The 55,967-nt window shown below is 72.2% G+C and carries 56 protein-coding genes and 1 pseudogene (1 of these 57 only partly in view); 28 read left to right on the forward strand and 29 right to left on the reverse strand.

The features are described from left to right. Positions 1-125 precede the first annotated feature (125 nt). Complete coding sequence (locus ACGFYV_RS05660; RefSeq protein ID WP_393877075.1) at positions 126-482, reverse strand: VOC family protein; 357 nt, start codon at positions 480-482, stop codon at positions 126-128. Between the two features lie 143 nt (positions 483-625). On the opposite strand from ACGFYV_RS05660, the gene ACGFYV_RS05665 reads away from it, so the two are divergent. Further along, the gene (locus ACGFYV_RS05665; RefSeq protein ID WP_393877076.1) at positions 626-3,484 is read left to right on the forward strand and encodes an ATP-binding protein; all 2,859 of its coding nucleotides are present in this window, start codon (positions 626-628) and stop codon (positions 3,482-3,484) included. A 202-nt stretch (positions 3,485-3,686) separates the two neighbouring features. On the opposite strand, the gene ACGFYV_RS05670 is transcribed toward ACGFYV_RS05665, so the two are convergent. Further along, positions 3,687-4,115, reverse strand: a complete 429-nt coding sequence (locus ACGFYV_RS05670) for a hypothetical protein (RefSeq protein WP_393877077.1) — start codon at positions 4,113-4,115, stop codon at positions 3,687-3,689. Between the two features lie 110 nt (positions 4,116-4,225). Then, entirely contained in the window at positions 4,226-5,230 is a 1,005-nt protein-coding gene (locus ACGFYV_RS05675; RefSeq protein WP_393877078.1) for a 2-dehydropantoate 2-reductase, read from the reverse strand. Positions 5,231-5,383: 153 nt separating this feature from the next. On the opposite strand from ACGFYV_RS05675, the gene ACGFYV_RS05680 reads away from it, so the two are divergent. Both ACGFYV_RS05680 and ACGFYV_RS05685 read left to right on the forward strand, forming a co-directional pair. Further along, entirely contained in the window at positions 5,384-6,088 is a 705-nt protein-coding gene (locus tag ACGFYV_RS05680; RefSeq protein WP_393877079.1) for an HD domain-containing protein, read from the forward strand. A gap of 187 nt (positions 6,089-6,275) precedes the next feature. Next, a complete protein-coding gene (locus tag ACGFYV_RS05685; RefSeq protein ID WP_393877080.1) occupies positions 6,276-7,049 on the forward strand; it encodes a tetratricopeptide repeat protein in 774 nt (257 codons plus the stop codon). A 67-nt stretch (positions 7,050-7,116) separates the two neighbouring features. On the opposite strand, the gene ACGFYV_RS05690 is transcribed toward ACGFYV_RS05685, so the two are convergent. Both ACGFYV_RS05690 and ACGFYV_RS05695 read right to left on the reverse strand, forming a co-directional pair. Further along, a complete protein-coding gene (locus tag ACGFYV_RS05690) occupies positions 7,117-7,752 on the reverse strand; it encodes a response regulator (RefSeq protein ID WP_393877081.1) in 636 nt (211 codons plus the stop codon). After that, positions 7,749-9,005: a sensor histidine kinase gene (locus ACGFYV_RS05695; RefSeq protein ID WP_393877082.1), complete on the reverse strand. Its 1,257-nt coding sequence runs from the start codon at positions 9,003-9,005 to the stop codon at positions 7,749-7,751. Before ACGFYV_RS05695 ends, ACGFYV_RS05690 begins: the two co-directional genes overlap by 4 nt. 190 nt (positions 9,006-9,195) lie before the next feature. On the opposite strand from ACGFYV_RS05695, the gene ACGFYV_RS05700 reads away from it, so the two are divergent. The 6 genes from ACGFYV_RS05700 (at position 9,196) to ACGFYV_RS05725 (ending at position 15,936) form a co-directional block, all read left to right on the forward strand. After that, complete coding sequence (locus ACGFYV_RS05700) at positions 9,196-10,284, forward strand: ABC transporter permease (protein WP_393877083.1); 1,089 nt, start codon at positions 9,196-9,198, stop codon at positions 10,282-10,284. Beyond that, positions 10,281-11,048: an ABC transporter ATP-binding protein gene (locus ACGFYV_RS05705; protein ID WP_393877084.1), complete on the forward strand. Its 768-nt coding sequence runs from the start codon at positions 10,281-10,283 to the stop codon at positions 11,046-11,048. Before ACGFYV_RS05700 ends, ACGFYV_RS05705 begins: the two co-directional genes overlap by 4 nt. Before the next feature lie 181 nt (positions 11,049-11,229). Beyond that, positions 11,230-12,909, forward strand: coding sequence for a SulP family inorganic anion transporter (locus tag ACGFYV_RS05710; protein ID WP_393877085.1), 1,680 nt, complete (start codon positions 11,230-11,232; stop codon positions 12,907-12,909). A gap of 330 nt (positions 12,910-13,239) precedes the next feature. Then, positions 13,240-14,244 carry a DUF1918 domain-containing protein gene (locus ACGFYV_RS05715; protein WP_393877086.1) on the forward strand — a complete coding sequence of 335 codons (1,005 nt, stop codon included), beginning with the start codon at positions 13,240-13,242 and terminating at the stop codon, positions 14,242-14,244. Positions 14,245-14,346: 102 nt separating this feature from the next. Then, positions 14,347-14,922 (forward strand): TetR/AcrR family transcriptional regulator, encoded by a 576-nt coding sequence (locus ACGFYV_RS05720; RefSeq protein ID WP_393877087.1) that lies wholly within the window; start codon positions 14,347-14,349, stop codon positions 14,920-14,922. 99 nt (positions 14,923-15,021) lie between these two features. Continuing rightward, entirely contained in the window at positions 15,022-15,936 is a 915-nt protein-coding gene (locus tag ACGFYV_RS05725) for an alpha/beta hydrolase (RefSeq protein WP_393877273.1), read from the forward strand. 27 nt (positions 15,937-15,963) lie between these two features. Here ACGFYV_RS05725 and ACGFYV_RS05730 read toward each other — a convergent pair whose 3' ends face one another. The 11 genes from ACGFYV_RS05730 to ACGFYV_RS05780 all read right to left on the reverse strand — a co-directional run bounded on the left by ACGFYV_RS05730 (position 15,964) and on the right by ACGFYV_RS05780 (position 27,179). Next, positions 15,964-16,617, reverse strand: a complete 654-nt coding sequence (locus tag ACGFYV_RS05730) for a dihydrofolate reductase family protein (RefSeq protein WP_393877088.1) — start codon at positions 16,615-16,617, stop codon at positions 15,964-15,966. 157 nt (positions 16,618-16,774) lie between these two features. After that, complete coding sequence (locus ACGFYV_RS05735) at positions 16,775-18,220, reverse strand: NAD-dependent succinate-semialdehyde dehydrogenase (RefSeq protein WP_393877089.1); 1,446 nt, start codon at positions 18,218-18,220, stop codon at positions 16,775-16,777. A 20-nt stretch (positions 18,221-18,240) separates the two neighbouring features. Next, positions 18,241-19,218, reverse strand: coding sequence for an alpha-ketoacid dehydrogenase subunit beta (locus ACGFYV_RS05740; RefSeq protein ID WP_393877090.1), 978 nt, complete (start codon positions 19,216-19,218; stop codon positions 18,241-18,243). Further along, on the reverse strand, positions 19,206-20,219 hold the full coding sequence (locus tag ACGFYV_RS05745) for a thiamine pyrophosphate-dependent dehydrogenase E1 component subunit alpha (protein WP_393877091.1): 1,014 nt from the start codon (positions 20,217-20,219) through the stop codon (positions 19,206-19,208). The genes ACGFYV_RS05740 and ACGFYV_RS05745 overlap by 13 nt, the downstream gene beginning before the upstream one ends. Positions 20,220-20,245: 26 nt before the next feature. Then, the gene (locus ACGFYV_RS05750) at positions 20,246-21,490 is read right to left on the reverse strand and encodes a M24 family metallopeptidase (RefSeq protein ID WP_393877092.1); all 1,245 of its coding nucleotides are present in this window, start codon (positions 21,488-21,490) and stop codon (positions 20,246-20,248) included. A gap of 52 nt (positions 21,491-21,542) precedes the next feature. After that, positions 21,543-22,484 (reverse strand): NAD(P)-dependent oxidoreductase, encoded by a 942-nt coding sequence (locus ACGFYV_RS05755; protein ID WP_393877093.1) that lies wholly within the window; start codon positions 22,482-22,484, stop codon positions 21,543-21,545. Positions 22,485-22,487: 3 nt separating this feature from the next. Continuing rightward, entirely contained in the window at positions 22,488-23,294 is an 807-nt protein-coding gene (locus ACGFYV_RS05760; protein ID WP_393877094.1) for an ABC transporter ATP-binding protein, read from the reverse strand. Further along, the gene (locus ACGFYV_RS05765) at positions 23,294-24,025 is read right to left on the reverse strand and encodes an ABC transporter ATP-binding protein (RefSeq protein ID WP_393877095.1); all 732 of its coding nucleotides are present in this window, start codon (positions 24,023-24,025) and stop codon (positions 23,294-23,296) included. Before ACGFYV_RS05765 ends, ACGFYV_RS05760 begins: the two co-directional genes overlap by 1 nt. Beyond that, the gene (locus tag ACGFYV_RS05770) at positions 24,022-25,044 is read right to left on the reverse strand and encodes a branched-chain amino acid ABC transporter permease (protein ID WP_393877096.1); all 1,023 of its coding nucleotides are present in this window, start codon (positions 25,042-25,044) and stop codon (positions 24,022-24,024) included. The genes ACGFYV_RS05765 and ACGFYV_RS05770 overlap by 4 nt, the downstream gene beginning before the upstream one ends. Next, complete coding sequence (locus ACGFYV_RS05775; protein ID WP_393877097.1) at positions 25,041-25,916, reverse strand: branched-chain amino acid ABC transporter permease; 876 nt, start codon at positions 25,914-25,916, stop codon at positions 25,041-25,043. The genes ACGFYV_RS05770 and ACGFYV_RS05775 overlap by 4 nt, the downstream gene beginning before the upstream one ends. Before the next feature lie 6 nt (positions 25,917-25,922). Beyond that, positions 25,923-27,179 carry an amino acid ABC transporter substrate-binding protein gene (locus ACGFYV_RS05780; RefSeq protein ID WP_393877098.1) on the reverse strand — a complete coding sequence of 419 codons (1,257 nt, stop codon included), beginning with the start codon at positions 27,177-27,179 and terminating at the stop codon, positions 25,923-25,925. A gap of 235 nt (positions 27,180-27,414) precedes the next feature. Between ACGFYV_RS05780 and ACGFYV_RS05785 the strand changes: the two genes are divergently transcribed. Both ACGFYV_RS05785 and ACGFYV_RS05790 read left to right on the forward strand, forming a co-directional pair. Beyond that, positions 27,415-28,437 (forward strand): LacI family DNA-binding transcriptional regulator, encoded by a 1,023-nt coding sequence (locus ACGFYV_RS05785; RefSeq protein ID WP_393877099.1) that lies wholly within the window; start codon positions 27,415-27,417, stop codon positions 28,435-28,437. A 396-nt stretch (positions 28,438-28,833) separates the two neighbouring features. Then, on the forward strand, positions 28,834-29,334 hold the full coding sequence (locus ACGFYV_RS05790; RefSeq protein WP_393877100.1) for a transglycosylase SLT domain-containing protein: 501 nt from the start codon (positions 28,834-28,836) through the stop codon (positions 29,332-29,334). An 83-nt stretch (positions 29,335-29,417) separates the two neighbouring features. Here ACGFYV_RS05790 and ACGFYV_RS05795 read toward each other — a convergent pair. Continuing rightward, positions 29,418-29,588: pseudogene (locus tag ACGFYV_RS05795) on the reverse strand (aminoglycoside phosphotransferase family protein); the annotation flags it as partial. Between the two features lie 456 nt (positions 29,589-30,044). On the opposite strand from ACGFYV_RS05795, the gene ACGFYV_RS05800 reads away from it, so the two are divergent. Then, positions 30,045-30,329, forward strand: coding sequence for a DUF6355 family natural product biosynthesis protein (locus ACGFYV_RS05800; RefSeq protein WP_393877101.1), 285 nt, complete (start codon positions 30,045-30,047; stop codon positions 30,327-30,329). Positions 30,330-30,377: 48 nt separating this feature from the next. On the opposite strand, the gene ACGFYV_RS05805 is transcribed toward ACGFYV_RS05800, so the two are convergent. The 3 genes from ACGFYV_RS05805 to ACGFYV_RS05815 form a co-directional block, all read right to left on the reverse strand. Further along, positions 30,378-31,523 carry an RNA polymerase sigma factor gene (locus ACGFYV_RS05805; RefSeq protein ID WP_393877102.1) on the reverse strand — a complete coding sequence of 382 codons (1,146 nt, stop codon included), beginning with the start codon at positions 31,521-31,523 and terminating at the stop codon, positions 30,378-30,380. Further along, on the reverse strand, positions 31,516-31,938 hold the full coding sequence (locus tag ACGFYV_RS05810; protein WP_393877103.1) for a YciI family protein: 423 nt from the start codon (positions 31,936-31,938) through the stop codon (positions 31,516-31,518). Before ACGFYV_RS05810 ends, ACGFYV_RS05805 begins: the two co-directional genes overlap by 8 nt. A 178-nt stretch (positions 31,939-32,116) precedes the next feature. After that, on the reverse strand, positions 32,117-32,614 hold the full coding sequence (locus ACGFYV_RS05815) for a hypothetical protein (protein ID WP_393877104.1): 498 nt from the start codon (positions 32,612-32,614) through the stop codon (positions 32,117-32,119). Between the two features lie 139 nt (positions 32,615-32,753). Between ACGFYV_RS05815 and ACGFYV_RS05820 the strand changes: the two genes are divergently transcribed. From ACGFYV_RS05820 to ACGFYV_RS05830, 3 genes are all read left to right on the forward strand, one after another. Further along, positions 32,754-34,136: a rhodanese-like domain-containing protein gene (locus ACGFYV_RS05820; protein ID WP_393877105.1), complete on the forward strand. Its 1,383-nt coding sequence runs from the start codon at positions 32,754-32,756 to the stop codon at positions 34,134-34,136. Positions 34,137-34,209: 73 nt separating this feature from the next. Beyond that, on the forward strand, positions 34,210-34,437 hold the full coding sequence (locus ACGFYV_RS05825; protein ID WP_393877106.1) for a hypothetical protein: 228 nt from the start codon (positions 34,210-34,212) through the stop codon (positions 34,435-34,437). After that, positions 34,434-35,180 (forward strand): sulfite exporter TauE/SafE family protein, encoded by a 747-nt coding sequence (locus ACGFYV_RS05830; protein WP_393877107.1) that lies wholly within the window; start codon positions 34,434-34,436, stop codon positions 35,178-35,180. Before ACGFYV_RS05825 ends, ACGFYV_RS05830 begins: the two co-directional genes overlap by 4 nt. Before the next feature lie 130 nt (positions 35,181-35,310). Here the strand turns inward: ACGFYV_RS05830 and ACGFYV_RS05835 are convergent, their stop codons facing one another. Beyond that, complete coding sequence (locus ACGFYV_RS05835) at positions 35,311-35,598, reverse strand: metal-sensitive transcriptional regulator (RefSeq protein ID WP_393877108.1); 288 nt, start codon at positions 35,596-35,598, stop codon at positions 35,311-35,313. Positions 35,599-35,692: 94 nt separating this feature from the next. Here ACGFYV_RS05835 and ACGFYV_RS05840 point away from each other — a divergent pair, with 94 nt between their 5' ends. Then, positions 35,693-36,289, forward strand: a complete 597-nt coding sequence (locus ACGFYV_RS05840; RefSeq protein ID WP_393877109.1) for a rhodanese-like domain-containing protein — start codon at positions 35,693-35,695, stop codon at positions 36,287-36,289. A gap of 19 nt (positions 36,290-36,308) precedes the next feature. Here the strand turns inward: ACGFYV_RS05840 and ACGFYV_RS05845 are convergent, their stop codons facing one another. Both ACGFYV_RS05845 and ACGFYV_RS05850 read right to left on the reverse strand, forming a co-directional pair. Next, complete coding sequence (locus ACGFYV_RS05845) at positions 36,309-36,551, reverse strand: hypothetical protein (protein WP_393877110.1); 243 nt, start codon at positions 36,549-36,551, stop codon at positions 36,309-36,311. Between the two features lie 231 nt (positions 36,552-36,782). After that, positions 36,783-37,340, reverse strand: a complete 558-nt coding sequence (locus ACGFYV_RS05850) for a LysR substrate-binding domain-containing protein (protein WP_393877111.1) — start codon at positions 37,338-37,340, stop codon at positions 36,783-36,785. Between ACGFYV_RS05850 and ACGFYV_RS05855 the strand changes: the two genes are divergently transcribed. From ACGFYV_RS05855 to ACGFYV_RS05885, 7 genes are all read left to right on the forward strand, one after another. After that, positions 37,302-37,835, forward strand: a complete 534-nt coding sequence (locus ACGFYV_RS05855) for a carbonic anhydrase (RefSeq protein ID WP_393877274.1) — start codon at positions 37,302-37,304, stop codon at positions 37,833-37,835. The two genes, ACGFYV_RS05850 and ACGFYV_RS05855, sit on opposite strands and share 39 nt — an antisense overlap. 86 nt (positions 37,836-37,921) lie before the next feature. Next, positions 37,922-38,392: a cyanase gene (gene cynS, locus ACGFYV_RS05860; protein ID WP_393877112.1), complete on the forward strand. Its 471-nt coding sequence runs from the start codon at positions 37,922-37,924 to the stop codon at positions 38,390-38,392. Between the two features lie 117 nt (positions 38,393-38,509). Further along, positions 38,510-39,010, forward strand: a complete 501-nt coding sequence (locus ACGFYV_RS05865; RefSeq protein ID WP_393877113.1) for a nucleoside deaminase — start codon at positions 38,510-38,512, stop codon at positions 39,008-39,010. A gap of 10 nt (positions 39,011-39,020) precedes the next feature. Next, complete coding sequence (locus tag ACGFYV_RS05870; RefSeq protein WP_393877114.1) at positions 39,021-39,533, forward strand: nucleoside deaminase; 513 nt, start codon at positions 39,021-39,023, stop codon at positions 39,531-39,533. A gap of 198 nt (positions 39,534-39,731) precedes the next feature. Then, positions 39,732-41,051, forward strand: coding sequence for a diacylglycerol/lipid kinase family protein (locus ACGFYV_RS05875; protein WP_393877275.1), 1,320 nt, complete (start codon positions 39,732-39,734; stop codon positions 41,049-41,051). Positions 41,052-41,100: 49 nt separating this feature from the next. After that, on the forward strand, positions 41,101-41,745 hold the full coding sequence (locus ACGFYV_RS05880; protein ID WP_393877276.1) for a phosphatase PAP2 family protein: 645 nt from the start codon (positions 41,101-41,103) through the stop codon (positions 41,743-41,745). Between the two features lie 28 nt (positions 41,746-41,773). Further along, on the forward strand, positions 41,774-42,982 hold the full coding sequence (locus ACGFYV_RS05885) for a hypothetical protein (protein ID WP_393877115.1): 1,209 nt from the start codon (positions 41,774-41,776) through the stop codon (positions 42,980-42,982). A gap of 113 nt (positions 42,983-43,095) precedes the next feature. Here ACGFYV_RS05885 and ACGFYV_RS05890 read toward each other — a convergent pair whose 3' ends face one another. Further along, entirely contained in the window at positions 43,096-44,418 is a 1,323-nt protein-coding gene (locus tag ACGFYV_RS05890; RefSeq protein WP_393877116.1) for a D-arabinono-1,4-lactone oxidase, read from the reverse strand. A gap of 169 nt (positions 44,419-44,587) precedes the next feature. Here ACGFYV_RS05890 and ACGFYV_RS05895 point away from each other — a divergent pair, with 169 nt between their 5' ends. After that, positions 44,588-46,078 (forward strand): alanine racemase, encoded by a 1,491-nt coding sequence (locus ACGFYV_RS05895; protein ID WP_393877117.1) that lies wholly within the window; start codon positions 44,588-44,590, stop codon positions 46,076-46,078. A gap of 91 nt (positions 46,079-46,169) precedes the next feature. Then, positions 46,170-46,766 carry a TetR/AcrR family transcriptional regulator gene (locus ACGFYV_RS05900; protein ID WP_393877118.1) on the forward strand — a complete coding sequence of 199 codons (597 nt, stop codon included), beginning with the start codon at positions 46,170-46,172 and terminating at the stop codon, positions 46,764-46,766. Positions 46,767-46,977: 211 nt separating this feature from the next. On the opposite strand, the gene ACGFYV_RS05905 is transcribed toward ACGFYV_RS05900, so the two are convergent. Both ACGFYV_RS05905 and ACGFYV_RS05910 read right to left on the reverse strand, forming a co-directional pair. Beyond that, positions 46,978-47,625 carry a B3/4 domain-containing protein gene (locus tag ACGFYV_RS05905; protein WP_393877277.1) on the reverse strand — a complete coding sequence of 216 codons (648 nt, stop codon included), beginning with the start codon at positions 47,623-47,625 and terminating at the stop codon, positions 46,978-46,980. 291 nt (positions 47,626-47,916) lie between these two features. Beyond that, positions 47,917-48,753, reverse strand: coding sequence for an EamA family transporter (locus ACGFYV_RS05910; RefSeq protein ID WP_393877119.1), 837 nt, complete (start codon positions 48,751-48,753; stop codon positions 47,917-47,919). 117 nt (positions 48,754-48,870) lie between these two features. Here ACGFYV_RS05910 and ACGFYV_RS05915 point away from each other — a divergent pair, with 117 nt between their 5' ends. Then, positions 48,871-49,455 (forward strand): helix-turn-helix domain-containing protein, encoded by a 585-nt coding sequence (locus ACGFYV_RS05915; RefSeq protein ID WP_393877120.1) that lies wholly within the window; start codon positions 48,871-48,873, stop codon positions 49,453-49,455. 130 nt (positions 49,456-49,585) lie between these two features. Here the strand turns inward: ACGFYV_RS05915 and ACGFYV_RS05920 are convergent, their stop codons facing one another. Together ACGFYV_RS05920 and ACGFYV_RS05925 are read right to left on the reverse strand one after the other, a co-directional pair. Next, a complete protein-coding gene (locus ACGFYV_RS05920; RefSeq protein WP_393877121.1) occupies positions 49,586-50,812 on the reverse strand; it encodes an IS110 family transposase in 1,227 nt (408 codons plus the stop codon). A gap of 587 nt (positions 50,813-51,399) precedes the next feature. Beyond that, the gene (locus ACGFYV_RS05925) at positions 51,400-52,386 is read right to left on the reverse strand and encodes an alpha/beta fold hydrolase (protein WP_393877122.1); all 987 of its coding nucleotides are present in this window, start codon (positions 52,384-52,386) and stop codon (positions 51,400-51,402) included. Positions 52,387-52,530: 144 nt separating this feature from the next. On the opposite strand from ACGFYV_RS05925, the gene ACGFYV_RS05930 reads away from it, so the two are divergent. Further along, positions 52,531-53,160, forward strand: a complete 630-nt coding sequence (locus ACGFYV_RS05930) for a helix-turn-helix domain-containing protein (protein ID WP_393877123.1) — start codon at positions 52,531-52,533, stop codon at positions 53,158-53,160. A 359-nt stretch (positions 53,161-53,519) separates the two neighbouring features. On the opposite strand, the gene ACGFYV_RS05935 is transcribed toward ACGFYV_RS05930, so the two are convergent. Then, positions 53,520-54,812 carry an FAD-dependent oxidoreductase gene (locus tag ACGFYV_RS05935; protein WP_393877124.1) on the reverse strand — a complete coding sequence of 431 codons (1,293 nt, stop codon included), beginning with the start codon at positions 54,810-54,812 and terminating at the stop codon, positions 53,520-53,522. A gap of 307 nt (positions 54,813-55,119) precedes the next feature. On the opposite strand from ACGFYV_RS05935, the gene ACGFYV_RS05940 reads away from it, so the two are divergent. Next, positions 55,120-55,967, forward strand: partial view of an alpha/beta hydrolase gene (locus ACGFYV_RS05940; protein WP_393877125.1) — the 5' portion only. It continues 25 nt past the right edge of the window; the window shows 848 of its 873 coding nt (coding positions 1-848); the start codon lies at positions 55,120-55,122; its stop codon lies beyond the right edge, outside the window.

Here is a 55,967-nt window from a genome sequence, read left to right on the forward strand (position 1 = left end):
AGTGCAGGGTTCGGTGCCGGGGCCAGTGCAGGGTTCGGTGCCGGGGCCAGTGCAGGGTTCGGTGCCGGGGCCAGTGCAGGGTTCGGTGCCGGGGCCAGTGCAGGGTTCGGTGCCGGGGCCGGTGCTCATCGGTCCTCCAGCAGTCCGATGAGGTTGCCGTCGGGGTCGACGAGGGTGGCCACCAGGCGACCGCCGCCCACGTCGTGGACGGGTTCCTTGACGGTGGCGCCCGCAGCGGTCGCCTCGGCCACCTTCGTCTCGATGTCGGGCACGTGCCAGAAGGCCAGCGACGAGGTCAGACCCTGCGGTCCGCCGCAGGGGAGCAGCCCGACGTGCTGGCCGGCGGCCTCGAAGCCGACGTAGTAGGGCTCGTCGGTCTGCGGCGCGACACCGAGCAGGGCGGTGTACACCGCCTCGGCGGTCTCAAGGTCGGACACGGGGTGCAACACGGTCTTCGTGCCGTGCGGGGCGGAACCGGTCATGGTGACTCCTGTGGTCGTGCGTCGGTCGCCCCGGCGTGCCCTGCCAGGCTCGCCGGTGTCGATCGCTGTGGTCACAGGCTCCCCCGGCAGGGCTGCGGGCCGCCTCCGTGCTGACCACGGAAAGGGCCACGGATAATGAGTCGGTGTCCACTCATGAGCCGGTGTCCACTCCCCCGGTCTCCGCCCGGGAGGCCGAGGTTCTCGCGCTGCTCGGGGAGCACCTCACCAACGCGGAGATCGCCGCACGGCTGTTCATCTCGGTACGTACGGTCGAGTCGCACGTCTCCTCGCTGCTGCGCAAGCTGGAGGTGCCGGACCGTCGGGCGCTGTCACGGCGGGCGACCGAGTCGGTCCGCAAGGCGAGGTCCGACTCTGCGAGATCGGGCCCTGTGAAGTCCGGCCCGGCGTCCGCGCTTCCGGCTCCGCTGACGGCGTTCGTCGGCCGGGTGCGGGAGTGTGGGGAGTTGGCCGGGGCGGTGAGGGCGCACCGGCAGGTGACCGCCGTGGGGCCGGGCGGGGTGGGAAAGACGCGGCTCGCGCTGGCGGTGGCAACGGAGTTGGCCGACGACTTCGCCGACGGGGTGTGGTTCGCCGACCTGGTCCCGGTGACCGATCCGGAACGGGTGGGCGCCACGGTCGCGGCGGCCCTGGGTGTGGGAGAGCAGCCAGGCAGCGGCGTCGACGAGGCGGTGGTGGCCGCGCTGGCGGACCGCGAGGCACTGCTGGTGCTGGACAACTGCGAGCAAGTACGGGACGGGGTGGGGCCGTTCATCGAGCGGCTGTTGGTGGCCTGCCCGCGGTTGCGGGTGCTCGCGACGAGCCGGGCCCGGCTGATGGTGCCGTTCGAGTGGGTCTTCCCGGTGCCGCCGCTGTCGCGGGTCGGAGGCGGCGGCTCGGACGCTGTGGCCCTGTTCATGCAGCGGGCCGCGGCGGTGGGCCGGACACCGGCCCCGGCCGTACGCCCCCAGGTCGCGGACCTGTGCGAACAGCTCGACGGGATGGCGCTGGCGATCGAGCTGGCGGCTGCGCGCTGGCCCACACTGGGACTTGACTGCCTTGCGGCCGGCCTGGGCGACCAGTTGCGGATCCCGGCCGGCGGCCCTCGCGTGGACGGCAGGCACCGGTCGGTACGGGCGGTCCTGGACTGGAGCCATGGCCTGCTCGATCCGAGCGACCAGGCGCTGCTGCGGCGGGTATCCGTGTTCGTCGTGCCGTTCACCGCGCGGGCGGCGGCCGAGGTGGGCGCGTTCGCTCCGCTGGATTCGTCGGCGATAGCCGACGGACTGGGCCGGCTTGCCGAGCAGAGCCTGCACGTTGTGACGGAGTCCGGTACCGGGACCCGCTACCGGGCGCTGGAGACGGTCCGTCAGTACGGGACGGAACAGCTCGCCGACGCCGGCGAGTTGGCGGACGTCCGGTCGCGCCATGTGGATTGGTGCCTTGTCGGCGCGACCCGGCTCGCACAGACTCGGGGCGACGACTGGCGCGCCCGGTTCGACGCCGCCGCGGAGGATCTCCGGGCCGCGCTCGCCTGGGCTGCCGACCAGCCGGACCGGCACGCGGACGCGCACCGACTCGCCTTGTCGCTGGCGGAGTTGTCCTTCGCCCGGAACCTGCTCGGCGAGGCCCAGCACCGGTTCGAGCAAGCGGCCCCGCTCGCCGGTGACAACACCGGCGAAAGCGCAAACGACAGCACAGGCGACAGCACCGGTGCCGAGGCGCTGCGGCAGGCGGCGGCGGTGGCCGGATGCCGCGGGCTCGGTGACGACATGTACCGCCTGCACCGGACCGCCGCCCGAGCCGCCCTCCGTGCCGGGGACAAGGCCGGTGCCTGTCTCGACCTCGCCGCCGCGGCCACCGTCGCGTACCGCTTCTCCAGCACGTTCACGCGGATTCCGCCCGTCGAGGAGGTGACAGCGGTGCTCGCCGAGGCGCGTGAGCTGTCCCCCGAGGGCGACATGGCTGCCGAGGCGGCGGTGATCTCGGACGCGTTCGGCGCGGTGCACGCGGACGCCGACAACACCGCGCACGAGACCGTCGGTTGCGCCGACCGGGCAGTCGAGCTCGCGCGCCGTGCGGGCGTCCCGGTCGCCGAGTCCGCGGCTCTCGACGCGCTCTCGGGCGCCCGGAGTTGGGCCGGTGACCCCTTCGGCGCCGCAAGCGCGGCCAGGCGCCGCGTCGATGTCCTGGCTCAGCTGCCGGACACCCCCGCCCGTACGCACGAGCGGGTCGACGCGCTCGCGATGGCCGCCGGAAACGCCCTCGGCGTCGGTGAGTTGGCACAGGCCCGCCTGTACAGCAGGCAGCTCGCCGACCATCCACTGCTGACCGAGGCGGCGCACCACGCCACGTCCTGGCTCCTGGTCACGGAGGCGTTCGCCGGCCACGCCGACAAGGTCTTCGCGGGCAGCGCCAAGTTCCTCGACGCATGGGAACAGAGTGGCCGCCAGCGGTCGTTCGCGCTCGGTCCGGCCGCCGCGTCGGTCGCGATGGTCCATGGCCTGCGCGGCGACCACGACGCCCGCGCGGCCTGGCTCGCGACAGCGGAGCAGGCGGGCCCCGATCCGGACCACCGACAGGGCTACGGCGCGGTCTTCGACGCCATGTTCCTGCTCGACCGCGGGGAACCCGGCGCGGCCCTGGAGCGGCTGGCACCGGATCCGGACGAGGTGTGGAAGTGGGTGTGCTGGGCCTGGCTGCACTGGTACGTGGCACTCCGGGCGGAGGCATCGGTACTCGCCGGACACCCGGCCGCCCGGAAGCGGATCGACGCCGCCCGCGCCATGGTCGCGGGGAACCCGGTCGCCTCCGCGCAGGTGGACCGGGCCGAGGCACTCCTGGACGGCGACCTGCCCCGGCAACTCGCCACCGCAGCCGCCTTCGAGACGGCCGGCTGCCACTACCAGGCGGCGCGCACGCTCCTGCTCGCCGGGAACGGCCACGCCGCCGCGGGCACGGCAGTGCTAGCCCGTCTCGGCCTCGCACCCACAGGCCCTGGGTAGCTCGGGCGCACCGCGCCCGCTGCGGCATACGGCGTCCACCGCGGCGTATGGGCGGCCGTCACCTCGGCCGTCACCCCGGTCAGGGCGAAACCGGCGGCCCACATGAGGCCGTCGTCGAGCTTCGCCCGGTCTCTGAACTCAAGCGTCGCGCACCGCGCGTTGATGGCGATCTTCGCCAGTACGCCCTGTTCCCCTGCGCCGCTCAGTGCGTCGTACCGGACCGACCGCAGCTCCAGCCTGCTGCCGCGCCCGCCATGAGCGGGGCGCTGATGAGGCCAAGGGCCAGCAGGCCCGTGAAGAAGAGAGCTCCCGCATCGTCCGGTGAATGGACGTCGGGATCACCGAACACCGTGACGTCGAGAAGCCACAGAACCGGCCCCACCACGCCACACGCCGCCACGGCCCAGCAGGCGCGTGCCCGGCCGAGGAACACTCCCAGCAGCGAGGACGGTACGACACTGCAGAGCAGCATGCTCAGCATGACGGTCACGCCCGTCAGGTCCACCATCCCGACGGCGGCCGGCAGCCAAGGAGCGGCGGCGATCAGGGCCGCCCACAGCACAGTCGCCGGAGCGATCTTGGCGAAGCCCTCTACCACCGCTTCTCGTTGATGCCCTGTCATGCGCGTCATCCTCGCCCTCCCGCAACGGTCGAGGACTGATAATCCCACCAAATTTGAACGCGTTCAATACTGGGATTGTATGGCGCCGTGGGCTACGCGACCTCGTGGCCTGCCCGTCCTCAGCGCGCCGCGCGCAGCTCCGCGTACAACTCGGGTCCCGTCCAGGTGCGCGCCGCCGCCTCCGCCTCGTGCACCAGGGCGACAAGGCGCGCGTTGGCCGGGGCGCTCCGCCCGTGCGCGACGGCGAGGGCGACGATCTCGCCCTGCAGCGAGTCGACCTCCGTGGGCCGGCCGCGCCGCAGGTCTTCCCACATCGAGGAGCGCGCGTGGGCGTCGATACGAAGAGAGGCCGCGGCCACCCGCCGGAAGAGGACGTCGGGCAGCCCCAGCACATAGGGCATGACGTTCGGTGCCGTGGGGCCGAGGCGGGCGGGAGTGACACCGGCGGCGCGGTAGGCGGCAAGCGCCTCGCGCTGGCACAGGGCCAGGCAGCGACGGTACGCCCGGTGGCTCAGCTCGTCGCGCAGTGGCAGGCCGGAGAGGGCGTTGATCGCGTTGTTGAGGTTCATCAGCAGCTTGGCGTGCTGCACTTCGGCCATGTCGGTCCGCGCCTGGATGGCCACGCCCGCCTCGCTGAAGGCGGCCAGGAGCGTGTCGTCCGGTTCGGTCATGAGCCTGCCCGGCATGCCCTGGTGCACGGTGCCCGGCGCGGACCGCACCACGTTGTAGGGCACCATTCCGGCCAGCACGGTGTGCCCGGGGAGGGCGGCGCGAAGGGTCTCCGGGTTGTGCAGCCCGTTCTGGAAGCTCACCACGACGGCGCCGGGGGCGAGATGGGGTGCGAGGTCCTTGCCGGCGGGCTCGGTGCCTGCGGTCTTCACGGTGACCAGCACGTAGTCGGCGCCGGCCACGCCCTCGGGGCCGGTGGCCAGGTTCAGCCGGTCGGGCGGGAGGTGGACCGGCGGGCGGATGGAGGTACTGAGAGTGAGCCCCCGCTCGCGCAGCACATCCATGGCGGCGGACCGGCCGATGAATGTCACGTCATGTCCGGCGGCGACGAGGTGGCCACCGAGATGACAGCCGATGCTGCCGGCGCCGAGAACGGCGAAGCGGGGCTTGGACACGAGTTACTCCTGCGACAGGGCGAGGCCGGACAGTGGCCAGCCTGGACCATGGACATGCCCGCTGACCAGGCCCCGGTCCCCTGCCGCAGCGCACCTCCACTGCGGCGCACCCCCGTACACCTCCTGTTCCACCGGATACGGCAGGGTGGCCCCATGCACCCGAACCAGCCCCCGTCCCTCACCTCCGTGAACGACCTCATGTCCCTGCTCGCCGACTGCGCGGACTCCTGGGACACCCCGGACCGCACCGGCGACCCGGTGGACATCCTCGACCACGGTCTCCAGGTCGCCGCCGTCCTCGCCGAGCGGCACCCGGACGACAGGGAACTCCAGGTCGCCGGGCTCGTGCACGACATCGGGCACCACCTCAGGCCCGGTGACGAGGCCGGGCACGGCGAGCACGCCGCCGACGCCGTCGCCACCCTTCTCGGGCGGCGGGTCGCCCGTCTCGTCGCGCTCCACATCCCCGCCAAGCGCTACCTCGCCGCGACCGACCCGGACCTCGCGCTCTCACCGGAGAGCGCCCGGACCCTCGGCTGCCAGGGCGGCGTCATGACGCCGCCGCAAGCCGCCGCCTTCGAGGCCGATCCCGACTTCGCCGCGGCGGTGGCGCTGCGCCGCGCCGACGACGCGGGCAAGGTCGTCGGACTGCGCGTGCCGGGGCTGGAGTCCTGGCGGCCGGTGGTCGGCACCGTGGCCGCCGTGGCCGCCGCGGTCGCCGCGGTCGCCGCGGTCGCCGCGGTCGCCGCGGTCGCCGTAACAGCCGTAACCGCCGAGACGGACAAGACAGATGAGACGCACGAGGCGCACAAGACGGACGAGGCGGGTGAGACGGGCGAGGCCCGGAACTCTGCGTGATCACGAGAACTCCCGCCTCTCACCTGCCTGTTACGACACCGCCCCGCGCGCCTGCCTCCGGACGACGGGGGGCCTCGGCCCAACCCCACCCCCCCCGAACCGCCGTTCGCAGCATCCGTATGCTCCCGCCATGAAACTCTTCCGCTTTCGTGGCCGAAACGATGGTGGGCAGTCGAAGGACTCCCCCTTGGCCCAGGCCGCGGCGCTGTGGCAGGCGGGACGCTATGCCGAGGCGGAGGCCGAGGCCCGCTCCGTGGCCGCGGCACGGTCCCGCCGTCGAGACGACGCGTACGGGCCGCTGGCGTCGAGCATCGCCGCGCTGGCTATGGGCGCCCAGGGTCGGCACGCCGAGGCGGCCACCGCGTACGACGCGCTGCTGCCGGTCTTCGGCAGGGTCTTCGGCGCCGAACACCCGTACACCCTGAAGCTGCGTTCCGACCGTGCCCAGGCGTTGAGCGCGCTCGACCGGTACGCCGAATGCGAGGCGGAGTGCGCGGCCGTCGTCAGAGCGGCGGCCCGGGGCACGGGGCCGGACATGGCGCTCGTCGGGACGGCCGCCCGCAACGGACAGATCTACGCGCTCAACGCGCGGGGCCGCCACCCGGAAGCGGAGGCGCTCGCCCGCGAGGCCCTCGCCGGCCGTCCGGCAGCAGACCGGTTCACCCTGGTTCTGCGGCTGGGACTGGCCCGGAGTCTCAACGGCCAAGCCCGCCACGGGGAAGCTCTCACCGAGGCGGAGGGCGCCGACGAGGTGCACCGCGGCCTGCCCGAGACACAGCGCGTGCCGGAGACCGGAGCGGTCCAACTGGCCAGGGCCACCGCGCTCCTCGGCCTGGGCCGCGCCACCGAGGCCCGCGTCCCGGCCGCCGCCGCCCTCGACGCCTGCCTGGCCGCCTTCGGCCCGGATCATCACCGCACCGCCGAGGCCCGCACGCTGCTCGGCCGTTTCGACGACGCGTGACCGGCCGTATCGACTCGACGACGCGTGACCGGCCGCACGGCGCCGGCAGTGGAGCCGCCCGGTCCGTTCAGCGGCGGATGAGGCCGAGGTCGGTCGCGGTGGCGACGGCGGCGGTGCGTGAGTCGACGCCGAGTTTGCCGTAGATACGGACCAGATGGGATTTGACGGTCCCCTCGGTGAGGTGCAGACGGGCGCCGACGGCCTGGTTGGACAGGCCCTCGGCGACCAGGGCGAGGACTTCCGTCTCGCGCCGGGTCAGGGCGGTGCCGGGCATGCGCAGCCGGTTCATGAGTCTCTCGGCGACGGCGGGTGCGAGGGTGGTGCGGCCGGTGGCGGCCGTGCGCACGGCGGCGGCCAGATCCTCGGGAGGTGCGTCCTTGAGCAGGTAGCCGGTGGCACCGGCTTCGATGGCGGGCAGGGTGTCGGCGTCGGAGTCGTACGTGGTGACGATCAGCACGCGGGGTCCGCCCGGCCGGGCGGTGATCCGGGCGGTGGCCTCGGCGCCGTTCATGCCCTTGCCGAACTGCAGGTCCATGAGGACGACGTCGACGTCCCCCTCGGCGGCCCGCGTGACCGCCTCCTCGGCGGTGGCGGCCTCGGCCACCACCACGAGGCCGGGTTCGGTCTCCAGCACGGCACGCAGTCCGGCCCGCACCACGGGGTGGTCGTCGGCCAGGAGAAGGCGGATGGGGCTGTCGGTCACGGGCGGGCCTCTGGCTCGGTCTCAGTCTTGGTCACGGGCTCGGTCCCAAGCTTGGTCGGGGCGGGCGAGGTAAGGGGCAGTCGGGCGGTCACAGTGGTGCCGTGGCCGGGCGCGGACACGACGCTCAGCGTGCCGTCGAGCGCGTGCACACGGGCGCGCATGGCGGCCAGGCCGAAGCCGCCGTTCTCGGGGTCCGGGGCGGGCAGTGCGTCCGGGTCGAAGCCGGTGCCGTCGTCGGTGATCTCAAGGGTGACGTGGTCACCGAGGCAGCCGAGGGTGACCCCGGCGACGGTGGCGTGGGCGTGCCGGACGGTGTTCGCGAGAGCGGACTGGGCCACGCGCAGCAGGGCGACCTCGTGCGCGGTCGACAGCGGCACCGGGTCGCCGGTGAGCCGGAAGCGCGCGGTGATCGGGTGGCGGGTGCCGGTGGTGGCGCACAGGCGTTCCAGCGCGCCGGCCAGGGTGATGCCTTCCAGTCCGGGCGGGGTCAGGGCGGCGACGAAGCGGCGGGCCTCGGCGAGGTTGTCCACGGCGGCCTGGCGAGCCGCCTCCACATGGCGGGTCGCGGCGTCGGGCCGGTCGGGCAGGGAGCGTTCGGCGGCGCGCAACAGCAGTTGGATGCTGGAGAAGCCCTGGGCGAGGGTGTCGTGGATCTCGCGGGCCAGGCGTTCGCGTTCGGCCAGTACGCCGGCGGTGTGCTGGGCGGCGGCCAGGTCGGCGCGGGTGGCGGTGAGTTCCTCGATCAGGCGCCGGCGGTGTTCGCTCTCCCGGTACAGGGCCTCGTACCCCCACACCACCGCGATCGCGACGGCGGCGCCGAGCGCGGGTCCGATGGCCATGGCCAGGCTGAAGGAGCCCTGGTGGGCGGCGAAGCCGCCGATGGCGGCCACCGCGGTCGCCGCCACCGCGGTCAGTCCGGCGCGCCGGGGCAGCAGATGCAGTTGGAGGAAGTACAGCGGGAAGGCGACCCACACGCCGTCGGGAGTCAGGGCCACCAGTGCCAGCCAGACGGCGCCGACGGCGGCCAGCCACCAGGCGGCCGCCCGCCGGGAGGGGCCCCTGCGCGGCAGGAGCTGCCCGGCCGCGTACACCAGGGCGCACGCTGCCGCGACGGCGACGATCGCCCCGGCGTGGGGTCGGCTGTCGGCGAGGGCGCGCGCGCCGGCCAGGGCGAGCAGGCCGACGATCAGCAGGTGCAGGCACCAGGTCAGGGCCCGGGTGGTCGGGGTCGGAGTGGGGGCGGCGGTGTTCACAGTCCTTCCAGCCTAAGGATGCGGAACAGCACGCGGCCTCCATCGAAAGTTGGAATCCGGCGGTCGCCTTCCGATCCGCCAAGTGCTCTCCCCTGCCGGATGCCGGCGCACGGGTCGGGCGGCGACGGTGGTGACGTACCGATTCCACCGCCGGAACCGCTTCCACCACCGGAAAGGACAGGCCGACCCCGTGTTCGTCGCCTGGAGAGACCTGAAGTTCGCCAAGGGCCGCTTCGCCCTGATGGGAACTGTCATCGTGCTGATCACCCTGCTGGTCGGGTTGTTGTCCGGGCTGACCGCCGGCCTCGGCCGGCAGAACATCTCGGCGATCACCGGCCTGCCCGCGGACGAGATCGCCTTCGATGCGCCCGGCACCGGCCAGGCCCTGTCGTACGCCGACTCCACCGTCACCGAGCAGCAGTGGCGGCGGTGGGCCAGGACTCCCGGCGTCACCAGCGCCGAACCCCTGGGCATCACCACGACCAGAGCCACGGCCGGTGACCACAGCACCGGGGTCAGCGTGTTCGGTGTCCGGCCCGGCTCCCGCCTCGCCCCGGACGGCGGCGGGCTCGACGGCCACGCGGCGGTGCTGACCACCACGGCCGCCGACGACCTCGGCCTGAAGCCCGGCGGCAGCCTCACCCTCGCCGGGCAGCGGCTCACGGTGAGCGCCGTGCGGGGCGACGCCTCCTTCAGCCACACCCCGGTCATCTGGACCGGTCTCGACGTCTGGCAGCGGATCGCACCCCCGACCGGCAGCGGCGGACGCCCGACCGCGACGGTGATCGCCCTGGACACCACCTCCGACGCCGACGTGCCGGCCGCCGACCGGGCCGCCGGCACCAGGACGGTCGCCAAGGACGACTCGCTGTCCGCGATCGGCTCCTACACCTCCGAGAACGGCTCGCTGCAGTTGATGCGCGGCTTCCTGTTCGCCATCTCCGCCCTGGTCATCGGCGCCTTCTTCACCGTCTGGACGATCCAGCGCAGCGGCGACATCGCCGTCCTCAAAGCCCTCGGCGCCTCGACCGCGACCCTTCTGAAGGACGCCCTCGGGCAGGCCGTCGTCCTGCTCACCGGCGGCACGCTGCTCGGCACCGGCGTCGCCGCCGCCATGGGCGCCGTCGTCGCCCGGACGACCGTGCCCTTCGCCCTCACCCCCGCCACCGTCCTCGTCCCGGCCGCCGTGACGGTTCTGCTCGGCGCGCTGGGCGCCGCCCTCGCCGTCCGCCGCATCACCTCCGTCGACCCGCTGACCGCCCTGGGGAACGCCCGATGAGCCTGAACCTGACCGACGTCACCCTCACCTACCCGGACGGCGACTCCCGTCTGACGGCCCTGGACGACGTCACGCTGACCGTTCCCAAGGGCAGCCTGACCGCCGTGGTCGGCCCCTCCGGCTCCGGCAAGTCCAGCCTGCTGGCCGTCGCCGCCACCCTGATCACCCCCGACTCCGGGACGGTCACCGTCGACGGCACCAGCACCACCGGGATGACCCGCGCCGAACTCACCGGCCTGCGCCGCCACACGATCGGCATCGTGTTCCAGCAGCCCAACCTGCTGCCCTCCCTCACCGCGGTCGAGCAGCTCCAGGTCATGGCCCGGATCGACGGCCGCTCCGCGGCGAGGGCGCGTGGCCGGGCCATGGAACTGCTCGACGCCGTCGGCCTCGCCGACCAGGCCCACCGCCGCCCGCACCAGCTGTCCGGCGGCCAGCGCCAGCGCGTCAACATCGCCCGCGCCCTGATGAACGATCCTGTCCTCCTCCTGGTCGACGAGCCCACCAGCGCCCTCGACCACGAACGCGGCGCCGCCGTCATCGCCCTGATCACCCGCCTCACGCACGAGCGGGCCACGGCGACCGTCCTGGTCACGCACGACCGTGCCCACCTCGCCGCCGCCGACCGGATCGCCGACGTGCGCGACGGTCGTCTCAGCCTGCCGACGCCGACGCCGACGCCGACGCCGATGACCCCGCCCACGCCCACGCCGACCCCGATGACCACGCCCACGCCGACGGACACGCCCACACCCACCGCCTGAACGGCTCTGCGGCGATCGGCGCCCCGTTACGGGAACCCGTCGCACGGGCAATGTGGGCGGAAGGGAACGGGAGTGCTCTGGCGGCTCACGGGATCGGCGTGCCGGTGGATCCCGTGAGCGGACGCGAGGAACAGCCCAGGGCCGACGGCTCGGGCGGTCGAATGCAGCGGGTGGTGGTCGAATGCGGCGCAGGCGGTTCCGGGTGGCCGGACTCGGTGCCGTGCTCGCCCACCCGGGGGCCTGGCTCAAGGGCGACCTGACCGCGGGCGTGACCGTGGCCGCCTACCTGGTGCCGCAGGTCCTGGCGTACGCCGGGGTGGCGGGGCTGCCGCCGGTCGCCGGGCTGTGGGCGATCCTTCCGGCACTCGGGCTGTACGCGCTGCTCGGTTCCTCGCGTCTGCTCTCGGTCGGCCCCGAGTCCACGACCGCGCTGATGACCGCCACCGTGGTCGGCCCCCTGGCCGGTGCGGACCCCACACGCTACGCCGCTCTGGCCGCCGCCCTCGCGGTCACGGTCGGTCTGCTGTGTCTGGCGGCCCGGGTGGCCCGGCTCGGCTTCCTCGCCGATCTGCTCTCCCGCCCGGTGCTGATCGGCTATCTGGCCGGCGTGGCCCTGATCATGATGGCGGACCAGCTTCCCAAGCTCACGGGCGTACCGGCGAAGGGGTCACGGTTCCTCCCCCTCCTCGGCTCCTTCTTCGCCCACCTGCCGGACGCCCACCTGGCGACCGTGGTCCTCTCCGCCGCCGTCGTGGTGTTCCTCTTCGCCGTCGCTCGTCTCCTCCCCGTGCTGCCCGGGCCGCTGCTCGCCGTGGCCCTGTCGACGGCGGCCGTCGTGGCCTTCGACCTGGACGCCCGCCACGGCATCGCGGTGATCGGCACGGTGCCCTCCGGTCTTCCGGACCTGGCCCTGCCCGACCTGGGGGCCGTGCCGCGCCTGGTCCTCCCCGCGCTCGGTGTGCTGCTGGTCGCGTACACGGACATGATCCTGACCGCGCGGGCCTTCGCGGACCGGACGGAAGCGCTCGACGCCGACCGGGAGTTCCTCGCCCTGGGCGCGGTGAACCTGGGCGCCGGCGTCGTCCACGGCTTCCCGGTCAGCAGCAGCGCCAGCCGTACGGCCCTCGCGGCGTCCGCGGGCGCTCGCAGCAAGGCGTACGCACTGATCGCGGGTGCCGTCGTGCTGGCCGTCCTGCTGTTCCTGAGCCCCCTGCTGACCCGCACTCCCTCCGCCGTGCTCGGTGCCCTCGTCGTGTACGCCGCCGTCCGCATGATCGACGTCGCGGGCTTCTGCCGGCTCGCCTCGTTCCGAAGGCGCGAACTGTTCCTCGCCCTGGGCTGTCTGGCGGGTGTCCTCGCCTTGGACATCCTGTACGGGGTGCTCGTGGCCGTGGGCCTTTCGGTGGCCGAGCTGCTGACCCGGGTGGCACGGCCGCACGACGCGATCGAGGGGGTGGTCCCCGGGGTGGCGGGCATGCACGACGTCGACGACTATCCGCAGGCCCGCACGATCCCGGGCCTGCTGGTCTACCGGTACGACTCGCCGCTGTTCTTCGCCAACGCGGAGGACTTCCGGCGCCGCGCGCTGGCCTCCGTCGAGGAGCAGGGCGAACCCGTCCGCTGGTTCGTCCTCAACACGGAGGCCAACGTGGAGGTGGACATCACGGCCCTGGACGCCGTGGACGAACTGCGCCGTGAGCTCACGGACCGCGGCATCGTGTTCGCCCTCGCCCGGGTCAAGCAGGACCTGCTCGACGACCTCCAGGCGTACGGCCTCGCGGACTCCGTGGGCGCCGACCGTATCTTCCCGACACTGCCGACCGCGGTGGCCGCCTACCGTGCCTGGTGCGACGAGCGGTGAGCGCCACCGGGCGGACGGGAGGCCGAACCCGCCAAACCCGCCGAACCCGCCGGACCGGCGGAACTCGCCGAACCCGCCGAACCCACCGGACCGGCGGAACTCGCCGAACCTGCCGGACCGGCGGAAGGCCGAACGGCCCGCCGGGGAGGCCGGCCGGCCCCTGCCCACGCCTCCGGCGCCCGCACACGCTGGAAGGGGAACCATCCGCGCGGAACATCGCGGACAACAAGGGTCGGTACGCACCACGTGTCACGCCAGGCCCTCCCGTGCGACGGTCTCCCCCACGTGGCAGCTTGGATACAGCACCGATCTGAGGAGAGGGCGGCGATCATGCGAGCTCACCTCGGCGACCAACTGGTCATCGAAAGTCCGGCGACCGGCGCCGCCAGGCGCGACGGCGAGATCGTCGGACTCCACCACGAGGACGGAACACCTCCCTACGACGTGCGCTGGTCGGACACGGACGAAGTGACGCTCGTGTTCCCAGGGCCCGACGCACACATCCTGCATCTCGAACACGCACAACCCGGCACCACGCGCGGCTCGCTGCCGGACACGGGCAGGACAGGGTCCGGGACGAGCAGGACGGGGTCCGGGACGGACAGGACGGGGTCCGGGACGGACAGGACGCAGTCGGGCACGGGCGGAACACGGTCGGCGTCCGGCGCCGCGCCACCACCGACCGGGGCCAACCCCGGCGACATCGGCCGGCGCGTGGCCGACGCCCGGCACAGGCTGGGGTTCAGCCGGGAGGAGACCGCCCGCCGCGCCCGGATGTCGCCCGACTACCTGGCGTACCTGGAGGAACGGCCTGCCGATCCGACCATGGCGACGGTCATCAGGCTGGCCGACGCCCTGGGCACCACGGTCTCCGCCCTGGAGGGCGGGGGCATGGACCTCCCACCGGGTCAGGGCTACGCACTGCTGCACCCCCGGCTGCGGGACCTCAGCCCGGCGGAGTGCCGCTCCCTGCTGTCCACGCACGGGGTGGGCCGTATCGCGGTGTCGGCTCCCGACGGCCGCCCGGCGGTCGTCCCGGTCAACTACGACGTCGTGGACGAGGCCATCGTCTTCCGGACCGCGCCCGGTTCACTCCCGGCGGCAGCCGCGGGCCTGGAGGTCGCCTTCGAGGTCGACCACCTCGACGAGGCGATGAGCCAGGGCTGGAGCGTGCTCGCCGTCGGCCCCGCGAGTGTCGTGACGGACCCCGACGCCGCGGGACGGCTCACCCGACTGGCCCACAGCACGCCCTGGGCGGGCGGTGAGCGCGCCATGTGGGTGTCGGTCCGGCCCACGAGCCTGACGGGCCGTCGCATCACTCCGGCCGAGCGGTAGCGGCCGGGGACGAATACCTGGGCGGGCCGGCCGCCCGGCCCGCCCTGCGGTCACAGCCAGCAGAGATTTACAACATTGGCTATGAGTGTTAAATTTGTAGCCATGCCGAAGGTTCCGTCTTCCCAGGTCGTCCTCGACAGCGCCTACCGCGCCTTCTGCCGCAACGGTTACCGCCGCACGACGATGTCCGACATCGTCGAGGAGGCGCAGCTGTCGCGCCCGACCGTCTACAAGTACGCCGGAACCAAGGACGAGGTGTTCGCCAAGGTCATCGGCGCCAAGCTGGAACTGGCGTCGGCCGCGGCCGACCAGGCGGCAGCCGCCGCGGCCACGCCCGAGGAGAAGGTCCTCGGGGTACTCACGGTCAAGCTGGAGGTCGCCATCCGGCTGTGGCGTGACAGTCCCACCCACGCCTACGAGCTGCTGTCCGCGGCCTCCGCCCACACGCCCGACCTGGTCACCGCCTACATGGACCATCTGGCGGAGCTGGTGACCTCGGCCCTGGCACCGGTCGTCCCCGACGGCGCCCAGCAGGCGGGCGGCGTGCTGCTCACGTTCACGCGGGGCCTGGAGGACGACCTTCGTGACGTCGAAGCGGCCCGCCGGGACCTCACGGCCGGCGTGCGGATGATCACCCGCGGGGCGCTGAGCCGCCCCGCCCCCTCTCCCCCCGCCTGACTCACCGTCAGGCCCCAGCCGGAAGGCACCGTCGATGAGCCCCACCTCCGCCCCCGCTTCCGCCCCGTCTCCTACCGCGACCAGCAGGCCTGGCGCGAGCTGCAGCGGTTTCTGCCCGCCCGTCTGCGGCTGACCGACGACACCGCGCCCCGCGAGGAGTTCTGGGACTGGCGCGGACACCGCGTCCACCTCGACCGCTACGCCGACCCCGCGGCGAAGGCCAAGGTCGTGCTGCACCACGGCGTCGGCACCAACGGCCGCCAGATGTCCCTCATCCTGGGCGCTCCCCTGGCCGCGCGCGGCTTCGAGACCGTGGCCCTGGACAACCTCGGCTACGGCCTCACCCAGGTCGAGCCGGGCAGCACCCCCTCCTACGACGACTGGGTCGACCTCGTCGTCGACTTCCTCGCCCACGAGCAGTCCCGCGACGACCGCCCCATCGTGCTGTACGGGCTCAGTGCGGGCGGCATGCTCACCTACCACGTCGCGGCCAAGGCGCCCCGGGGCACCCTGGCCGGCATCGTGGGCATGACCTTCCTCGACCAGCGCGACCAGCGGGTCCGCGACGAGACCGCGCACGACAGGCTCACCGCCCGCCTGGGCGGTCCCGTCATGGGCCTGCTGGCCCGGACCCCGGCCGCCTTCGTCACGTTGCCGATGAGCCTGGCGTCCAAGATGTCCGCGCTCGCCAACGACCGGGCCGCCATGAAGGTCTTCATGAAGGACCGCACCTCGGCCGCGAACCGGGTCAGCGTCCGTTTCCTCGACCGCTACATGAACTACGTGCCCGCCGTCGAGCCCGAGGACTTCGACGCCTGCCCGGTCCTGCTCACGCAGCCCGCCGAGGACCGCTGGACCCCTCACCACCTCAGCGTGCCGGTCCTGTCCCGCATCACCAAGGTCCCGGTAGAGACCGTCATGCTCGACAACGCGGGCCACTACCCGCTCGAAGAGCCCGGCCTCCAGCAGATGCAGGACGCCATCGCGGACTTCGTCACCAGGCGCACGGCCTGACGCCGTCCACGGCACCGGCGGACGGCGTCACTTCCGCCAGAACAGGTGGTGCGTCACCCCGCTCGGGCTCGGTACGATGTCGAGGTGGAACCGGTCCCGGAGCTCGTCGGGAGACTCCCAGAGCCGCAGACCGGACCCGTATTTCAGCGGCGAGACCGCCACGTGCAGGGTGTCGACGAGGTCGGCGTCGAGGAACTCGCGGATGGTGGTGACCCCGCCGCCGAGCCGGACGTCCTTGCCCTGCGCCGCCTCCCGCGCCTGCTCCAGGATCGTGGCCGGGTCGCCCTCGACGAAGTGGAAGGTGGTGTCGGAGAGGGTGAAGGACGGGCGCTTGTGGTGGGTCATGACGAACACCGGGGTGTGGAACGGGGGCTCGTCGCCCCACCAGCCGCGCCACTCCTCGTCTTCGCTCCAGGGCCCGCGCTGCGGCCCGAACTTGTTGCGGCCCATGATCTCGGCGCCGATGTTGTGGTGGAAGTCCCGTGTGAAGTAGTCGTCCAGGCCCCGGCTGCCGCCGGGGTCCGTGCGGTTGGGCCAGCTCGCCGTGGCGCCGGCCCAGGCGAACATCCTCTCGGGTCCGTCGAGGCCGAACGGCCGCTCCAGGCTCTGGTCCTGGTCCTCACCGGCGGCGACGCCGTCACTGGAGACGATGAAGTTCTGGACCTTCAACAACTGAGACACGTGATCCTCCCGGGACTGTCAGTACCGATGATGAGACTCCCCCGGCCAGGAAAACTCATCGGCGCGCCGCACACGCAAGCGAGGGTGCCTGACGTCCGCCAGGTCCGTCAGGCACCCTTCGTCCCCCTCCCGGGCGGACGTCACGCTCCGGCCCAGGTCACCAGTCCACGGCGATGTACTTGCTCTCGGTGAACTCCAGCAGGCCGTCGTGTCCGCCCTCGCGGCCGAGGCCGGACTGCTTGACGCCGCCGAACGGGGCGGCCGGGTCCGACACGACCGGACGGTTCAGGCCGACCATTCCGGACTCCAGCGCCTCGGACACCCGCAGGCCCTCGGCCAGGTTCCCGGTGTAGACGTAGGACACGAGGCCGTACTCGGTGTCGTTGGCGAGCCGGATCGCCTCGTCGACGTCGTCGAAGGGGACGACGGGCGCCACCGGGCCGAAGATCTCCTCCGTCAGGATGGGCGCGTCGGCGGGGACGTCGCCCAGCACGGTCGGGAGGTAGAAGTATCCGGCGCGTTCGGGGGCCGTACCGCCGGCCAGGAGGCGCGCGCCGGCGTCGACGGTGCCCGAGACGAGTTCGCCGACCTTCTTGCGGGCCGCCTCGTTCACCAGCGGTCCGACGTCCACGCCCGCGTTCAGGCCGGGGCCGACCGTGAGCGCCGTCATGGCCGAGGCGAGGCGCGTGGCGAACTCCTCGGCGAGCGAGGCGTGGACGTAGAAGCGGTTGGCCGCCGTGCACGCCTCCCCGCCGTTGCGCATCTTGGCGACCATGGCACCGGCGACCGCCTGGTCGAGGTCGGCGCCGGCGAGGACGAGGAACGGGGCGTTCCCGCCGAGTTCCATGGAGGTGTTCACGACCGATCCGGCCGCCTGCCGCAGCAGTTCGCGCCCGACCTCGGTGGAGCCGGTGAACGACACCTTGCGGACCCGGGGGTCGGCGAGCAGGACCTCGGCGATCCGGGCGGAGCGGCGTGAGGGTACGACGTTGACCACGCCGTCGGGCACGCCCGCCTCGGTGAGCAGCGCGCCCAGCGCGAGTGCGGTCAGCGGTGTGTCCGAGGCGGGTTTGAGGACGACGGTGCAGCCCGCGGCCAGGGCGGGGCCGATCTTCCGGGTGGCCATGGCGGCGGGGAAGTTCCACGGCGTGATGAGCAGCGCGACGCCCACGGGCTGGCGCAGCACCATGATCTTGTTGGTGCCGGCCGGTGCCGTCTGGACGGATCCGGTCGCGCGCACCGCCTCCTCGGCGTACCAGCGGAAGAACTCGGCCGCGTACGCCACTTCGGCTCGGGCGTCGGCCAGGGCCTTGCCGTTCTCCCTGACGATGAGTTCGGCGAACGCCTCGGCGCGCGCGGTCATCAGGTCGAACGCCCGCCGCAGGATCTCTCCGCGTCGGCGTGGTGCCGTGGCCCGCCAGGCGTCGAGGGCGCCGTGGGCGGCGTCCACGGCCGCCACGGCGTCCTCGACGGTGCCGTTCGCGACCTCCGCGAGCGGTTCGGCGTAGGCGGGATCGACGACTTCCAGGGTTCCGTCGTCGCCGGCCGGGGTCCACCGGCCGCCGATGAGGAGTTGGGTGGGGGTGTCCTTGAGGGTGGTCACTGTGGGTCTCCCGGTGCCGGTCAGTCGACGCTCTTGGCGACGGTCTCGACGATGCGGGCGGTGCTGGGCAGGGTCGCGTCCTCCAGGGCGTCGGCGGCCGGCAGGGGCACGTGCGGTGTGGTGATCCGCACCAGCGGCCCGTCCAGGGAGGTGAAGCCCTCCTCCGCGACGATCGACACCAGCTCCGCGCCCCAGCCGCACAGCCGGGGGTTCTCCTCGACGGTGAACAGCCGGCCGGTGTGCTCCAGGGAGCCCAGTACGGTGCTGACGTCGAGCGGGACCAGACTGCGCAGGTCGATGACGGTGGCGTCGATGCCGTGCTGCTGCTTGAGCTGCTCGGCGGCGGCGAGGGTGCGGGGCACCATCAGACCGAGGGCGACCAGCGTGACGTCACTGCCGTGCCGGAGCACCTTCGCCCTGCCGAGTTCGTCGACGATGTCGCCGTCGGGCACCTCGGCCTTGGTCGGGTAAAGCCCCTTCGCCTCCAGGAAGATGACGGGGTCGGGGTCGCGTACGGCCGCGGCCATCAGGCCGACGACGTCGGTGGGGTTGGAGGGGACGACCACCTTGAGGCCGGGCACGGCCATCGCCCAGTTGGCGATGTCCTGGGAGTGCTGCGCGCCGAAACGCAGGCCGCCGCCGTTGCCGGACTTGATGACCAGCGGGAAGGACATCTGGCCGTTGGTCATGTACCGGGACTTGGCGATCTGGTTGACGACGATGTCCCAGCAGACCGCGAAGAAGTCGGAGAACATGATCTCCGCGATGGGCCGCAGGCCCGTCATGGCGGCGCCCATCGCGGCGCCCAGGATGGCCTGTTCGGAGATGGGGGTGTCACGCACCCGGGTCGGGCCGAACTCGTCCAGCAGCCCGGCCGTCGTCTTGAACACCCCGCCGGCGGCGGCGATGTCCTCGCCGAGGAAGACGATCGAGTCGTCCCGCCGCATCTCCTGCGCGATGCCGCGGGCGACCGCGTCGCGGTAGGTCAGTTGCGCCATGTCGCACCTCCGTCAGCCCATACGTCCTTGAGCACCAGGTCCTCGCCCGGCTGCTGTCCCGCCTTCGCCTGTTCGGTCGCCTCGTCCACCAGGCGGGCCGACTCGGTCTCGATCCCGGCGAGGACGGACTCGGCCACACCGAGGCCGAGGAGCCGCTGCCGGTAGGCGGGGACCGGGTCGCGCTTCAGCCACTGCTCGACCTCCGCCGTGGGGCGGTACTTGGCGGGATCGGCCCGGGAGTGGCCGCCGTGCCGGTAGGTCTTGGCCTCGATCAGGGAGGGGCCCTCGCCGCTGCGCGCCCGATGGAGTGCGGTCTGGGCGGCCGCGTACACGGCGTCGGGGTCGTTGCCGTCGATGGTGACCGGCTCCAGGCCGTACGCGGCGGCGCGGTCGGCGGCCGGGTTCGGTACGGCGGTCACCGAGCCGATCGGCGTGTACTCCATGTACAGGTTGTTCTCGCACACGAAGACGACGGGCAGTTTCCACACGGCCGCCAGGTTCAGCGCCTCGTGGAAGGCGCCGATGTTCGTCGTGCCGTCGCCGAAGAAGCAGACGGCGACCTGGCCGCTGCCCCGGTACTGGGCCGACCAGGCGGCTCCGGTGGCGATCGGCAGGTGGGCGCCGATGATGGCGTACGAGCCCATCATCCCGTGCTCGACGGACGTCAGGTGCATGCTGCCGCCCTTGCCGGCCATCAGGCCGTTGGCGCGGCCCATCAGTTCGGCGAGGACGCCGGTCATCGGCACACCGCGGGCGAGGGTGTGGGCGTGGCCGCGGTAGGTGGCGAAGGTGTAGTCGTCGGGGCGCATCGCCACGCCGAAGCCGGCGGCGATGGCCTCCTGGCCGAGGGACAGGTGGCTGGTGCCCTTGACGAGGTTCTGCAGGAACAGGTCGTAGGCGCGCTTCTCCATGCCGCGCATCCGCACCATGTGTCCGTACAGTGCCAGACGCGTGGGCTCGTCGACGGCGGGCGCGGCGGGCTCGGTGTGTGTGGTGGTCACGATCCCGTACCTCCTTTCCGGTGGGTCTAGTAGGGGTTGGCGACGAACAGTTCCTGCGCGGGGAAGAGCGTGAGGACGCGGGCGCCGTCGGCGGTGACCACGACCTCCTCCTCGATGCGCGCGGCGGAGTAGCCGTCCGAGGCCGGGCAGTACGTCTCCAGCGCGAAGACCATGCCTTCCTGGATCTCCGCGGGGTGTTCGAGGGAGTTGAGGCGGCTGATGATGGGCCGCTCGTGCAGGCCCAGCCCCAGGCCGTGGCCGAACTGCAGGCCGAAGCAGTCCATTTCGGTCTCGAACCCGAACTCGGTCGCCTTCGGCCAGGCCTTGGCGATGACGTCGGTGGTCTGGCCGGGTTTCACCAGGGCGATCGCGGCGTCGATCCACTCACGGGCCCTGGTGTAGGCGTCGCGCTGCGCCGGGGTGGAGGAGCCGACGTTCAGGGTGCGGTAGTAGCAGGTGCGGTAGCCCTGGTAGGACTGGATGATGTCGAAGAAGCAGGTGTCGCCGGGGCGGATGAGCCGGTCGGTGAAGTTGTGCGGATGCGGGTTGCAGCGCTCCCCGGACACGGCGTTGATGGCCTCGACGTCGTCCGAACCCTGCTCGTAGAGGTACTTGTTGGCGAGCGCGACGATGTCGTTCTCGCGCACGCCGGGCTTGAGGGCTTCGGAGATCTGCTGGTAGGCGCCGTCGACCATCGCCGCGGACTGCGAGAGCAGCATGATCTCGTCGGGGTTCTTGACGGCGCGGGCGTCCAGCATGACCTGCTGGGCGTCGGCGACGGTGAGCCCGGCGGCCTGCATCTCGAAGAGGAACGGCGGTTCGGCGATGTCGATGCCGATGGGCGCGCCGGCGAGGCCGTGGTCGGCGAGGATGCCCTTGAGTTCGGCGACCGCGCTCCGCATCAGTCCGACCTCGGGGGCGACCGCGCCGCGCAGGCCCAGCATTCCGGCGCGGCAGTTCTCGGGGAGCAGCCAGGGCGCGTACAGCTGGTGGTGGCGGGCGGCGGAGCCGAAGTCCCAGACCATCGGCTCGTGGTCGCGGGTCAGCAGCGCGTAGCGGGTCATCTTGTCCCGCGACCATTCGCCGATCATCGTGCCGCTGACGTAGCGGATGTTGTTGACGTCGAAGAGCAGGACGGCGCCCAGCTCCGAGGCGTCGAGGGCGGCGCGGGCGCGGGAGAGCCGGTAGGAGCGCAGTCGGTCGAAGTCGACGCGCGTCTCGAAGTCGACGGCCGTGTGCCCGGGGGCGGCCAAAAGCGCGGTGGGGGTCACCCTGTCCTCCTCGTCGGTGTGAGGGTCTTCTCCTGGCCGGTGCGGCGGCGGTTCACGAGGCCGCGCTGAGGCCGTCGGTGACGTCCGCGTCCTCGGCCACGAGGTTCAGGCCGGCCGCGTGGGCGGTCTCCGTGAGCAGGACGGCGAAGTCGGTGTCGTCGTGGCCGCGGCCGACGGACTGCTGGACGATGTGGTGGGTCAGCGCGGCGACCGGCATCGGGACCTCCAGGTCCCGGGCGGCGGCGAGGCCGAGGTCGAAGTCCTTGCGCAGCAGTTGGGGCGTGAACGTCGGCGTGAAGTCGAGGTTCACGAAGGCGGGCGTCTTGTAGCGGGTGAAGACCGAGCCGAGGACGGAGCCGTTGAGGAAGTCCAGGAACGCGGCCCGGCTCACGCCTCCCTTCTCGGCCAGAACGGTGATCTCGGCCATCGACTGGGTGACGACACCGAGGAAGATGTTGTGGGCGAGCTTCACCAGGCGGGCCACGTCGTTCTGCCCGGCGTAGGTGACCGAGGCGGCGATGGCGGTGAGCAGGGGTTCGGCCTCGTCGAAGACCTCGCGGGGGCCGGAGGCGACCATGGAGAGGCGGCCGGCCTTGACGACCTTGGCGTTGCCGGAGACGGGGGCCACGAGCAGTGCGGTGCCGACCTGCTCCGCCTCCTGCCGTACCTGGGCCGAGACGTCCGCGGAGACGGTGGAGCAGTCGACGAGGACGCGGGGCTTGGCGGCCTGGCGCAGGATGCCCTGCTCGCCGAGGGTGACCTCGGCGAAGTCCTTGCTGGCGCTGACCATCGTGAACACGATGTCGCGGTCGGCGAGTTCGGCGGCGGTGTCCACGATCGTCGCGCCCAGTTCGGTGAGCGGCTCGCACTTGCTGCGGGTGCGGTTGTAGACGGTGACGTCGTGGCCCGCGCGCAGGAGGCGGACGACCATGGCGTAGCCCATGCGGCCGGTGCCGGCCCAGCCGATGGTGGGACGCTGCGGGGTGTCGGTCATGAGTCAGTCCTGTCGGGTGGGGTCGCCCGCGGGCGACGGGAGGGTGGAGGCGAGGGGTGGGGTGGGCCGGGCTCCGGCGCCGAGGTAGAGCCGGCCGACCTCCGGGTCGGAGAGCAGGTCGGCGCCGCTGCCGGTCAGGGCGACCCGGCCGCCTTCGAGGACGACGCCGGTGTGCGAGACGGCCAGGCCGGAACGGGCGTTCTGCTCCACCAGGAGGACGGAGCGTCCGGACGCCGCGAGGTCCGCGACGCTGCGGAAGACGGCGGTACGGGACTTGGGGTCGAGCCCGATGGAAGGTTCGTCCAGGAGGATGAGGACGGGGTCGAGCATCAGGGTCCGGGCGATCTCGACGGTCTTCTGCTCGCCGCCGGACAGGGAGCCGGCGTGGGCGCCCGCCCGGTCGGCGACCATCGGGAAGGAGGTGGCGATCTGCTCCCAGCGCTCGGCGATCAGGCGCCGGTCGCGCAGCACGTAGCCGCCCATCTCGACGTTCTCCCGCACGGTCATCGCCGGGAAGAGGCTGCGGTCCTGCGGTACGTGGACGATGCCGCGCAGGAGCCGTTCGCGGGCGCTGAGCCGGGAGATGTCCTCGCCCTGGAAGGTGACGGTGCCGGAGGCCGGTTTCAGCAGTCCCGAGATCGTCTTCAGGGTCGTGGACTTGCCGGAGCCGTTGGGCCCGATGAGGCAGGTGACCTGTCCGGCGGCGACGGTGAGGTCGACGCCCCGCAGGATCAGGCCCGCGCCGTATCCGGCGGTGACGGCGTCGAGGGTGAGCAGCGCCCCGGCGGGTGCGGATGTGGTGTCGGTCATCATTCCCCCAGGTAGGCGTCGAGCACCCGGGGGTCGGCCTGGATGTCGGCCGGGACCCCGGCCGCGATGGGCCGGCCGCGGTCGAGGACGACGACCGGGTCGCACAGCCGCATCACCAGCGGCATGTCGTGCTCGACGATCAGGAAGGTCACTCCCTGCTCGCGCCGGGTGCGCACATGGCGCTCCATCGTCTCGATCATCACGGGGTTGACTCCCGCGGTGGGTTCGTCGAGCAGCACCAGCCGTGGGTCCGCCATGAGCACGGCGGCGAATTCGCACAACTTGCGCTGTCCGTAGGAGAGTTCGGACGCGTTCAGGTCGGCCTTGGGGGACAGCCCGAAGTCGTCCAGGAGTTCGTCGGCGCGGGCCCGGTCGGCCTTGGCGGCGCGCGGGGCGAGCAGGGCGGACCAGCGGTGGCCGGCCGCGGCGATCAGGTTCTCCCGGACGCTGAGCGAGCCGAAGATCCGGGCCTGCTGGAACGTGCGGGTGAGTCCGCGCCGGTAGAGCACCGCCGGGTCGGGCCGCCGGTAGGTGGTGCCCCCGAACCGCAACGACCCGGAGTCGGCGGCCAGATACCCGGTGATCATGTTGAACGCGGTCGTCTTTCCCGACCCGTTGGGTCCGATGAGCGCGGTCACCGAGCCTTCCTCGACGTCGAACGAGCAGTCGTCCACCGCCCGCACGCCGCCGAAGGACTTGGTCAGTCCGCGTACTTCGAGGAGTGCCGTCATCGCCGGGTCACCCGCTTCCCGAGCCGTTCCGCGAGCGAGGGCAGGATGCCGCGGGGCAGGACGAGCATCACGACGAGGAACAGGCCCGCGTATCCCACCAGGTGCAGCGAGTTGGCGCCGAGCCGGTAGGCGAGGTACTGCTGCACCGGCACGACGAGGAACGCACCGAGCACGGGCCCCCACAGCGTCCCCCGACCGCCCAGGTACACCATGAGCACCATGCCGATGGTGACCAGCGGGTCCACCGCGAAGGGCGGGTAGACGAAGGACACGTAGTACGCCCACACCGCGCCGACCGCGCCGGTGAGGCCGACCGACAGCGCGAACGCCGCGAGCTTGGCGACCGCCGTGGGGGCTCCGATGCCGCGCGCCTTGTCCTCGTCGTCGCGGACGGTCGCCAGGACCAGGCCGAGCCGGGACCTCATGACGAGGGCGGTCACGGCGACGGCGACGGCGAGCAGGGCGACCAGCACGTAGTAGAAGGGGAAGGCGAAGTAGGCGGCGCTGAACGGGGCCGGGCCGATCCCGATGCCCTGCGCGCCCCCGGTGAGGGAGCGGGCGTTGAACGCGAGCGTCTGGACGACGAAGACCAGGGTGATCGTGACGATCGCGAAGGTCGCGGCCCGGGTGCGCATGGCGACCCAGGCCACCGGCAGCCCCACCAGTGCGGTGCCCGCCGCCACGACGGGCAGCGCGAGGAAGGGCTCCCAGCCGGAGACGGGCGGATGGTGGTGGAACCAGATCGCCTCGCCGTAGGCGCCGATCCCGAAGAACGCCGCGTGGCCGAGCGAGGGATAGCCGGCGAGGCCGCCCACCAGGTTCCAGGCGCTGGCCATCGTGGCGTACATGAGCGTGAAGATCAGCAGGTTGACGATCCACGGCTCGCCGACGGTCCAGGGCGCGGCCAGCAGCACCGCGAAGACGACGACGGGCACCGCGATGCGCCACAGCCTGCGATGACGTACGAGCCCGGAGGGTGGTGCGGCCGTCACGGGTGTCGCGGAGAGGGTGGAGGTCACAGCGCCCCCCGCAGCCGGGTCCCGAACAGTCCCTGCGGGCGCAGCAGCAGGACGAGGAGCAGCGCCGTGAAGAAGGTGAATCCGGCCCACGACGGTGACCAGGTCGCGGCCACGACCGCCTCGGCGACGCCCATGAGCACCCCGGCCACGACGGCTCCGCCGAGGCTGCCGAGTCCGCCGAGCACGACGATCGCGAGGAGGCGGGCGATGAGGTCGTAGTGGCTGCTCGAGTTGAAGGGGTAGACGAGGCCGAACACCGCGCCGGCGGCTCCCGCGGTCGCCGTGCCCAGGCCGAAGCCGAGCGCGGAGACGCGTTCGGGGTTGACGCCGAGCAGCCGGGCCGCGGTCGGGTTCTGGACGGTGGCCCGCACCGAGGCACCGAAGCGGGTGCGGTGCAGCAGCAGCCACAGCCCGCCCAGGACGGCGAGGGAGAGCGCGAAGGCGGCCAGCCTGGTCACCGGCAGCCGGTAGTCGCCCACCTGCCAGGCGGTGTCGCGGTAACCGGTGTTGATGGAGCGGAAGGTCGTCTTGTAGACCGACGCGAGCACGCCTTCGACGGCCAGGGCGACGGCGAACATGACGAGCAGACTGAGTTCGCCCCCGCCGGTGCCGAGCGGGCGGAGAAACACCCACTGGACGGCGACGCCGAGCAGGAACATCACGGGGGTGACGATCAGGATGCCGAGGAACGGGTCGATCCCGGCCCAGGTGAACAGGGTGTACGACAGGTAGGCGCTGAGGACCACCAGCGCGCCCTGGGCGAGGTTGATCACCCGCATGATGCCGAAGACGAGGGTCTGGCCGCTGGCCATCAGGGCGTAGACACCGCCGGTGAGAATGCCGAGCAGGATCGCCTGGACAAGTGTGTGCACGTTTCCTCACTTCCCCCAGGCAGGTTTCACGTCGACCGGCTCGGCGGCCGCCACGTTCGCCGGGTAGACCGGTGTCAGGCGGTGCTTCTGCCACTGGACGAGGGTGTAGTGCCCCTTCGGTTCGCCGTTGGCGTCCCAGGACAGATCGCCGACCGGTGTCTTCCACGTGCCCTTGTGCAGCGCGGAGATGAGGGTCTCGTTGTCGAGCTTCCCGGTCTTCTTCGCGACCTCTTCGAACAGCGCGCCGACCGAGTACGCCTCGGCGCTGGTGGTGTCGATGTCCGTCTCCTTGCCGCCGTACTTGGCGAGGTAGGCCTTGACGAACTCGGGAGCGCCTGCCTGCTTGGATCCGGCGTACCAGTCGCCGGTGGTGAAGATGCCCTCGGTGTTGTCGGCGCCGACCTTGTCGGGGAACTCCACGGGGTTGTTGGCGCCGTTGGAGACGAACATCCAGCGGGGGTTGAAGCCCAGCTGGATCATCGCCTTGACCTGGGCGTAGGCGTCCTCGGACTGGGTTCCGGCGACGAGCAGGTCGGGCTCGGCCTCCGCCACCTTGCTGATCACCGGGGTCAGGTCCGTCAGGTTGTCGGGGTAGGTCTGGGCGTACACGGTCTTGACGCCGGCCGCCTCCAGGCGCTTGCGCACGTTGTCGGCGAGGGGCGCGGCGAACGGGTCGTCGAGTGAGGCGTACGCGGCGGTCTTCGGGCGTTTCGCGGCCGGCAGCGAGAGCACGTGGTCGACGAAGATGTCGCCCTGCTTGACGATGGCGGCGGGCTGGACGAAGAACAGGTTGTCCAGGTGCTGGGCGAACACCTTCGGGCCGCCGCCGGCCGGTTCGAGGAAGGCGTAGCCGTAGCGCTTGGCCACCTGGGAGGCCGGGATGGTCAGCAGGCTGGAGTACGGGCCGACGACCAGGTCGACCTTGTCCTTGGTGATGAGGTTGGTGTAGTTCGTCGTGACCTGATTCGGGTTGGACGTGTCGTCGACGATCTTCACGGAGACCTTGCGCCCGAGGATGCCGCCCCGGGCGTTGACGTCGGCCGCCCACAGGTCGTAACCGCGCTTGGCGGCCTTGCCCGGATCGGCGAAGTCCCCTGTCAGGGAGAGCGAGACGCCGATGGTCAGCGTGTCCTTGCCGGGGCCGTCGCCCGCCGACCGGGTGGGTCCCCCGGTCGCGGGTCCGCAGGCGGCCAGCGCCGCCGCGGTCGTGACCGCCAGGGCCGCACGGACCCCATGGCGGTGCCACCGGTGTCTGCCGACCATCAATGGCAATCGATTGTCTTGCATGGCGAGCCGTCCCTACACTCGAAAAGAGGGGATTTCATGGCCGTTCAGGGCGATGCAGCGGTGCGCGGCAGGGGTTTGCGTTGGTTGCGTCACACCGCTGCGCAATCGGTTGCCGTGAAATTAGGCGCGCCGCCAGGGGGTGTCAAGACATCCGGCACGCCTCGATGCAATCCATTGCCATCGCGTCGTTCCGCGGCATACGGTGGGGCGCGTGACGAGGTTGAGTGACGTGGCACGAGCGGCCGGCGTCCATCCCGGCACGGCGTCGAGAGCGCTGAATCCCGACACCCGCCACCGGGTGTCGGCGGAGACGGCCAAGCGGGTCCTCGCCGTGGCCGAAAGCCTGGGCTACCAGCCGAACTCGGTCGCGCGTGCCCTGCGCACCCGGCGCTCGCGGATGGTCGCGATCCTCATCCCCGACCTGACCAACCCCCTCTTCCCGCCCATCGTCACAGGGGTGGAGGAGGCGCTCGCCGTCGAGGGGTACTCGGCGCTGCTGGTCAGCACGGACAACGACGAGGAGAAGGAGGCCCGGCTCTTCGCCGAGCTGCGCGGGCGCCAGTGCGACGGCTTCGTCGTGGCGACCGCGCGCCGCACACACCCCCTGCTCGAACACGCGGCGGCACAGGGCGTACCCATGGTGCTCGTCAACCGGGTCCTGGACGACCGGAGGGTCCCGTCGGTCACGGCGGACGAGACGGCCGGCGTCGACGCGGTCGTCCGGCACCTCACCGGGCTCGGTCACCGCCGCATCGCGCATCTCGCGGGCCCGCAGGACCTGTCGACCGGACTCGTCCGGCGCCGCGCCTTCCTCGACTCGTGCGCTCACGCCGGACTGGACCCCCGGCACACCCCCGTCGTCGACGCCACGTCCTTCAGCGAGGCGGCGGGTACGGCGGCGATGGACGACGTACTGGCCACGTACCGGGGCGCCGACCGCCCGACCGCCGTGTTCGCCGCGAACGACCTTCTGGCCCTCGGGGCGCTCGACGCGCTGGCGGCGTCGGGGCTGCGCTGCCCCGAGGACATGTCCGTGACCGGGTTCAACGACATGCCGTTCCTGACCCGGATGACCCCGCCGCTGACGACCGTGCACGTGCCTCAGCAGCAGATCGGCGCCGAGGCGGCACGCATGCTGCTGCAGTGCATCGAGCGGCCGGGACCGCCCCGGTCACTGCTGCTGGGCTGCGACCTGGTCGTACGTGCCTCCACGGGCCCCGCGCGGCAGAGCTGACCGCACGCCCGCGCCCCGCCCGCATCCGGCCCCTCCCCCGAGTGCGTCTCCTCCCGACGAGAGATCCACAGGGCGCCTTCGGGGCCCGGAACGCGTGAGCCCGCGCACAGGACGCACGTCACGTCCTACCTCGCATCGTAGAACCAGACCGCCCCGAACAGCATAGAAACACCCCAGAACGGCAGATAACGGGCATTGCTCCGTAGTCGGGTAGTACGTCACATCATTGCGCCGCGCCCCGTCGGCTGCTCAACATGGCTGACGTCGCTGGGAGCCACCGACGCAACCGGGCCGAACCACATGGGCCCACCGCACCGGACTCCAGCGCGGGCCCCGCCCACACGCCACCGCACCGCGGCCGGCGCCGAAGACGACGACCCACACTGGAGTACACCCATGACCCGCACCCGCTTCTCCCGCCTGCGCACCCTCGCCCTCACCGGCATCGCCACCACCGGCGCCGCCACCGCCGCCCTCACCCTGATGCCCACCGCCGCGCAGGCCGCCGAGCCCGTGCACACCAAGTCCACCGCCGTCACCAGCGACAGCCGCACCACCCCCAAGGCCCACGGCTACGCGAACAACCTCGACGGCTGGATCAAGCAGTCCCTGGACATCATGAAGTCCAAGGGCATCCCGGGCAGCTACGACGGCCTCAAGCGCAACATCATGCGCGAGTCCAGCGGCAACCCCAACGCCCAGAACAACTGGGACGTCAACGCGAAGAACGGCATCCCCTCCAAGGGCCTGCTCCAGGTGATCGACCCCACCTTCAACGCCTACCACGTCTCCGGCACCGCCCACAGCGTCACCGACCCCGTCGCCAACATCACCGCGGCGGCCAACTACGCCGCCCACCGCTACGGTTCCATCGACAACGTCAACTCCGCCTACTGATCGGGCGTACTGACAGTTGTCTTCGACCGGGCGGGCCGGCCTGAACCGCCGGCGCCGACCGAGCGGGTGCCGACCCGCCGGCCTCAGCCGTACCGGTCGAAGAGCTCCTGGAGATAGTCCTCCAGACGACGGGCGAGAACGGACGACGTCAGATCGTCCCTCCCCAGTTCCCGCCACGGCCCGGCGACCTTCTCCGCGTCCGGCGCGAAGGCGAGCGCGTCCAGGAGACGCCAGTACAGGTGGTCGGACGGGTCCTACATCGAGGCGGCGCATCTCGGACGTCCAGCCGCCTCGCAGCCTGACCACCCCATGGACCCGGTGCCCGGGACGGAGGTTCTGTCGCACCCACCGGCGGGTGCCGGACCAGCCCTCGTCGTCCATGTCGGCCTCGGCAACCGCCGTACTCCCGCCTTTGGTCACGGCGGCAGCCTAGTGAACGCCGGGGGCCGACTCCGGTGAACGTTCGCTTTCGTACCGGTCCGCGTGGCAGGTGGCTGGAGACAAGGCGTCGCTCTACCGCAGCCTCAAGCTCGCGTCCACCGAGATGATCTGGATGGCGTAACGGGGGAACGATTCGCCGGGTGAGATCACGAGCCGGTCAGCGGATCGGGGCTCAGCGATCGGTGATCATGAGTGCGCTCCCGGCCGAGGACCCCGCGTCCCGTCCCGGCAGCGCCTCCCTTCACCTCTCTCCTCACAAGGAGCTCGTCGTGCGTGTCCGTCGTCTGCTGACCAGCACCCTCGGTTCCGTCGCCCTCGCGCTCACCTTCTGCGGCGCCGCCGCCGCGGCCCCGGCCGCCGCCGAACCGTGCGGCTTCTACAAGACCGGCTCGGACGCGTTCTACAACCACTGCACCTCGGACGGCTCGAACGTGGTCATCAAGGTCGAGGTGGCCTCGGGGCCCGACTACGAGGCGTGCGTGAACCCGGGCAGGCACTGGCTCGGTTCCGCCTCCAAGATCCAGGGTGCCTACTACACGGGCCGCACCTGCTGAAACCGGGGACGAGCCTGATCACCCTGGAGGGGGAGCGCGGGGTGTCCATCAGGCGCGGTGGCGGGAGTTGAGGCGGGCGGCCTCGCGTGTGAGGTGGTCGCGTTCGGCGAGGTTGGGTGCCTTGCGGGCCGCCTCGGCGTACAAGCGGGCCGCCGTCGTCAGGTCCCCGTCGCGCTCATGGAGGTACGCCGCCACCGCGGTGTGGCGGGGCAGTGAGTCGTCCAGCGCCGCGAGCGCCGCCAGCCCGGCGCGCGGTCCGTCGGCCTCCGCGACGGCGACAGCGCGGTTGAGGCGGACGACCGGGCTGTCGGTCAGGCGCGCGAGTTCGTCGTACCACTCGACGATCTGCACCCAGTCGGTCTCCTCGGCAGTGGGCGCGTCGGCGTGGAGTGCCGCCACCGCGGCCTGGGCCTGGAACTCGCCCAGGCGGTCGCGGGCGAGGGCCGCCTGAAGGATCGTGACGCCCTCGGCGATCAGCCCGGTGTCCCATCGGCCCCGGTCCTGCCGGGCGAGGGGCACCAGGCTGCCGTCGGGTGCGGTCCGGGCGGCACGCCGGGCGTGATGGAGCAGCATGAGGGCGAGCAGCCCGGCCACTTCGGGGTGGTCGATCGCGGCCGCGAGCCGGCGGGTGAGCCGGATGGCCTCGGCGACGAGGTCGACGTCGCCGGAGTAGCCCTCGTTGAAGACGAGGTACAGGACGCGCAGAACGGTGGCGACGTCGCCGGGTTGGTCGAACCGTATACCGGAGACGGTGCGCTTGGCCCGGCTGATCCGCTGCGCCATGGTCGCCTCGGGAACCAGGTAGGCCTGGGCGATCTGGCGGGTGGTCAGCCCGCCCACGGCGCGCAGCGTGAGCGCGACCGCGGACGCCGGGGTCAGCGACGGGTGGGCGCACAGGAAGTAGAGCTGGAGCGTGTCGTCCGTCGCGGACGCGGGGCCGGGCGCCGGTTCCTCGTCGACGAGGTCCTCGCGCCGGCGGCGGGCGGCGTCCGCCCGTGCCGCGTCGAGGAACTTGCGCCAGGCCGCGGTGACCAGCCAGCCCTTCGGGTCCCGTGGGGGGTCGGTGGGCCAGACGCGGACCGCTTCGACCAGCGCGTCCTGTACGGCGTCCTCGGCCGCGGCGAAGTCGGCTCCGCGGCGGACGAGGACGCCGAGCACACTCGGCGTGAGGCTCCGGAGGAGGGCCTCATCCATGGAAGGCGCACTCCGAGATGGTGGGCGGCGCGCCCAGGAACGGGCGCACCTCCAGCCACTCGTGGATCGGCCTGCCGCCCGCCCCGGGGGCGGCCGACAGTTCCCCGGCCAGTTCGACGGCGCGCTCGTAGCTGTCGACGTCGATCACCATCCAGCCGGCGATGAGGTCCTTGGTCTCGGCGAACGGCCCGTCGGTGACCGGCGGGCGCCCCTCACCGTCGTACCGGACCCACGCTCCCTCGGGGGCGAGCGCCTGGCCGTCGACGAACTCGCCGGTCTTCTCGAGCCGGGCCGCGAAGTCGTTCATGTACTGCACGTGGGCCGAGATCTCCTCGGGCGTCCACTGGTCCATGGGCACGTCGTTGACCGCGGCCGGGGCGCCTCGGTAGTGCTTGAGAAGCAGGTACTTGGCCATCGTGTCTCTCCTTGGTGCTGTACGACCCATTCTGGTCGCGTTCACACCGGGGACGGAGCAGGTCACGGGTTCTCGACATCGCCGCCGGAACTTTTTTGGCCCGTGTGGACGCCGAGTCCGGGTCGCGCCGCGCACCGAGGTCCGAATCACCCCGCTCACCGAGTCCGGGTCACCCCGCTCACCAGGGACTCTTCTCGCCCCACACCCACGGGTGATGGCGCGTGCGTCCGAGAACGTCGCCGCTGTGCAGCGCCGCCACGACACCGGCCACGGGGGTGGTCAGGAAGGTGAACAGCACCGGGCCGTAGCCCACGTCGGTCGCGACCGCCACGACGAGGGCCTCCCCCAGGAACACGGTGCTCGCCACGGCTCCCGCGAGCAGTCCGCGCAGCGGGGCCCGGGACGCGAGCCACTCGGGGGACAGCGCGAGAACGACGCCCGTGGCGGCACCGAGCAGAACACCGACGCCCAGGCTTCCGGCCACCCCGACGAAGCCGTCGCGCACGAAGGCCGCCGGATCGCCGGTGTTCCTGTCGAAGATCAGCCACATCGCGCCGCCGGTGAGCCACAGCGTTCCGAAGAGGAGCGCCGGTACCGATCCGATGCGGACTCCGAGCCGAATCCCTCGGCGCACCACCTGCCCGACCGCCACCCCGCCCCTCGGCTCCGTCGTCACGAGCCCCGCCGCTCGCCTCGGACACACAAGGTACGTCACACACAGCGCGAGAGGTCCCGTCCTCGAAAATACCCCCGGGGGTAATCGTGCTACGGTCTATATACCCCGGGGGGTAATCGACACTGGAAGGGAGTACCTCGTGTTCTTCGTCGACACGATCGAGGTGCCAGGGCTCGGCAACCGCAGCTACCTGGCGGGCGGCGAGCGGACGGCCGTGGCGGTGGACCCGCCGCGCGACATCGACCGGGTGATCACGGCAGCGGCACGGCGCGGGGTGCGCATCTCCCACGTCGTCGAGACGCACCTCCACAACGACTACGTCACCGGAGGCCTGGAACTGGCCCGGGTCACGGGCGCCGCCTACCTGGTGCCGGCCGGGGCCGGGGTGTCGTACGAGCGCACGCCCGTGCACGACGGCGACAGCGCGGAGATCGACGCCCGTGCCTCCCTGACGCTGCGGGCGCTCGCGACCCCCGGTCACACGGCGCACCACACGTCGTACGTGCTGGAGGCGGACGGGACGGCGGTCGCGGTGTTCACCGGCGGCTCGCTGCTCGTCGGTACGGTCGGGCGTCCCGACCTGGTCGAGCCGCGTCTGACGGAACGGCTCGCCCGCGCCCAGCACGCCTCGGCGCACCGGCTGGCCGCCGAGCTGCCGGACGACGCGGCGGTCCTGCCCACGCACGGCTTCGGCAGCTTCTGCTCCTCCGGGCAGGCGGACGGCGCGTCCACCACCATCGGCAAGGAGAAGGCGTCCAACGAGGCGCTGACCCGGGACGTCGACACCTTCGTCGCCGGCCTGCTGGCCGCTCTGAGTGACGTTCCCGCCTACTACACGCACATGGGTCCGGCCAACGCCGCGGGCCCCGCGCCCGTCGATCTGACGCCGCCGGCCGTCGCGGACGCCGAGGAGATCGCCGCCCGGCTGGCCGCGGGCGAGTGGGTCGTCGACCTGCGCAACCGGGTGGCCTTCGCCGAGGGGCATGTCGCGGGTTCGTTCAACTTCGAGGGCGAGGGGCAGCTCGCCACCTATCTGGCCTGGCTGATCCCGTGGGGGAAGCCGGTGACCCTGCTCGCCGAGTCCGCGGAGCAGCTCGCCGCCGCACAGCGTGAGCTGGTCCGGGTGGGCATCGACCGCCCGGCCGCCGCGGCCACGGGAGCACCGGAGCGGTGGGTGCGGGACGGCGACGATCTCGCCTCCTTCCCGCGCGCCACCTTCGCCGGCCTCGCGGAGAACTTCGAGGACGGCGGCTCCGTGCGGGACGGGGTCGTCGTGCTGGACGTCCGCCGGGCCGCCGAGCGGTCCGCCGGTTTCATCGGGGGTTCGGTGCACATCCCCCTCCACGCTCTGCACGGGCGCCTCAAGGAGGTCCCCGCGGGGCAGGTGTGGGTGCACTGCGCCGGCGGCATGCGCGCGGCCATCGCCGCCTCGCTGCTGGACGCGGCGGGCCGCGACGTCGTCGCCGTCGACGACTCCTTCGCCGCCGCCGAACAGGCCGGACTCACCGTCCGCGCGTCCTGACCGACCGCGGCGGAAGCCCGGAGGTTCGGGCGGACGAGAAGTACGAGCAGACACACCAGGAGCCAGAACGACGATGAGTCACTTTCGACGCGACGAAGGACCGGGGCGGGTGACCGTCCAGGAGGCCGCTGCCGTCACCGGCCGCATCCAGGCCGACGCGGGCAGCAGGGACGGGGGCGGCGGAGGCCGGGACAGCGGAGGCGGGGGCAGCGCAGGCGGGATACTGCTCGGCGTCCGTGAAGCCCATGGGTGGGAGGCGGGGCACGCCTCCGGCCGCGGCGGCAACGGGATCGTCGCGTGAGCGCTGTGGTCCTCGCGCTGGCCGCCGGTGCCGTGATCGGCCTGGCTCTCGGCGCGCTCGGGGGCGGTGGCAGTGTCCTGGCCGTCCCCGCGCTGATCTACCTGCTCGGTTTCGCCCCGGTCGCGGCCACCACGGCCAGTCTGGTCATCGTCGCCGTCACCTCGGCCACCGCGCTGTCCGCCCATGCGCGTGACGGGCATGTCCGCTGGCGTACGGGGCTGCTGTTCGCGGCGGCGGGGATCGGTCCGGCGATGCTGGGCGGCGCGCTCGCCGGGCGCCTGCCGGCGGCTGCCCTGACCTCGGCCTTCGCCCTGGTCGCGGTGGCGGCCTCGCTCCGTATGCTGCGGCCTCGTCCGTCGTCGCAAGCGCCGGTGGCGGTGCGGCCGGGCCGGGCGGCGCTCGCGGGTGCCGGGCTGGGCGCGGTCACCGGTGTCCTCGGCGTCGGTGGGGGCTTCCTCGCGGTCCCCGCGCTGGTCGGCGTCCTCGGTATGCGGATGCGCCAAGCGGTGGGCACGAGCCTGCTCGTGATCACCGTCAACTCGCTGGCGGCACTGGCCCTGCGCGCCGGTACGGCGGAGGGACTCGACTGGGCCGTCATCGGCCCGTTCGCCGGAGCCGCGATCCTGGGCGCCTGGGACGGCAGGCGCCTGTCCTCGAAGCTGTCCGGGCACACACTCCAGCGGGTCTTCGCACTCGTCCTGCTGGCGGTGGCCGGGTTCATGCTGGTGGACGCGGTGGCGTGATGCGCGAAGAGTCGCCCTGCGCGCGGGCAGCCGTCACACGAGCGGACCCGGGCGCCGGCACGCCGCCACACAGGCGAACCCGGGCACCGACGCCCCGCCACACCAGGCGGACCCGGGCCTCGGCAGGCCGTCACGCGAGCGAGAGGAAGAGCTTCTCCAGCCGGGCGCGCATCGCCTCCGTGTCGTCGCCGTTCTTGCGGCCGGACTCGATGTCGGCGACGCACTGCTGCAGTCCGGTGGCGATGATCGCGAAGCCGGCACGGTCCAACGCCCGTGAGGCTGCGGCCAGTTGCGTGACGACGTCCTCGCAGTCCCGCCCCTCCTCGATCATCCGGATCACACCGGAGATCTGGCCCTGCGCGCGCCGCAGCCGGTTCAGGACGGCCTTCAGGGCCGCACCCTCAAGCTCCAGTTCCACGATCACTCCTCAAAAAATACCCCTAGGGGTACTCTACGTCCTGGTTCGGGACGGCGACGACCCATGGCGACGACCAATAAGGATCACCTCTGTCATGACCAGCCCCCTCACTCCCCTCTCCCCCGTTGTCCTCGACACCGCGCAGGCCCACGCGCGCCTGCACGAGTTCACGGTGATCGACGTACGCACGCCCGGCGAGCACGCCTCCGGCCATCTGCCGCAAGCCCTCAACATCCCGCTGGACCAGATCCGCCGGGCCCTGCCGGAGATCCGCGACGCGGCCGACCGCGGCAGCGTCCTCCTGGTGTGCGCGTCCGGCGCACGTTCGGAAAGCGCCTGCGCGCTCCTGGCCGAGGAGGGCGTCCAGGCCGCCACCCTCGCCGGTGGCACGAACGCGTGGGCGGCCGACGGCCACGAGCTGCGGCGGCCGGCCGCCCGCGACACGCGCACCGTCTGGAGCATGGAACGGCAGGTCCGCTTCACCGCGGGCACCGTGGTGCTGCTGGGGCTGCTGCTCGGGCTGCTCGTGCACCCGGCCTTCCAGCTGCTGTCCGCCGGCATAGCGGGCGGCCTTGTGTTCTCCGCCCTCACCAACACCTGCGGCATGGCCGTCGCCCTCGGGAAGCTGCCGCACAACCGTCCCCGCGCGGCCGACCTGGACGCCACGCTCGCCGCCTTGCGCGCCCGCTGAACGGACTCCGGAGCACCGGTCAGAGCAGGCGCAACTCGCCGTCCCCGCAGGCATACAGGGGCGCGGCGTCGCGCTCGCCCGGACCGGCCTGCTCGAGAAGCAGGTGGGCGAGGCGGCGCGCCTCCTCGGCGGTGAGCGCCGCCCAGGTTCCCGGCTCGCCGCCCCGGTCCTCCCCGACGTCCAGGGCGATCCGGCCGACAGGCCGTTCGGGAGAGCCGAGCCGCAGGCCCCGCACCTCGATCCTGCGTCCGCAGGTGGTCACGAAATGATCCTCTTCGGTCGACCGAAGCCCGTCGTTTCCTGCCATCGCCATGGGTTCACGCTCCTCCGCCCGTCGGTTCCGCCCGCGGGGGTCACCACCCGGCCCGATGAAGCGGACGCTGTATCAGGTGGAGCACGCCGAGGGCGGTGTTTGTTCCCGCTCATGGAGTGACGGCCCGAGGACCCGGGCCCGCGAGGATCCGGGCCCATGACGTCGTCGGGGCCCGCGCCTTCACTGACGTGCGTCGGTGTAGCCGCGGGCCCGGACGACGTCGTGGGCCAGACGGGTGAACGCACGGGCGGCGGCGCTCTGGTAGCTGCTCTCGCGCCGCAGCAGGGTGACGGTGCGTGCGGGAAGGGGGGGTTCGAGCGGGACGGGGTGCAGGTGGGGGTGGTCGTGGGTGACGGCGTCGGCAAGCACGGTGGAGACCGGGGTGCGCCGCACGATCTCGACGAGGGCCTGGACGGAGTCGGCCTCCACGGCGATCGAGGGCCGCACGCGATGGGCGGCGAAGTGGGCGTCGACGTGGCTCCGGGTGGCGAAGTCGCCGTTGAGCAGGGCGAGTCGATGATTCACCAGGTCGTGGACCGGTAGGGGCCGGGCCGGGCCGTCCCGGCGGTCGGGGGTGCCGGTGACCAGGCTCAGGGTCTCGGTGAACAGGGTCGTCGCAACGATGCCGGGCAGGTGCGAACCGGCGAAGGCGATGCCGACGTCGAGGTCGTCGGCGAGCAGGGCCGACTCGATGTCGTCCTGGGTCATCTCCTTCAGGTCCAGGGTGACGCGCCGCACACGCTGTTCATCGGCTGCTCCGACGCCCGCGTGGTGCCGGAGCTGATCACGGCCAGTGAGCCGGGCGAGCTGTTCGTCATCCGCACCGCGGGGAACATCGTCCCGGCCTACGCTCCGGGCTCCGACGGCGTGGCGGCGAGCATCGAGTACGCCGTCGCCGTGCTGGGGGTGTCCGACATCGTGCTGTGCGGTCACTCCGGGTGCGGCGCCATGACGGCGCTGGCCGAGTCCCACGATCTGAGCGGTGCGCCCGCGGTCGCCCAGTGGCTGCAGCACGCGGACGCCGCCCGCGCCCGTACCGCCGCCCGCGGAGACGTCAGGGCCCTGGTGCGCCAGAACGTCCTGGCCCAGCTGGCGAACCTGGCCACCCACCCCTCGGTCGCCGGCGCCCTCGCCGAAGGCACCCTCACCCTGCACGGGTGGGTCTACGACATCGCCTCCGGCGGAGTCGAGGCCCTCGGCGGCCACGCGAAGGTGACCGTGCCCGCGGCCTGACCGCCGGTCCCGCCCCTCGTCCCGGCACCCCCGTTTCTTGCCCCTCTGTGAACTCTCGACGTTCGCACCCCTGAAAGGAAATCCCCATGCCGCACGCCCAGTTCGACCCCACCGCCCGTGAGGCCCTCGCCATCGCCGCGGTCGAGGCCAAGACCCGCAAGGACCTCACCTGGCAGCAGATCGCCGACGCCTCGGGCCTGTCGGTGGCCTTCACCACCGCCGCCGTGCTCGGTCAGCACGCCCTGCCCGAGGCTTCCGCGCAGGCCGTCGGCGAGCTGCTCGGCCTGGACGCCGACGCGGTGACGCTGCTCCAGACGATCCCGACCCGCGGTTCGATCCCCGGTGGCATCCCGACCGACCCGACCATCTACCGCTTCTACGAGATGCTCCAGGTCTACGGCACCACGCTCAAGGCCCTGGTGCACGAGGAGTTCGGCGACGGCATCATCTCCGCGATCAACTTCAAGCTGGACGTGAAGAAGGTCGCCGACCCCGAGGGCGGCGAGCGCGCGGTGATCACCCTGGACGGCAAGTACCTGCCCACCAAGCCCTTCTGATGCCCCTCTTCGACCCCCGCTCCGGGGCGGTCCGGTCCGCCCGGCCGCCCCGGGCCTCTTCCTCCCCCACTCCCACCGAACGCCCCCACCGCACGCCCCCACCGAAAGACCCGCCTGATGGACTTCGCACAGCGCACCGTCGACCTCGCCCGCCGCAACGTCGCCGAGGGCGGCCGTCCCTTCGCGACCGTCATCGTCAAGGACGGCGAGATCCTGGCCGAGAGCCCCAACCTGGTCGCCCAGACCAGCGACCCCACCGCGCACGCCGAGATCCTCGCCATCCGCGAGGCGTGCACCAAGCTGGGCACCGAGCACCTCGTCGGCGCCACGATCTACGTACTCGCCCACCCCTGCCCGATGTGCCTGGGCTCGCTGTACTACTGCTCGCCGGACGAGGTCGTCTTTCTCACCACCCGGGACGCGTACGAGCCGCACTACGTGGACGACCGCAAGTACTTCGAACTGGACACCTTCTACGGCGAGTTCGCCACGAACTGGGACGAGCGCCGGCTGCCGATGCGCCACGAGCCGAGTGATGCCGCGGTCGAGGTCTACCGGCTCTGGCAGGAACGCAACGGCGGCCGGCGCCGTGTCGCCGACGCCCCCACCGCCGCCTGAGGAAGCAGCCATGACCCCCTTCGAACCGACCCCTGCCGAGCTGCGGCACCTGGAGCGCGCCGTGGAGCTGGCGGCCGAGGCGCTTCGGGCCGGGGACGAGCCGTTCGGCTCGGTCCTCGCCGGCGCCGACGGCCGGATCCTTACGGAGGACCGCAACCGGGTCCGCACGCTCGACGACAACACCCGCCACCCCGGGTTCGAGCTGGTCCGCTGGGCCACCGCCCACCTCACCCCGCGGCAGCGGGCGCAGACCACCGTCTACACCTCCGGTGAGCACTGCCCCATGTGCGCGGCCGCCCACGGCTGGGCCGGCCTCGGCCGCATCGTCTACGTGCACTCGGCCACCCAGTTGTCGCAGTGGCTGACCGCGCTGGGCGTGCCGCCGTCCCCGGTGCGCTGCGTGCCGGTCCAGGACGTGGTGCCCGGCCTCGACGTGCGGGGCCCCGTCCCGGGCCTCACCTCCCGCATGCACGACATGCACGTCGCCTTCCACAGCGGCAGGCCCGACAGCACCGCTCCCTGACGCAGGGCTCGACGGCGCAGGACTCCACGGCGTGCGGTTCGGCGGCGTGCGGTACGGCACTCACCCGTACAGACCGGCCGGGGCGCTCCTCACCCCCGCAGTGCGCAGGCTGGTACAACGCACACGGTGCGGGTACGAGTCCGGCGTGGGGAGGACGACATCGGCAAGACGCGAACGGCACGCTCCCGCGGGGACTCGATCGCTCGGCTGCTCGCACGCTGCGCCGTGCTGGCGGCGGTAGGCGCCGTGCTCGTCCTGCTGCTCGCTCTGGGTGGAGGCGGACTGCTGATCATCGGGGCCGGGCTCCTCGGGGTGGTCGTGTGCGCCGTCGGCGTCTGGTGGTTCCTGGCGCACCGCGGGGCGGTACGGCTGCTGGGGGCGCTCGTCGTGGTCGCGGTGCCCATCGGCATCGTGATCCTGTTCGTGCACCGGTGGCTGTGGCTGACGGCACTGGTCTCCAGCCTGTGCTGGGGCGTCGCGCTCGCCTGCGCACGGACCGCGCTGCGCAGATCGCGTCCACAGCGGCCCGTACGGGCGACCGCCGCACCCCGCCCCGACCGGCCGGTCCTCATCATGAACCCGAGGTCCGGAGGCGGGAAGGTCGGCCGCTTCGGGCTCGTCGAGCGGGCGGAGGAACTCGGCGCGCGGGTCATCCTGCTCGACCCCTCCGTCCAGAGCGACGTCACCGAGCTGGCCCGGCAGGCCGTGGCCCAGGGCGCGGACCTGCTCGGCGTGGCGGGCGGCGACGGCACTCAGGCGCTCGTCGCGGCGGTCGCCGCCGAGCACGACCTGCCTTTCCTCGTGGTCTGCGCCGGCACCCGCAACCACTTCGCCATGGACCTCGGCCTCGACCGGTCCGACCCCGCACGCTGTCTCCACGCCCTGACCGAAGGCGAGGAGCTCCGGGTCGACCTCGGCGACGTGGCCGGCCGTGCCTTCGTCAACACCGTGTCGTTCGGGGTGTACGCGGACGTCGTACAGCACCCCGACTACCGCGACGACAAGGCGGGCACGGCGCTGAACCTCATGCCGGACCTGCTGGTCGGCGAGGGGGTGCGCCGGCTCGACGCGCGGGTCGACGGCACCGTGCTCACGTCCCAGCAGGCGCTGCTGGTCAGCAACAACGCCTACGTCTCCCCCGACGAGCTGGGTGGCACCGGCCGCCGGCCCCGGCTGGACGACGGCGAGCTGGGCGTGCTCGGGATCCGGGTGGAGGGCGCGGCCCAGGCCGCCGAACTGGCCGTACTGGGCTCGCAGTCCACCGGACTGACCGTCATGACCGCGCACCGGGTCGAGGTTGCCTGCGACGCGGACGAGATCCCCGTGGCGGTGGACGGCGAGGCACTGCGCATGGCCACGCCGGTCGTGTGCTCGCTGCGTCCGGGCGCGCTGCGGGTCCTGGTGCCGCGCGACCGTCCGGGCGTCGTGGCTCCCGCGCCGCCCGTGAACTGGCGGCAGCTCGTCGCCCTCGCGTTCGGCCGCCCCGAGCGGACGCCCGAAGGAGTCTCCCGTGCCTGACCGGAACACCACCCCGCCCACCCCGCCCCCCGCGTCCGTCCGCCGGACGGTGGCCAGGGCCCGGTACACCGCGACCGCCGTACTCGGCGACCTCCGCGCGATCGACGGGGCACTGTACGCGGCCGTGGCCTCCACCCCCACGCCCACGCTGGACCGCGCCCTGCGTCGGCTGTCCCACGCGGCCGACCACTCGAAGATCTCGCTGACCGTCGCGGCGGGCCTCGCCCTTCGGCCCGGCCGCCCCCGGCGCGCCGCGGTGGCCGGAGCCGGCGCGGTCGCGCTGGCCTCGGCGGCGGCGAACCTGCTCGGCAAGCGGATGGTCCGCCGCGCGCGTCCCGACCGGGAGAAGGCCCGGGTGGTCGTGGCCCGGCACGTGCCGATGCCGAGGTCGGCGTCCTTCCCCTCCGGTCACACGGCATCGGCCACGGCGTTCGCCACCGCCGTCGGTGTCGTACTGCCCGCGGCGGCGGCACCTCTCGCCGCACTGGCCGTCGCCGTCGGCTACTCCCGCGTCCACACGGGCGTGCACTACCCCGGTGACGTCGCGGCCGGAGCGGTCCTCGGTTTCGCCGCGGCGGCGGTGTCCCTGGCGGCCGTGCACATCCCGCCCAGCCCCGCCTTCGACGTTCTGATCGCCGGGCGGCGGGCGCCGGGCGGAAAAACGCGTTGGCCGGCGGCTGTCGTGCTGCGATGATGCGCCTGCTTGTCAACACGGAGGATATTTGTTCGTTTTCGTGTGCGCGGGGTGCGGCGCAGAGGTGACCGCCGCGCTGTCCCACGTCGCCTTTCCCGCCCACGGTCGTCAGAAGTACGGGAACGGGATCCAGCTGCCGGTCCTCATGGAGCCGGGAACCTTCGCCGTGGACCCGGACCCCTGGGGCCCGCCGTGGCGCCGGTGGGACGAGATCGGTCCGGACGAAGCAGCTGCCCGCGGCGTCTACGCACCGGTGTACGCCCTGTCCGACGCGGAGCCCGGAACGACCGTGATCGCCCCCGGAGACACCCGTGGCACCGTGCTGATCCAGGATGACTGCGGCGGCTACTGCTGCGGCCTTGACGGGGGCGACGGCCCCAACATGGCCTGCGAACAGTGCGGGTTGGGGGTGGCGACCCGGGTGGACGACTGCTCGCTCTGGCAGGCGGTGTGGCTCGCCCCCGACGCGGTGCGCCGCGTCCCGGTCGACGGCACCGGCGAGGCCGCTCCGGTCTCCTGGACGGCCCTGGCGGCGGAGGGGCAGGGCACACCCGCGTTCGCGCCGATCACCTCGTGGGGGTCACGGCCGCACTGGAACCGATGGTGGTCCTGGAACCCGCAGTGGGAGGCCGCGGCCTCGCAGGCCCTGGCGCACCTGCTGGCAGCCTCGCGGGGACGGCCGGTGACCGTCCCGGACGGGATGACCGCGCGGGTGTTCCGTCGGGCCCTCGACACGCTGTTGCCCCCGGGCCCACCGGCGCGCCGAGCCGTCCTGGCAGGACCGGGACTGCCGGCCCCTGACACGCACGCCGACTCGGACTCCGATAGCGACGCCGACGCCGACTCCGACTGCGAATCCGGTGCGGGTGCCGGTGCGAGTGCCGGTGCGGGTGCGGGTGCGGGTGCCGACATTCTCCTCGTGCCCAGTCATCCGCGGACGGGAGAGATCTGGGCGCCGTCCGGTCCGGCAGCCACCCCGGCGGCCCTGGTGCCGTTGCCCGCCGGGGTGTGGCTCGGTCTGGTCTTCCCCGAGCGGCGCCTGCCGGTGCCCGCCTCGGGCGGCATGCCCGACGGCGTGCTCCGCGACAACCCGGACGCGCCGCTTTCCCCGTACCCGTTCCGGATGGACTTCCAGGTGTTCCTGTACACGCTGTCCAGGCTGCCGGCCGTCCGCAGTCCATGGCTGCGCCGGATCCACCAGGAGGTGTCGCAGCACCGGCACACCGGCCTGTTCTGAACCGGACGGGAAGACGGACGGAAAGACGGACGGGACTTCGAGCGCGATGCCGGACGTTGCGAAGTCCTCGCTGCCGTTGAGCGGTTGAGCGGTTGCGCGGTTGCGCGGTTGAGTCAGCGTGCGGAGGCCTCCGGCGCCGGGCCGAGGACGCGGTCGAGATACGGGTTGGCGAACACCCCGGTCGGGTCGTGGGCGTCGCGCAGGGCCACGAAGTCGTCGAAGCGGTCGTAGCGGGGGCGGAGTCGGCCGGCGTCGAGGTCGTGCATCTTGCCCCAGTGCGGACGGCCTCCGTAGCCGCCGAGGATGTCCTGGCAGGCGCGGAAGTACCGCTGGTAGGGCATGCGGTGGTACTGGTGGAAGGCGATGTAGCAGGTGGCGCGGCCCTGCGCGGTGGAGAGCCAGATGTCGTCCGCGGCGGCGAAACGGACCTCCAGCGGGAACGACACCCGCTCGTCGTGGTCGTCGATCCAGCGCTTGAGTTCGCGCAGCGCGTCGGCCGCGTGCTCGCGCGGGATCGCGAACTCGCCCTCGTGGAAGCGGACATCGCGCACCGAGGCGAACACCTTGTAGGAGTGGTCGGTCCATTCGCGGGAGGACATGGCCCGCGCCGCGAACCGTGCGATCGGCGGCACCAACCCGGGGAATCGGGTGCCGATCCGGTTGAGTCCCTCGAAGCCGAGGCCGCTGACGGTCTCGTCGAGGCGGCGGGCGAACGCGCCGATCGGCCTCAGCGGCGCGTCGCCGGGCAGCCGGGTGAAGCGCCGGGTGAGGGTGGTGGTGCTGTGCGGGAACCAGAAGAACTCGAAGTGGTCGTCGGTGTCGGCGAACTCCTGTGCCCGCTCCAGCGTTTCGGCGACGGGCATGGCGGTGTCACGGGCGTGCAGGGCGAACAGCGGAACGCACTGCAGCGTCACCCGGGTGATGACACCGAGGGCGCCGAGGCCGACCCGGGCCGCCGCGAACAGCTCCGGCCGCTCGATGGGTGAACAGGTGGCGACCGAACCGTCGGCGAGAACCAGCTCCAGGGCACGGACCTGGGTCGCGATGCCGCCGAACCGGGCACCGGAGCCGTGCGTGCCGGTCGAGATGGCACCGGAGACGGTCTGCCGGTCGATGTCGCCCATGTTCTCCAGGGCCAGGCCCCGCGCGGCGAGCAGCGGGTTGAGCTTCCACAGTTCCATGCCCGCCCCGACCGTCACCAGACCCGTGTCCGCGTCGATGGAGGACACCCCGTCCAGACGGTCGAGGCGCAGCTGGACGTCGGGGGCGACGGCGGCGCCGCTGAAGGAGTGCCCCGAGCCCACGGGCTTGACCCGCAGCCCGTCCCGTACGGCGTCCTTCACCGCGGCGGCCACCTCGTCGGGGCTCCCGGGGCGGACCACGCGACGGGGTCGCGCTTCCTCGTTGCCCGCCCAGTTGCGCCATACGCTGCTCATGCCTGGAGTCCTCTCGACCGGATCGGCGGGCCGCGCCCGACCCGGCGACGGCTTGCCGGAAGCCTGAACTTGGTCAACCGTCCAAGTCAAGCGTCCGGAAGCCTTGACTTGGACAGGTGACCAAGAGACGGTGGCCGCTCCTCACCGGTCCACGGAAAGGCCGCACCCCATGCCGAGCGCCGCACCGGACGACAGCACCCGCACCGACACCCGCGCTGCCACCCACCGCTCCGCGCGACCGGCGTCACCCGCCGGCTTCGCCGAGCTGGAGAAGGCGACGGCCGATCTCCAGCCGCCGTTCGCCGTGGTCGACCTGGGCGCCCTGCGGGCCAACGCCGCGCAGATGGTCCGGCGCTCGGGCGGCAAGCCGATCCGCCTCGCCAGCAAGTCGCTGCGCTGCCGCGCCCTGATCGGCGACGTCCTGCGGCTGCCGGGCTTCTCGGGCGTTCTCGCGTTCACCCTGCCGGAGGCGCTGTGGCTGGCGCAGGACGGGGCGCTGGACGGAGAAGGGCGACTCGGAGGGGACACCGAAGGCGCGGCCGGCGCGGACGGGCGACCCGACGGCGGCGCAACCGGCCCGGCGGGCAGGAACGCGCCGGCCAGCGGACGCACGGCCGGCCCGGCACGCGAAGACGAAGCACGCGAAGGTGCAGGGGGCGAAGACGAAGGACGCGCAGGGCGAGCCGAACGTGCGGCCGTCGGCGCTGCGGACAGGGCCGGCCCAAGCATCCTGGTCGGCTACCCGACGGCCGACGTCCCGGCCCTCCGTCGCCTCGCCTCCGACGAGCGTGCCGCCTCGCGGATCACGCTGATGGTGGACTCCGTCGAACAGCTCGCCCTCATCACCGAGGCCATCGGCCCCTCCGGTCCGCCCGTCCGGATCTGCCTCGATCTCGACGCGTCGCTGCGTCTGCTGGGCGGCCGCCTTCACCTCGGCATGCGGCGCTCGCCGCTCCACGCGCCCGAGCAGGCCGCCGAGTTGGCCCGCGCCGTCGAGGCCCGGCCGCGCCTCCGCCTGGTCGGCGTCATGTCGTACGAGGGACAGATCGCCGGCGTCGGGGACAACCGGCCCGGTCCGGGCCTGACGCGGGCGGCGGTACGGCTCTTCCAGCAGTTCTCGGCCCGTGAGCTGCGCGCCCGCCGAGCCGCCGCGATCCGCGCGGTGCGCGCCGTGGCGCCGCTGGAGTTCGTCAACGGGGGCGGCACCGGCAGCCTGGAGCAGACCTCGGCCGAGCACGCCGTCACCGAACTCGGGGCCGGATCCGGCATCTACGCGCCGGTCCTGTTCGACCACTACCGCGGATTCCGCCCGCTGCCCGCCGCGTACTTCGCCCTCAGCGTGGTCCGCCGCCCCGCGCCCCGCCACATCACCGTCCTGGGCGGCGGCTGGATCGCCTCCGGCGCCCCGGGCACGGACCGGCTGCCGCTCCCCGTCTCACCCGCCGGCCTGCGTCTGCTGTCCGCCGAGGGCGCCGGCGAGGTCCAGACCCCGCTGACCGGCGTGGCAGCGGACGGCCTGCGGCTGGGCGACCGGGTGTGGTTCCGGCACGCCAAGGCGGGCGAGCTGTGCGAGCGGGTCGACCAGCTTCATCTGGTCGAGGGAGACCGGATCGTGGACGTCGTGCCCACGTACCGGGGCGAGCAGCACGCCTTCCTGTGACACCCCGGCGGGGTGCGAACCACGCTGGGGTACGTTGACCCGAGCCGGGCATGCCCGAACCTGTCCACCCCACTCCCCGAGGGAGCGCGCCATGCCCCGCCTGTCAGCCGACGAGCGCCGTGAGCAGCTGGTCGAGGCGGCCATCCGGGTCATGATCCGCGACGGTGTGGCCAGGACGACGACCCGCGCCGTCGTCACGGAGGCGGCCGTCCCGCTGGGGGCCTTCCACTACTGCTTCCGCTCGAAGGAGGAGCTGCTGCAGAGCGTGATCGAACGGATCATGGAACGCGCCCTCACCCCGGTCGTCGCCCAGCCGGAGGACGCGAGCGCGTACGACGTCATCCACGCCACCCTGCACGCCTACTGGGACCGGGTGCGCGAACGCCCCGCCGAGCATCTGGTCACGTACGAACTCACGCAGTACGCCCTCCGTCAGCCGGGCCTCGCCGACCTGGCCCGCAAGCAGTACCGCCACTATCTGGCGATCAACAGCGCCTACCTGGAGTCCCTCGCCCGCACCCTCGACATCCACTGGACCGTGGACCTCCCCGTCCTCGCCCGCCACGGCCTGAGCGTCCTGGACGGCCTCACCCTCAACTGGCTCGTCGACCGCGAGGACGCCGAAGCGACCGCGGCCCTGGACGAGTTCGCCCGCTACCTCACCTCACTGGCCCGCCCGAACCCCTGAGGGCACTCGTGGCGCGGGATCCCGGCAACGCACCTTCCCAGTAACGCCGTACGCACGCCCCTACGCACGCCGTACACATGCCCAAGCGTGCGGACTTCAGCCTTCGTCCAGGACCGGCTCGCCGAGCGCCCCGGCCCCCGTGCAACACGGGCACAACTCGCCGGAGTCCGGCCGGCAGTGCGAAGAGCCGAGGGCCGTACGGTCCAGCGGCTCAGGTGGCCACCTGATGCTGTGCCGGGCTGAGGTAGTGGACGGTGGTCCGCTCCGCGTGCGGGAAGAGCAGGCCCTGCAGTTCGTCCGCCGCGACCTTGAGGAGGTCGCCGTCCCGGTCGGCCCGGAGGGTTTCGAGGAGGAAGGCGACGTGCGTGGAGTCCTCGGTGACGCGGGTGCGGTGCGCGTCGCGGTGGTTCCAGTGGCGGGTCAGGACGCCGGCGGTGTCGGCGTAGACGATCTCGCCGGACCTGGGATGTTCGACGGTGCCGGGCTCGCCGAGCGGGGTGAAGGACTCGGTGCCGTCCGCGTGACGGATCGCGACGTCGCCGCTGACGTGGTCGAGGTCGAAGGCTCCGGCGGGCAGACCGTGTCGTACGGAGACGGTGTTGTAGGAGTCGACCGCGGGGTTGATGCGCGGCAGCGTCCCCTTCTTCAGGAAGCGGCGGCCCAGCGCGTCGACGCTGGGGCGGATGCGACGCGGGTTGGTGCCGAACGAGCGGTAGGCGGTGTGCCATGCCTCGATACGGGGGTCGGTCTCGTCGGCGGGCTGCCAGGTGCCGTCGGCGAGTTGGCGTTCCAGTTCCTCCAGGCCGGTGGCGGTGTGGGGCCAGGGTTCGCGCCCGCGCAGGCCGGTGGCGGTGACCATGGCGATGAGGGTGCCGGGGAAGGCGTCGGCGACGCGGGCGAAGTGCGTGGGGACGACGGCGGGCGGGTGACCGGGCAGTCCGTTGACGCTCAACTGGCCGAAGTCGTGGCCTTCGGCGATCCAGGACTGCCATTCGGCCTCGTCCAGGCCGGCGTCCCAGGGATGAACCAGCATGCCGTCCTCCTTGGTTCGGTGATGAGTTGAGATGAGTTGATGATGCGGGCCGATGCTATGGGCCGATGCCATGGGCCGCTGGCTCGGTCAGGACCGGCCAGGTCCGGTCAGGCAAGGTCAGGGCAGGGCGAGGAGGCTGACGGCGACGGCGGCGGTGCCCAGGCCGACGAGTTGGCCGCGGGCGATGCGCTCGGAGAGAACGCCTCGGGCGAGCAGCACGGTGCCGGCCGAGTACAGGGCGGTGAGTACGGCGACGACGGCGAGGTCACCACTGCGGGCCGCGAGCAGGAACAGCAGGTTCGCGATCGAGTCGAGCACGCCCGCGCCGGCCAACAGGGCGTAGGCGGGCTTCTCGGGTCCCAGCCTGCGGCGCAGCAGTCCCGCCGCGACCAGGGTGACGGCCGAGGAGACCGCCCGGCCCATGATCAGCGGGGCCACTCCGCTGTCGGACGGCGCCTGGTGCAGGAAGACCAGCTGAAGGGCGATGGCGGCACCCGCGCCGAAGGCCAGCAGGAGCGCCGTACGCGAGGAGCGTGCCGAGCCTGCGCCATGTCCGGCGCTGACCAGGACCACCGCCATCAGCGCCAGGGGCAGCCCCACCAGCCCGGCGGCGGTGAGGTGCTCGCCCTGCATGAGGCCCACACCGACGGGCAGTGCGGCGGACACCAGCGCGGTCACCGGCGACAGCACGTTCATCGGGCCGATCGCGAGTGTGCGGTAGAGCAGGGCGAACGCGGCGGCCGAGGCGACCCCGGACAGGGCACCCCAGCCGAGAGCCCCGCGGCTGAACGAGGCGCCGAGCACCGGCCACAACATCAGTTCGACCGCGAGACTGGCCGGGGCCGCGACCATCACGGTGCGCAGCACATGCGCCTTGCGGGCGCCGAGGCCGCCGAGGAAGTCGGCGCATCCATAGGTGAGTGAGCTGCCCAGGGCCAGCAGCAGAGCGATCACGATACTTCCCTTACCATTCAGTGGAGCGACCACACGGTACAACAGAACGACCGAGACGTGCCAGCCAAACGACCGTGCGGTGCATTCAAATGGTCAATCGGCAAGGAAGGTGATCAGGTGGCCGAGACAGCCGCAGCCCTGCGGACGGTCGCGCACAACGTCCGGGCGGCCCGCGTCCGCGCAGGGCTGTCCCTGGAGGAACTCAGCCGGCGCGCCCAGGTCAGCAAGGGCGCCCTGGTGGGCCTGGAGAAGGCCCAGGGCAACCCCAACCTGGCCACCCTGGTGCGCCTGGCCGACACCCTCGGCATTTCGGTGAGCGCGCTCATGCAGGGATCGCCCGAAGGCCGCGTCCGCATCGTCTCCGCCGACACCGTCGCACCCCTGTGGTCCGGCGAGCGGGGCAGCGAGGCCCGGCTGATGCTGACGACCTCCGGGCCCAGCCCTGTCGAGGTCTGGCGCTGGCGGCTGGAACCGGACGAGGAATACCCGAGCCACCCCCACCAGGCCGGAGTCGTGGAAACGGTCAGCGTGACCGCCGGCCGGATGACCCTCGTCGTCGACGGCACCGAGCACGCCCTCGAAGCCGGCCAGACCGCCACCTTCGACGGCGACACCCCGCACACCTACCGCGGTTCGGGCGCCGGCACCTGCCATCTGATCATGACGGTCCACCTGCCCCCCGGACCTGCTGCCACCACCTGACCCGCAGGGCATGGGGGCGTACACGAAAGCGACAGCCGCCGCGGCCGGTTGGCGCGCGACGGCTGCGGGTCCACCGGCCGGCGGACGGCCGGCCAGGCGGGACTGGTCAGACACCCCATGACGTTTGAGGTCAAGCGGCATGGGGTTGTGCGTGGTGCGACCAGGCGGTCGCTTCGTCGTAGTGGGTGCGGGTCTTGAGGCATCCGTGGAGGATGCCGACGAGCCGGTTGCCGACCTGGCGGAGGGCGGAGTTATAGCCGGAATCGCGGGTGCGTTGCTTGTCGTAGTGGCGGCGGGCGCCCGGCGATGCACGTAGGGCGGAGAATGCCTGGCGCTGGAGGGCGTCGGCGAGCCGGTTGTTGCGCACGTAGCGGGCCTGGACGTTGTGGCTCTTGCCGGAGGCTCGGGTGACCGGGCTGGTCCCGGCGTAGTTCTTGCGGGCCTTCGCACAGCTGTAGCGGGTGGGGTCGTCCCCGAACTCGGCGAGCACCCGGGCGCCGGTGATCTCTCCGATGCCGGGCATGGAGAGGTAGATCTCAGCGTCCGGGTGCGCGAGAAAATGCGCCTTCACCTGCTCTTCCATCGCGGCTATCTGCTCGTTGAGGGCGATCAGAAGGCGGGCGTGAGCGGCGGTGGCGGCCGCGTAGGCGGCGGCCACCGGCTCGGGCAGCTCCAGCTGCTGCTCGCGCAGCGCGGCCTGGATCGCGCCGGCCTTCTGGTCCCGGTTGTGCCTGCGAGCGCGGGCCAGGACCGCGGTGATCTGGGTGCGAGTCAGCTTCGCCGCCGCCGGTGGCGTGGGCGCCTTGATCAGCAGTTCCAGCGCGTCAGTGCTGGTCAGCTCCAGGCTCGCGTAGGCGGAAAGCGCGGCGGGGAAGTACTCCCGCAGCGTGTTGCGCAGCCGCTGGAAGGTGCGGGTGCGTTCCCAGATCAGGGTCTGGTGGGCGCGAGCGACGACCTTGACGGCCTGGGCCTGGTCGCTGTCCCCGGCGACAGGCCTCAGCTGGTCGCGGTCGATGCGGACCATGTCGGCGAGCGCGTGGGCATCACCCTTGTCGCTCTTGGCACCGGAGGTGCCGTACCGCTCCTTGAACCGGGCCACCTGCCGCGGGTTGATCGCGTAGACCTGGTAACCGGCCGCGAGCAGAGCCTGCACCCACGTGCCCCGGTCCGTCTCGATGCCGACGATCACGTCGGCCGGACCGGGCCCCTCGCCGGAGTGCTTGGCCACGAGCTCGTGGAACCTGGTGATGCCCTCCGCGCCCTCGGGCAGCCTCGCTGTCGCGAGCCTGCGGCCAGTGGCGTCCTGGACCTCAACGTCGTGGTGGTCCTCGGCCCAGTCGTCGCCGATCAGCGGCAACTCTTCCTCCCCATCGCGTACTTCCCAGTCGTGCAGCCCGCGGAAGACACGGCACGCGGCCTAATGGATCCAGTGCTCACGCCCATCTCGGCGGGCACGCCACCCCATCAGCGGTCATGGCCTTCCGGCCGACCAGCAGGGGCACGGTCTGACCACAGAACTCGCAGTGGTTCCGGCGAGGGAAGTGCTCACCTGCTGGCGGCTACGGCACCGAGTCTCTACGACCCGGCAGGTCCCATTAGGCGAGGCGGGTCAGAACGGCCACACCACGACGTCGACGGTGTCGTTGTACGGCAGCGGCTCTTCGAGGCGCTGACCCGGGTGCAGGTCCTGTCCTCGTCGCGGTCCAGATCCAGGAGGCGAGACGGCGACCGGGTGTTGTTCACCCAGGAGGAGACGTTGTTGGCGGCACTGGGACCGCCGGATCCGGGCATGGGCAGGGTGCGGAGGTCGACGTTGTATCCCGCGCCGTTGCCGTACGCGCGCCTCTGGAAGCCGTAGTCGCGGTAGAGGCACAGCGTGAAGACCGGACCGGACCTGTCCCTCCCCGCGACGACGCCGTCGGCCCGAAGGGTGGCCCGCCTGGTTCAGCTCTCCATCGTGGTGAGCCAGTCGGTCAGCAGGCTGTTGACCTCGTCGGGGCGTTCCTGCTGGATCCAGTGGCCGCAGCCGTCCAGGAGGTGGGAGGCCGACAGGCGGGGGAGGGTGGTGGGGTAGGCGTCGATGGCGTCGGCCATCCAGGTGGTGGAGGCGTCCAGGGCGCCGCCGATGAACAGGGCGGGCTGCTTGATCGGGGCTCCGCGGTGCGGGGCGAGGTCTTCCCAGTCGCGGTCCATGTTGCGGTAGCGGTTGAGGGCGCCGGTCAGGCCGGTGCGCTCGAACTCCCCGGCGTAGACGTCGAGGTCCTCCTCGCTCAGCCATGCCGGGAGCGGGCCGGCGGGGAAGCGGTCGCGCAGCTGACGGCCCAGGGTGACGAAGTGCGGGTCGGGCTCGCCCTGGGCGGGCATGGTGTCGGCGGACAGGGCCGCGTAGAAGCCTGCGAGCCAGCTCCGGACGTCGGGCTCGATCTCCGCCTCGGCACGGCCGGGCTCCTGGAAGTAGGAGACGTAGAACTCCTGCTCGGGGCCGCCCATCTGGCCGAAGATGTCGGTGGGGCGGGGGCCGCCCGGCGGCGCGTACGGGACGCTCAGCAAGCCGACCGCGCGGAAGACTCCGGGGTGGAGCAGGGCGCAGGCGGCGGCGATGTTGGAGCCCCAGTCGTGGCCGACGATCACCGCGCTCTCCTCGCCGAGGGCGCGCACGACGGCGACGTTGTCCTCCACCAGGTCGAGCATTCGGTAGGCGTCGGTCGCGGCGGGCCTGGAGGAGCGGCCGTAGCCGCGCACGTCGATCGCCACTGCCCGGTACCCGGCCGCTGCGAGGGCCGGGAGCTGGCGGCGCCAGGAGTACCAGGACTCGGGGAAGCCGTGCACGAGCAGGACCAACGGGCCGGTGCCCTGCTCTACCAGGTGCAGGCGCCCGGCAGGGGCCTCGACGGTGCGGTGGCGGGGTGCGGCGGTCGGCTCGGATCGCATGGGGGCTTCTCCTCGGTACGCGGGTGGCCGGCGGGAACCCATCGATCATGCGGCGCCGCGGCCACTCGGCGCGATCAGCGTTGCCATTCTGGCAAGATTGCAGGGCAGGGGGGTGAAGCGGCGCGGCGGGAAGGAACGGGGACGATGACAGGTGACGACGTGGCCCGGACGCTGGCGGCGATGGGGCCGCGGCTGCGGGTCGTGCGCGAGCGCCGTGGCGTCACACTCGCCGATGTCAGCCGCTCGACCGGCATCTCGCCCAGCACGCTGTCGCGGATCGAGACCGGGCGACGCAAGCCCACCCTGGAGGTGGTGCTGCAGCTGGCGAAGGAATACGGAGTCGCCCTGGACGACCTGGCCGGCACCGCACCCGCCCCCGCGGCCGAGCCCCGCAGCACGGCGCCGCACAGCTTCGGCGACGACAAGGCAGTGTTGCCGCTGACCCGGTACGTCGGCGGCCTGCACGCCCACAAGCACGTCCTGCCTGCCGTCGCGGAGCCGCCCGGGCGGCCCCGACAGGTGTCCCACGAGGGCTACGAGTGGCTGTGCGTCATGTACGGGCGGTTGTGGCTCGCACTCGGCAGCCAGGACCTCGTCCTCATTGCCGGGGACGTCGTCGAGTTCGACACCCGCATCCCCCACGGAGTCGCGAACGCCGGATCCGCCGGACCGGCCGAGTATCTGGTCATGTTCGGGCCTCAAGGAGAACGTCTACGGCTGCGCACCCCTTCAGCCGCTGGTCGCGGGACTGGTGACAGACAGGCTGCTGAATGAGCAGTTGTGACAAGCCGCGTGCCTCGTCGGTGACAACGACGCTGCTTCGTTCGGTCTCATTCGCCACGTCATCCGGCTCTGCCGGTGACAACTACTGAACTTCGGCCATGGCCTTCCAGAAGGGAGGAGACGCATCCCACGCCTGGGGCGGCCGCTTCGGGCCCGCTGGTCGGCCCGAAGCCCAGGCTGCCGCGGAGGCACTCGCGAGCGTCCCGTCCCCACAGGAACACCCGGACGTCCGGGACGTCATCGACGGGATTGAGAGCGACGACGAGTACCGCGACATGGACCGGCAGAGGCAGGTCGCCGGCTGTGACACCTTTGGTCTGCCCGGTGACCCAAACAAAACGGCCTAGCTGCTATCGCGCGGCCCTCGCCGGCGGGCGTTCGCGCAGCGCTCCGTAGGCCAGCCAGTACGCGGGAACGCGGCGGGTCCAGGGCGCCCTGGCCAGCACGCGCGCGAGGCGCCGGGTGCGCGACGCGCTGCCGAGGGGTGGGCGGCCCTGCAGGACGGGAGCGATGACGACCGCGTGGGCCGTCCGCTGGAGGGCCTGGGTGACGACCGTGGTGGGAAGGCGGCGACGCTGCACCCTGCGCAGGTCGGCGTCGCTCAGCGTTCCGCGGCGCAGTGGCCCGGCGAGGTAGCGGGCGGTGGCCACGGCGTCCTGGACGGCGAGATTGATCCCGATACCGAAGACCGGGGACATGGCGTGGGCGGCGTCGCCGATGCAGAGCAGACCGGGCCGGTACCAGCGGCGCAGGCGGTCCAGGCGTACGTCGAGAAGCTTGACCTCGTTCCACGAGCGCAGCGCCCGGGTGCGGTCGGCGAGCCACGGTGCGGCGGCGGAGAAATCGGCCCGGAAGCGATCGAGGCCCGCGGCCCGGCGCTGCCTGTCGGTCCCCTTGGGGATGAGCACGGCGCACTGCCAGTACTCGCCGCGGTCGATCATCGCGGTCAGGAAGCGGTCGCCGGCGGCGCCGACGAGTCCGCGAGGGTCGCCCTCGTCGCGGGGCAGGCGGAACCACCAGACGTCCATCGGACAGGTGTAGCGCCTCGGTCCCAGTTCCGGCCTCAGCCGGGCCAGCGATCCGCGGCCGTCGCAGGCGACGGTGAGGGTCGCGCGCAGCTCGCCGGTGCGGCCGTCGCCGGTGCGGTAGCGGACACCGGTCACCCGTCCGGATTCGATCAGGAAGGAGGTCGCCTCCGTGTTCATGCGCAGGCTGAAGGAAGGTTCACGCAGCGCCTCGTCCGCGAGCAGGTCCAGCAGGTCCCACTGCGGCACCATCGCCACGTAGTTGTACGGCGGACGCAGTACCGAGAGGTCCGCGACCGTGACGGACGAGCGGCCGGCTCCGACGGGCAGCTGGAGCGTGGTCACGCGGCGCTGCGGCAGCCGGGCGAAACGCTCGGTCAGGCCCAGCTCGCCCAGCAGTGCCAGCGTGGACGGGTGGACGGTGTCGCCGCGGAAGTCCCGCAGGAAGTCCGCGTGCTTCTCCAGCACCGTGACCTCGACGCCGGAGCGCGCGAGCAGCAGGGCGAGCACCATGCCCGCCGGGCCGCCGCCGACGACACAGCACGTGGTCCGATCCCGGGTGGCGCGTTCCTGTGCCGCCTGCTCCTGTCCCGTCTCCTGCCGTGTTGTCCGTCCCATGACGCCCGCCCTCCGGAAGAGCAGTAATTCATCGGTCGATGAATATTCTACTCCTCGCGGCGCACCTCGCGCAGATGAAGGTGGGCCCGTGGCGAGATCGCCTTGAGAAGAAGACTTGCGCCCGATGGCGCACGCGGGCTGACAGCTTGCGGGCGACCGTGACATCACGACAGGAGGTGAGACCCATGAACGCCGTATCCGTATGGGTGCTCCCCCTCGTCGTCATGGTCGGGCGGTCGACATAGCGCCGACATAGGTGTCGCCGGGAGCGCCTCGCTGACAAAGGCCTCCCGAAAGGCAACAACCTGTGCATTCTCTTCAGTTCACTGAGCAGTCGTCGTCGAACGGTGTCGTGGAACGCGAGTTCACCGTCGGCGACATCCCCGGCGCCCTCTGGTCCCCCGCATCCAGCCCGCCTGCCGCATCCGTTTGGTCCCCTGCATCCGTTTGGCCCCCCGCATCCGATCGGTCCCCCGCATCCGGCCGGTCCCCCGTATCCGGAGCCGATCGCGCGCCCCTGGTGCTGATGGGGCACGGTGGCGGCACCCACAAGAAGTGGCCGGGCATGGTGGGCCGTGCCGAACGCCTCGTGCGCGACGGCGGCTTCCACGTCGCCCTCATCGACGCACCGGGACACGGCGGCCGGCCACGCACGGCGCACGACGAGCAGGAGATCGCCGCGCTGTACGCGGCGCGGTCGGCGGGCGGCGGGCAGCGGGCGGCGGGCGAGCCGGAAGGCCCGGTCGTCGTCCGCTACAACCTCCACCTTGCAGAGCGCGCCGTGCCAGAGTGGCAGACGACGCTCGACGCCCTCCAGGCGCTGCCGGAGATCGGCACCGACGGGCCGGTCGGCTACTTCGGCCTGAACATGGGCACCGCGATCGGGGTGCCGCTGACGGCGGCGGAACCCAGGATCTCCGCCGCGGTCTTCGGAATGTTCTGGCCCGACCCGCTGGCCGAGACGGCGAAACAGATCACCGTTCCGGTCGAGTACGTCCTCCAGTGGGACGACGAGCACATCCCGCGCGAGTCCGGTCTGGCGTTGTTCGACGCCTTCGCCTCGCAGGAGAAGACGTTGCACGCCAACGCGGGGCGACACAAGGACGTGCCCAGGTTCGAGGCGGACAGCGCGGTCCGGTTCTTCGTACGGCACAT

Source organism: Streptomyces sp. NPDC048297 (assembly GCF_043201585.1).
GTDB lineage: Bacteria > Actinomycetota > Actinomycetes > Streptomycetales > Streptomycetaceae > Streptomyces.

Excerpts from the sequence above, each read along its gene's own strand:
- ACGFYV_RS05660 (WP_393877075.1), bottom strand. The coding sequence starts at position 482 with ATGACCGGTTCCGCCCCGCACGGCACGAAGACCGTGTTGCACCCCGTG.
- ACGFYV_RS05670 (WP_393877077.1), bottom strand. The coding sequence starts at position 4,115 with ATGACGCGCATGACAGGGCATCAACGAGAAGCGGTGGTAGAGGGCTTC.
- ACGFYV_RS05680 (WP_393877079.1), top strand. The coding sequence starts at position 5,384 with ATGCACCCGAACCAGCCCCCGTCCCTCACCTCCGTGAACGACCTCATG.
- ACGFYV_RS05705 (WP_393877084.1), top strand. The coding sequence starts at position 10,281 with ATGAGCCTGAACCTGACCGACGTCACCCTCACCTACCCGGACGGCGAC.
- ACGFYV_RS05710 (WP_393877085.1), top strand. The coding sequence starts at position 11,230 with ATGCGGCGCAGGCGGTTCCGGGTGGCCGGACTCGGTGCCGTGCTCGCC.
- ACGFYV_RS05715 (WP_393877086.1), top strand. The coding sequence starts at position 13,240 with ATGCGAGCTCACCTCGGCGACCAACTGGTCATCGAAAGTCCGGCGACC.
- ACGFYV_RS05720 (WP_393877087.1), top strand. The coding sequence starts at position 14,347 with ATGCCGAAGGTTCCGTCTTCCCAGGTCGTCCTCGACAGCGCCTACCGC.
- ACGFYV_RS05740 (WP_393877090.1), bottom strand. The coding sequence starts at position 19,218 with ATGGCGCAACTGACCTACCGCGACGCGGTCGCCCGCGGCATCGCGCAG.
- ACGFYV_RS05755 (WP_393877093.1), bottom strand. The coding sequence starts at position 22,484 with ATGACCGACACCCCGCAGCGTCCCACCATCGGCTGGGCCGGCACCGGC.
- ACGFYV_RS05760 (WP_393877094.1), bottom strand. The coding sequence starts at position 23,294 with ATGACCGACACCACATCCGCACCCGCCGGGGCGCTGCTCACCCTCGAC.
- ACGFYV_RS05765 (WP_393877095.1), bottom strand. The coding sequence starts at position 24,025 with ATGACGGCACTCCTCGAAGTACGCGGACTGACCAAGTCCTTCGGCGGC.
- ACGFYV_RS05780 (WP_393877098.1), bottom strand. The coding sequence starts at position 27,179 with ATGGTCGGCAGACACCGGTGGCACCGCCATGGGGTCCGTGCGGCCCTG.
- ACGFYV_RS05790 (WP_393877100.1), top strand. The coding sequence starts at position 28,834 with ATGACCCGCACCCGCTTCTCCCGCCTGCGCACCCTCGCCCTCACCGGC.
- ACGFYV_RS05805 (WP_393877102.1), bottom strand. The coding sequence starts at position 31,523 with ATGGATGAGGCCCTCCTCCGGAGCCTCACGCCGAGTGTGCTCGGCGTC.
- ACGFYV_RS05810 (WP_393877103.1), bottom strand. The coding sequence starts at position 31,938 with ATGGCCAAGTACCTGCTTCTCAAGCACTACCGAGGCGCCCCGGCCGCG.
- ACGFYV_RS05825 (WP_393877106.1), top strand. The coding sequence starts at position 34,210 with ATGAGTCACTTTCGACGCGACGAAGGACCGGGGCGGGTGACCGTCCAG.
- ACGFYV_RS05840 (WP_393877109.1), top strand. The coding sequence starts at position 35,693 with ATGACCAGCCCCCTCACTCCCCTCTCCCCCGTTGTCCTCGACACCGCG.
- cynS (WP_393877112.1), top strand. The coding sequence starts at position 37,922 with ATGCCGCACGCCCAGTTCGACCCCACCGCCCGTGAGGCCCTCGCCATC.
- ACGFYV_RS05865 (WP_393877113.1), top strand. The coding sequence starts at position 38,510 with ATGGACTTCGCACAGCGCACCGTCGACCTCGCCCGCCGCAACGTCGCC.
- ACGFYV_RS05870 (WP_393877114.1), top strand. The coding sequence starts at position 39,021 with ATGACCCCCTTCGAACCGACCCCTGCCGAGCTGCGGCACCTGGAGCGC.
- ACGFYV_RS05890 (WP_393877116.1), bottom strand. The coding sequence starts at position 44,418 with ATGAGCAGCGTATGGCGCAACTGGGCGGGCAACGAGGAAGCGCGACCC.
- ACGFYV_RS05895 (WP_393877117.1), top strand. The coding sequence starts at position 44,588 with ATGCCGAGCGCCGCACCGGACGACAGCACCCGCACCGACACCCGCGCT.
- ACGFYV_RS05900 (WP_393877118.1), top strand. The coding sequence starts at position 46,170 with ATGCCCCGCCTGTCAGCCGACGAGCGCCGTGAGCAGCTGGTCGAGGCG.
- ACGFYV_RS05905 (WP_393877277.1), bottom strand. The coding sequence starts at position 47,625 with ATGGTCACCGCCACCGGCCTGCGCGGGCGCGAACCCTGGCCCCACACC.
- ACGFYV_RS05925 (WP_393877122.1), bottom strand. The coding sequence starts at position 52,386 with ATGCGATCCGAGCCGACCGCCGCACCCCGCCACCGCACCGTCGAGGCC.
- ACGFYV_RS05930 (WP_393877123.1), top strand. The coding sequence starts at position 52,531 with ATGACAGGTGACGACGTGGCCCGGACGCTGGCGGCGATGGGGCCGCGG.
- ACGFYV_RS05935 (WP_393877124.1), bottom strand. The coding sequence starts at position 54,812 with ATGGGACGGACAACACGGCAGGAGACGGGACAGGAGCAGGCGGCACAG.